Here is a 57671-nt window from a genome sequence, read left to right as displayed (position 1 = left end):
GCGGAGGTACCGGCAAGGTATGGTTTGATGATGTTGTGGTGCGCCCCGCCGATGCATCCGCAGTAAAGGAGGCTACCCAAGTGCAAGTGCTCATTGAAGAGGCACCCGTGCCAGTAGAAGTCCTTACCCCCGGTCCAAGGGACAATCACGTGTATTATACCCATCGGGCCTTTTCCCCTGATAGTAATTACCTCTGGTATCAAGGACAACGGGCAGGAGTAACCAGTATTTACGTATTGGATCTCACCACCGGCCAAGAACGGATGCTTGTGCCGGGGGTAGGTACCGGCAGCTGTTGTCTGAATCCTTCGGGTACCAAGCTATATTATGTTCGTGGAAGCTTCCTGTTTTCCGTAGATTTCCCCAGCGGGGAGAACATGACCCCTGTAACCAGGTTCGACGCCCAATGGACGAACCTCGGCCATCCCACCTTCACCAAAAGCGACAACGCCCTATATTTACCCGCGGTGGAAAGGCTGACAGGGAAGTACCACATTTTGAAGGTGGATCTAGTCTCTGGCACCGTGGAATCCCTAGGGGATCTTCCTTTCCAATGGATTACCCATCTGCAGGGGAATCCGGCGGAGGATGAAACCCTGATGTTCTGCGACCAGCGGGGTGACTGGATGATCCCCCAGCGAATGTGGCTAATCAATACCGACGGCAGTGGTCTACGTCCCTTATACGATCAGCGGCCCGAAGACTGGGTTACCCACGAGTGCTGGTCCTATGACGGCACCTTTGTCACCTTTGTGCTACATCCCATTGGACTTGGGATCATCGACAAGGATAATACGGGTTTTCGGTTGATCACCCCCGTATCCGGCGACTCGGATCAGATTCTCTCACCCGCGGCCAAGGAGCTGCGTGCTCGGGCGGTGGTGGAAGACTATCCCGATTGGTCCATCACCACCGACCGCCTGGGAGTAGGGCGGGCCTATAGCGATTCCGCCCAGGGACTACCCGTTATCTGGCACGCCTCCCCCAGTCCCGATGGCCAGTGGGCGGTGACCGACACCCACCAGGGAGATATTCTCCTGGTTCATCTGGAAACAGGTAAGATCTATCGCATTGCCAGAAACCAGTGGCAACGGGGTTCCTCGGACCATCCCCACCCGGCCTTTGCACCCAATGGAACCCATGTCTATTGGGCCCAATCCGATGCCGCAGGGACCCGATTGGTTTGGGCCGACGTATCATCTTTAATGGTGCAGAGGGAAGACAACGTCAATCTACGTGGTCAGGTACGCAGTTGGCGGACAGGAGAACCGGTACCGGAGGCCACCTTGTTGGTCGTAGATACCGAGGAAACCTATACAGTAAATAACGAAGGTTACTTCGATCTATCACTGCCCGCCGGTGCCACCTTAGAGGTGAGCGCCCCGGGTTATAGCCCCAGGACCATTGCCCTAACGGACGCGCTTGTGGGCAATGTGGTGATCGATATCGATCTTTTCCAAACCGGGGAAGAGCTGGTCTTTGCGGCCAACTTCGAAGGATATGCCACGGGTAAGTTACCGCCCTCTTTCGGCCTGGAAAACCCCAGCACCATGTCGGAAGCCGTCTGGCAGGTGGGCCGTGTGTACAGCCGACCGGTACTCTGGGGCGGACCAGGGGAACTGGCCTACATCCGAACCAACCCGATGACCATCACCGCGGATAAGGTGGCCATCGACTTCTACTACCTTGCCGGTCCGGCGGGAAACACCAGCACCAACACCCATGGTTACCTCCTGCGGGATTGGCCCCCGGCCTTCCACTTTACGATGCTGAAGGATACCATCTCCTTTTCCGACGGAACAAAGGTGAGCGTGCCCACGGGGGACTTCATTCGGGTACGGATGATCCTCCATGGAAGAACAAATACGGCAGATCTTTACGTAAACGACCTGTCCACCCCAGTAAAGGAGGGGATCCCCTTCCGGACTCCCATCGACAATCTGAACAATACCTATTTCCGCCTGGGGAAAGAGGAAGGTTATGGACAGGATTACTGGGCCAATTTGTACATTGTGGCCCTAGATGAGTAGGTGATGTCCTGCCACAGCTTTGGGCTTGCGGTAATACTCCTTTGCTAAGCAAGGGATGCAAATCCTGGGAAGAATCTTGTTCAGAAGGGAGAAGGGGAGATGAGAAAAAACAGGTGGTCTATCATCATGTTTGTTCTGTTGTGGAGTGTCGCAGTAGCCTCAGCCCAGTCGGCAGTTGTTTTTGAGGACGATCTCACCTCTGATTCCCTCACCCCCTGGGAGCTGTTCATTCCCGGCACCCAGGCGGAGTGGGAGTACCATGAAGAAGATAACGGTTTCTTGCGAGCACCAATGGGAGTGGAAAACGCCACCGCGCAAAGGGAAATTCCCACGGTTGTCTTAGGGCCCACCAGTAATGTGACAAAGATCATCGTAGAACTGGACTACCGCCTCCACCGGTATTCTCCCAACGGGTACTTCAAACTGTATCTGCTGAACAAGGACACCCGGGACGGCTATGGAATCCACGTCTATGCAGGCATCATGGATTGGAAGTACCAATTCATCAACATCTACCGTGATTCCTCCTCTACGCTGAAACTTACTCCCGGCTATCAGGAGGATCAGACAAGCGAGTGGATTACCATCAAGTTCGTCATTGAACGCAACGGAAGTCTTTGGCTGTACCGGGATGGTATGCAGGTGGCCAGTGGAAGGATCGCCAGTGGCGACCTTACCGGTGTACCCCTCGGTGAGTTTAACCAGCTGGTCATCGTAGACCGTCATAATTATGCAGGTTATGACTTTGGACGGATCAGGGTTTCGGTGGAAGAGGAGTGACCGGAGTAAATCCGGTCACTCACCAGACCTTAAGGGAAAGGAGGGGTACCAGCGTGCGCCACTGGTTCATCGCTTTGTTCACGGTGTTACTTTTCACCGGTACGGCCTTTGCCGATGTCTTCATCGGTCAACCCGCTTTGCTCACCAAAGAGGGATTGAAGGAGTATCTTGACGAGATCGAGGTTTCTTTGGAGATACCCTTCATGAATACGGAAGCTATCGACGCGGCCACCGTCCGGGTGAGGCTGAGCGAGACTGAGTATACATGGCATGGTACTTTGGAGTTTGGTCGGCCAAAGGTAAGCATAGACCTCGCCGGCGGTTTTGCCAGCTTTGCCCGGGGAGTAGATGTGGACATCGAAGTACTCCAGGCAGGACAGATCATCGCCCGTAAACAGGTACAGAATCTGAAACTCAATGCCATACCGGCCCTGGCACCCTTATCCTTTGGCGAGGGGATAACCCCCTTTGGACCGTTACCCATCATCGATGAGATCGATCTAGCAGAACCCACGGAAAAGTACTGTTACGAGGAAGGGGGCCAATTCATCTATGTGGGGCCTTGCCTTGGGGAACAGGTTCGGTTCGCCAAGGGAGCCAACGCCTGGTTTGGTTATCGGTTGGGCAGGGGATATCTCGAGGAAAAACCCTACCTGATTGAAGTGGTCTATCCCGAGGATGTACCCCGGGCTTACCTGATGGCCCTACTGGATGTGGGCGGCGCCCAAACCGGCGGACACCTGGCCTTCCACACGGGAGTCTACCAAACGGAGGACGAACGGACCTACACACCGGAAAACCGCCAGGAATTCCCCTTGAGCGGAGGCTTTTCCAGTTATTGGATCATAGCCTGGCCCCAGGTGGGCTTTCACCACAAGGGACCGCTCAGCAACGGGATTTGGCTCTACTTCCTTAACAAAGGAAATGATCCCACAAATAATGGGATTGCGGTCAAGACCTTGCGGTTGTACGACCTCCCTGACTATGACGTGCTCTTCGATCCGCTACTGGACGACCTGCGGACCAGTTCCGAGAGAATGCACATCTGGACCGTGGAGGGACCCCGTTACAGTTGGGAAACGGAGATCGTAAAAGCCAGGACCTACGGCGCCAACGCAATCTCACCTAACCTGATCCCATGGAACACCTACCCCAGCGCCAGTTTCCTCGGCCTGCGGGATCTACTAAGGATCGCGGCAGAGCATCAGATGGCGGTAATTCCCCGCATTGAGTACGGCGGAAGCACGAATATCCCGGCGGAGGCCCTGGCCATCACCCCCTTCGGGGTGAGTTATAAGGAGGTCTATCACCGGGTAGGGGGACACGGTAGTGGCTACTACCACGCGGTGAATATCCTGGAGCAGGCCGCGGTGGATGATCTCATCCACGTCATTGAGACTCTATTCAACGCGGCAGAGGAATACAAAGAACAGATCAAAGGAATCTATCTGCGGAACCGGCTCGGCTACCTCGCCCCTTCCTTTGGGGATCGGGATCTGTTGCGCTATGAACAGGAGACCGGCAACCAGATCCCGGGCGATACTTTCGATGAGAAGCGGGCCACTTTGGCTGCGGAGCTGTCCTTGCCCTTTGATCAGCCCGGCTTTTCCGTTGGCGCCGCTGCCCAGCACCCTTATATGCTCTGGTGGTATGAGAAGCTAGCTGAGTTTTTGCAGCAGATTGCGGATTATCTGCAGCAATACGACGCCAAGCTTTACTATAGCCCCTTTAGTAGTGAAGGGATGGCTACCAAAGGAGAGCGGTCGCCCCTTACCTGGCTTACAGAACGGGAGTGGGGGATGAACCCCGCCGCCTTCCGGGAGTTGGAGAACGTCTTTGTACTGGTTCCCATCGACCAGGCTTGGAATGCCGGTGAACCGGCATATGTATCGGCCTGTGCCACCAAGGATGGTGTGGCGGTGAGCGTAGGCCCGATGTATATAGAATACAACTGGGACGGATTCCCCTATGCCCGGATCGCCCCTAGCTTTGAGCACGGTGGCCCAGCCTACAGTCACCTCAGCGAAGTCCTGGCCTTGGCCGCCGGGGATCCGGTGGTGTTGTATAGGGAAGCATACACCTCCATCCACCGGGGTTTTCCCCAACAATGGAAAGAGTTTCTGTGTCAGTACTATCTTCTACCGGTGGGAGAGAGCACCGTGCTTACGACAGAGCCGGGCGTAACCTTACGACTTTATCCTTCGGGAAAACTAGCGGTGATCAATACAACCTTGTCCAGTGTCCAACTGGATTTGAGTGAAAAGTGGCCCCATTTACAGGATCGGATTACCGGTGAAAGGGTCGATCCGGAAAATATGTCTCTGGCGCCCCTTTCCCTCCAGGTTTATGTAGTTCCACAGGGGAGGTGAACAGGGAGTAGTAATTGGACGGTGGTGCCTAGAACCAAGGATTGTTGTGATCGCTAAACCATTGGCTCAAGAACCGCACTGAAGGTGTACAGTACAGGGAAAGGTCTGGACCATAGGGCTCTTGGAGCCGAAACACGGGAGGAGACAAGATGAAAGACAAAAAGTTGCTCATCAGCTTCATACTCTTGTTCTGCATTTGTCTACCGGTGTCGGCACAACGCACGGTCAATTTTTGGTTCTACGGCGCGGATAATCAGGTCAAGATCATGGAACAGTTCATTGCAGACTTTGAGGCGGAACATCCCGACATCAAAGTGCAGATGCGCGTGGTGGGGGCCCCGGGGATCGACCAATGGATCGTGGCTATCATCGGTGGGGTTGGGCCCGATGTGACCATGGGCAATCTCGGCTTCTTCAAAGCTTTGACCGATGCCATCCAACCCTTAGATGAATTCATCGCCAACAGTGACGTGATCGATCCTGCTGATTTCTGGCCGGCCCACTGGGACGCCCAGATCTACGGAGGCCAGATGATGGGGTTACCCTTTAGGGCCAACTCCCAGGTCATTATCTACAACAAAGACCTGTTTGAAGAGGCGGCCATCGCCGAAGTGCCCACCACCTGGGATGACTTTGCCTTTGCCACCAGTAAGCTGACGCAACGTTCCGCCGACGGACAGCTGGAACGGTGGGGCTATTCTTTCCGCACCCATGGCGGGCTGGGAGGAAGCTACGCACGAACGGTCAACCATTGGGCCGAGCGCAATGGTTGGATCTCCTTTAATGAGGATTATACCGAGGCGTACTACACCGATCCGGCCCTGATCGAGACTTTGGAATACCTGTATGATCTGACCCACAACTTCCGGGTGGCGGGATACTTGGGAGCACCGGAGGGAAAGCTTGGCACCGATGGTCTGGCCATGGGTACCGTAGCCATGTTGACCGAAGGTCCCTGGTCTTTCTCCTTCCTGTTGAGCAGTAATCCCAACCTGAACCTTGGTACCTTCCTTCCGCCCGTTGGCCCCAGCGGCCGTCAACCCTATGCCAACATGGGCGGAGAAAACCTGATCATGTTCAAGACTGCTTCCGACAAGGAGGCCGCCTTCGAGTTCATGGTCTACTTGGCCCGAGAGCGGAATCTGGATTACAACCGCATCGCCGCCGATTTCTTCCCCGTAGTCAATGAAGCAGTAACCGATCCCTACTTCCAGTCGGAGATGTGGCAGGCGGTGATGCAAAACTACATCGAGGGCATTGGCAAACCCAATCCCGCAGGAGCCCCCGGTGGGGTGGAGTTTCTGTCGAATACCCTCTATGAGCAGATGCTAGAGCAGATCTTTTATGCGAACGCGATCAGTCCGGCGGTGGCCATGACGCAGGTGCAAGAAATGGCCGAGAGGGATATCGCCCAAGAAGAACTCCGGGCCTACTTTGATCGATAGGAGCAATACGAGCACGGGCCCCCTTGGGCCCGTGCATAGAACCTAATAACGGAGGACGAAACCCGTGCCTAAAATGAACGAATGGGAAAGAGAGCTTTTCTTAAAACAACTAGATAAGCTACATGGCCGCTTTGATCAAAGGGAAAACATGTTGAAGCTACCCTTCTCCTCTCCGGGGTACCATACTACCCTCACCGGTGGTGAAGTGCACCCCACCCGACAATCCTTGGAGTATGCCGTAGCTTTGTATGATGCGGAAATACCGGAGCTGGAAAAGCGCGCTGCCGCGGTCTTGGACAAGATCCTGTCACTACAGGATACGGATCCTGAAAGCAAGACCTACGGCATTTGGTCTTGGTTCTTGGAAGAACCCTTGAGCATGATGTCACCCCCGGACTGGAACTGGGCCGATTTCTGCGGGGCAATGCTCCTTGAAATCCTTCTGGACCATGGACACAAACTCCCGCCGGAGCTATTGTCCCGGGTACGAACGGCCGTCGCCCACGCCTCCCGGTCAATTATCCGGCGGAACGTAGGGCCGGAATATACTAACATAGCGATCATGGGCACCTTTGTCACCTTGACCGCAGGTCAAGCGTTGGGAAATGCCGAGTTCACCAACTATGGCAAGGGGCGCCTGCGCCGGTTTTATGACCACACCATGCAACATGACGGCTTCACCGAGTACAACAGTCCCACCTATACCCTTGTGGCTATCCGGGAACTAGGGCGCATCCTGACCTATGTCCAGGACCCCGAAGACCTGCAGCTGGTTGAAGAGTTGTATTTCTACGCCTGGCGCCATCTGGCCCGGCATTTCCATGCGCCCACCTGGCAGTGGGCCGGCCCCCACAGCAGGGCCTACACCACCCTGACCGGCAAAGGTTTCATCTCCTTTCTACAGCGGGCCACGGGGATCGGCTTCCTAGACCCTAAGGAACTGGACCTTTCCGTAGCAGATCTGAGATTACAATTGCCCTGCCCCGAGGAACTGATCCCGTATTTCACTTCCCTCCAGGAGGAACTGGTGGTGGAACACTACGCCCACTCTCTGGTGGCCACCACCTATCATCGGGAGGAGTATAGCCTCGGGACCATCAACCATGGGGAAATGTGGAACCAACGACGAAACCTCTTAGTGTATTGGGGAGACAAAAACAACCCTCGGTACCTACACCTACGGTTTTTGCATGACGGTTACGACTATTCGTCGGCCCTTTTTTTCGGCCAACAGAACCGCAACAGGGTCCTGGGGGGGATCTGCTTTGCCACAGATCTGGGGGATACCCACATCGGACTGGACCGTTTAAAAGATGGCACCATTCGGGCACAGGATCTCCGTCTGCGCTTTGAGTTTGGAGGCGCGATCCAGAATCTACAGCTGCCCGAAAGGGTGGAAGTGCTAAAGACAGTCGCCATAGAAGATGGTCCCTTCAGGATTAGCCTCAAGATCCAAGAGGCCTGTTTTGGAGAAGAACTGGTCACCTGTGAAACAGGAACACAGGACCAGAAAAAATACCTGGATGTGGTGCTTTATCACGGAGAAGAAAAAAGCATCAATTTCAACGCCCTGTCCGCAGCTTACATTACCTTCGCCCTGGCCGTAGGGGAAGCTGAGCCGGAAATCTCCGGCGGAGAGGGCCAATGGGCTTGGCCCGGGGCAGGATTGACCCTGCGTCTCCGTACCAAACCAGCCACCGCCCGGGAAGTTAGGAGGTGGGTGTTGGAAGGGTAGGCAATTACAAAACCATCAAAGTCAGACAAACATATTAAGGAGGAATCATGATGCAGAGGCGCATCATAAAGCTATCTGTCCTAATAACTGCCTTCTTTGTCCTGTGGGGCAGCCTTTCGGTCCAGGCCGCCCAGAAGCTGGTCTTTGGATTTAAGGGTATATCTGGCGAGCTGACCATCGTGGAAGAGTTGGTGGCGGAATTCGAGGAACTGTACCCCGATGTGGACGTAGAGATCGTGTCTTTAGTGGCCACCGGCGATTGGTGGGAGAAACTGGCCCTCATGTTTGCCACCGGCACGGCACCGGACGTGACGGTGATGGAATACCAAAGGTCTATTCCCTTTGTGGCCCAGGGTGCGCTGTTGCCCTTAGACGATCTCATCGCCAATGATCCTTCCTTTAACCTGGAAGATTTCTTCCCCAGCGCCATCGAGGCCCACACCTACCAAGGGAAGATCTACGGCATTCCTAAGGAGATCCAGCCTTTTACGCTCTTTGTCAATACGGACATGTTAGACAACGCCGGCCTACCTTTCCCTGGGGAGGATTGGGATATCTACGAGTTGCGGAATACTGCCCGGCGACTTACGGATCCCGATAGAAACCAGTGGGGTTGGAGAATTGAGCCCACACCGACACGGCTAAGCCCCTTCCTTTTGTCCTTTGGTGGCCAGCTGTTCTCCGACGATCTTTCCACCTCCCTGGTGAACAGTCCCGAAATAGTCCAAGGGTTGGAGTTTATCATCGAATCTATGGACTATGGTGCCCTGCCTCCCTGGTCGACGATGTCCCAGGCCAACTTCACCCATGGTAACACAGCGTTCTATCTGGGCGGACCTTGGATGGTACCGGACTTTCGTAAACTAAGCTTCAATTGGGACATTGTCGCCGTACCCAAGGGACCGGGGGCCCACGTGACCACCCTTGGCTGTGATGCTTACCAGATTACAAGCCAGAGCAAGAATCCGGAACTGGCCTGGGAATTTGTCAAGTTCATGACCAGTGCCGAAGCCCAAGCAAGAATGGCCGCCCAGGGTAGCATCGTACCTGCCCGCAGGGAGCTGGTGTTTAGTCCCGAGTTCCAGAATCCCACCGACCGGCCTTTCAATATCGAAGGGTACAACATCGGACTGCAGATTGCCCGTCCTTCCCAGACATCGCCCATCTGGGAGGACTTCTCGGATCTGTTTATCCAGTATGTGCAAGTGGCCCTCTCCAGGGAGATTTCGGCCCAAGAAGCCATGGATCAATTGGCGGCCATCACCAATGAACTGTTAGCTTGGCAAGCAATGCTTTTCTAGAAAGGGGATTGACGAACAATGAGAGTACGGGATATTTTGATCTACCTCGGCCTGATCGCCATCCTGATTTTGGCAGGCTGTATTATGATTACCGAAGAACCCTCTGAACCCGATAATCTCCTGCCCAACAGCTCCTTTGAATGGTTGGAGTCCAATGGCAAACCCACCGGTTGGCCAGAGCTGCCTTCGTGGAACAGCAACGCCACGGTGGAAGTAGACACTACTGTGGCGCACACGGGTAATAACTCGATCAAGATCCATTGTCCCACAGACGATGATCGCGGGTCGGCATCGCTATTTCTCGAAGTTACTCCCGGTCAGACTTATAGATTCCGGGGTTGGGTCAAGACCGAAGGCCTTTCCGGATTCTATACAAACAAAGGACCCGTAGCCCGGTTCAGTCTCCTGGAGAACAAGGAGGATCCCTCGGCCAAGTACACCCTCTATGGGCAAGGTACAGGCTCTGCTGATTGGGAACTGGTGGAAACGGCCTTTGTAGTGCCCCCGGGCATCAATTGGATCCGCCTGGATCTGTTCCTGCTGTATCAACAGGGTACAGTGTGGTGGGACGATGTGGAGTTCTTTGAGATGAACCAGGCAAATCTACTTCCCAACGGCTCCTTTGAGATCCTTAGAGACGGAGTGCTTTTCCGTTGGGGCAAAGACAATTGGGGTACCGGTGCCCAGGTGTCCATTGACGAATCCACCGCCAAGGATGGTACGAATTCTGTCAAGATCTATGCTCCTACGGCCCAGGACCGGGGTGGCGTAAACCATCGGCTCATGGTAATCCCCGGTGCCACCTACCGCTTCTCCGCCTGGGCCAAGACCGAAGGTGTGGTAGGCGGAGACCTAGAGGACAAGGGGCCCCTGGCCCGGATCCTGTTTTACGAGAGTGACCAGGCCACTAGTGGACAACAGGGCATCCTGGTCCACGTACCCAAAGTCCAAGATTGGACCTACGTCAGCCACGAGTTCACCGTCCCCGCAGGGATGGTCTCCATGCGCATTGACCTGTTCATGTACTACCAACAGGGTACCGTTTGGTGGGATGACGTACAACTAGCTTTCGTTTCATTGCCTTAAGATAAGTGCGGCAGGCCCTTGGGGTCTGTCGCTCCTAAACACCTATTTAGAAAGGGTAGAAAGGGGCATAAACTGTGCTAAACGTAGTGCGAAACAAGACCTTTGGATTGGCTGTGCCACTTTTGATTTCCCTCCTGTGTCTAGGCATAGCCCAAGGAGAAACACTGGGTAACCTGTTACCTAACCCATCCTTTGAAGAAATCTCGGACTCGGGCCGGCCCGAAGGCTGGACCGAGTTTCATCCTTGGGGAACCGGCGCTACGGTCATCGTGGACGAAACTGTGGCCCACAGCGGCAGCCGTTCGGTCAAGATCCACTGTCCCAGCGATACAGATCGCGGCACCGTGGGACTATTCCTCCCGGTGGAGCCCGGTCAGACCTATCAATTCCAAGGCTGGCTCAAGACCGAAGGTCTGATTGGGTTATACACAAACAAAGGGCCCGTCGCCCGGTTCAGTCTTTTGGAGAACAAAGAGGATCCTTCGGCTAAGTACACCCTCTATGCCCACGGTACTGGTGCTACCGATTGGGAATTGGTGGAAACGGCCTTTGTGGTGCCCCCAGGCATCAACTGGATCCGACTGGATCTATTCATGCTGTTTCAACAGGGTACAGCCTGGTGGGATGATGTGGAGTTCTTCTTGAGGGACGAGGCAAATCTGCTTCCCAACAGTTCCTTTGAACTCATCCACGAGGGTGTACTTCTCCGGTGGGGCAGGGACAATTGGGGCACCAAGGGCCAGGTATCCATTGATGATTCCACCGCCAAGGAGGGCAAGGTCTCCGTTAAACTCCACGCACCTTCGGGGGACGACCGGGCAGCGGTCAACCATCGGATGTTTGTGATCCCTGGAGCCACCTATCGTTTCTCCGCCTGGGTCAAGACCGAAGGGGTAGTGGGTGGAGACTTACCGGACAAAGGACCCTTAGCCCGGATCCTCTTCTACGAAGATGACAAGGCCACCAGCGGCCAGCATACTATCCTTGTCCATGCTCCCAAGAACCAGGAGTGGACCTACGTCAGCCATGAATTCACCGTACCCGAAGGGATGTACTCTATGCGGATTGACCTGTTCATGTTCTTCCAACCGGGTACCGTCTGGTGGGATGACGTGGAGTTAGCTTTCATCTCACTACCGTAAGACAAGGTCGGTACACCCTGTGGTGGGGTCTACCGCACCAGTTATTCTCCTAGAAAGGGGCGGACACTGTGTTACGAACATGGAAAAAACGAAGATTCAGTTTGGGCATCGCACTGTTAGTTTCCCTTCTCTTGTTGGGGATAGCCCAGGGAGAAGAAGTGATTAACCTATTGCCCAATCCTTCCTTTGAGGAACTTACCGACGGAGGTCGCCCCCTAGGCTGGACCGAGTTTCACCCCTGGGGAACTGGCGCTAGTGTCTCCATCGATGAAACCATCGCCCATACCGGCAACCGTTCGGTGAAAATCCACTGTCCCAGTGATGGAGACCGGGGTACCGCCGGGTTGTTCATCCAAGTGGTCCCGGGGATGACCTACCAGTTCAGCGGTTGGTGCCGGACCGAAGGAATCACGGAACTACGAACCAATGTCGGTCCGGTGGCCCGCTTCAGTCTACTGCAGGAAAAGGATGACCCCAAAGCCCAGATCACCCTCTATGCCCAAGGAAAAGGGACAAGCGATTGGGAGCTAGTGGAAACCAGTTTCACCGTCCCCCAAGGCATCAATTGGATACGTTTGGATCTTTTCATGTTATTCCAACAGGGTACCGTCTGGTGGGATGATGTGGAGTTCTCCCTGGTCGCCGCCGAGGATTTGGACTCCATTCCCAACCTGTTCCCCAATCCCTCCTTTGAGGAAATCATAGATGGGCGCCCTGCCGGGTGGGGTTCCTACAACTGGGGCACCCAAGGCCAGGTAAGCATCGATCAGACCACTGCCCACAGCGGCAGTGCCTCGGTGAAGATTTCTTGTCCCAGCGACAGTGATCGGGGCGCAGTGGATTACCGGCTTCCGGTGACACCGGGTACCACCTACCGAATCCGGGCCTGGTACAAAACCGAAGGTGTTACCGAGAACCGCTCCGGCAGCGGTCCCTTGGCCCGGGTCACCTTCTACCCCGACGATAAAGCCACCAGTGGACCGAACATCATGATGGAAGTGGATGCTTCCAGCGACTGGCAGCTTTTTGAACGCATCTTCATGATCCCGGATGAGGTCTATTCCATGCGGGTGGACTTCTTCATGTTCTATCAGGAGGGTACCGTCTGGTGGGATGATGTTTCCCTCCAGGTGATGCCGACGGCAGAGGTCCCGAAGGATGAAGACAACCTCCTTACGGATCCCTCCTTTGAGAGTGTAGGTATCGTTTGGTGGGAGCTGGCCAGTTGGGGTACAGGTGCGCGAGTTTCCATCGATGATACCCACAGCCGCCAAGGCAATCAATCGGTAAAGATCGTCTGTGATTCGGATACCCAGCGGGGAAGCGCCTGCCTGTTCATTCCCGTCCAGCCCGGCAAAACATACGCGTTTTCCGGCTGGTATGACTTGGAGGCTGAAGGTGAAACTGTGGGTATCCAGGGACCTGTAGCCCGGTTTTCCCTGTTGGAAAACCGTTCGGACCCCAGTGCCAAAGAAACAATCTACGGATTTAGCCCCTATCTGGGTGATTGGACCCAGGTCACCCAAACGGTGTATATTCCCGAAGGGATCAACTGGATCCGACTGGACCTGTTTAACATGTATGCTGTGGGCACCGTCTGGTGGGACGACGTGTCATTGAGGGAACTGCCCGAATCGGACATCCCTCGGGGCGGAGCGGCAGCCGCCCGGGAACAGGCTTTGCAGATCAAAAAACAAGCCCTGGAAAACGCACTGCAGCTTCGAGCCGAAACCCTGGCCCTGTGGGAACAGTCGAAGGCGACAGATCCCGAAAGGTTTGAACTGCTAAAAAACATCCTGAGCGTCCAGGTACAAAACTCCCGGTCTCGGCAGCAAAGGGTGGGCAGCGCCAAGGGGAAGTTCGGCAACGATCTTGACGAATGGCAGTATCGGACCACCGCCACCTACGTCTTCGCCTTTGCGGTGGCCTATGCCATGCCGGGTACCCAGCAATACCAAAACCCCCTGATCCTCGGTCAGATTGTGGACGGCCTGGACTTCCTCGCTAACCAACTGACCCCCGAGGGTCGCTGGCACACCTACGATACAAACGTGGATCGTTTCACCCTGCTACCTTTGTTGGAAGCGGTGATCCTCATCGCGGACAAGGTGCCCGAAGAGAAGTTCGTAGACTGGCTGGCCATGATCCTCCAAGCCTGTGAATACCAACACAGAAACTTCTACTATCGACCAATGCCCTGGGGCGGGGGATATCCCAACATGGACGCGTACTATGCAGCCCTGATGGCCCTGGCCGGTCGTCTCACCGACAATGAGGTCTGGTCGGAAACCGCCAAGACCAAGGTGACCCAAATCGGCCGGCGGTTAGCGGAGGACGGGGGCTATGAGTACGTTTTGGGCTGGAACCCCGTACCCGTCTACCAAGAGATCGTAGTGGTCTGCCTTGGCAGGTACTACCAACTTACAGGGGATCCCCAAGTGGTGGAGCAGTTCCACAGGGCCAAGGATTACTACAAGTATTTCGTAGAATCCTCGGGGATCATGGATAACGGGATGAGCCCCCATATCAAGCATTACTGGAGCGATTCGGTGGATCTAGCCATGGCCGGGGCAGAGATCGTTGCCACCCTAACTAACGATCCCTATTCCAAGCTCATCAGCTCCCAGAAGCTTTCTGTGGATAACCTCGTCAGCATGAACAACCTCCAGTTCCTAGCCTACAGTCTCTATTGGCTAAACGATGTGGAGCCGGCGGAATCCCTACCTCGGGACTTTCTACGGGAAAGCCCCAGCATCGTCGGTTTCCAACAACGCAAGAACGGCAACTGGACCACCTATATCACCGGGCGCATCTCCGCCAACGACACCTTCGTCTCCGCCATCGCCAGTAGCGACGATGGGGCAAAGGTCGATGCCGCCCTGGAGGGCGTGGTCTTTGAGGTCCGTGACGAAAACGACTACGTCTACTACTTCGGGGACATGGAACCCCAAATCCAGCAGTTCTTCGATGGAAACATCGCGGTCCAAAGGGTGAACACCGCCCTGCATGCCATCGGGAAAAATATCGAGTATCCTACTACTGTGGTGGTAGTGAACAATGAGATCCAAGGGTTCGAATGGGGAGTATGGACCGGCGGCAGTCCCCATACTGCACCCTGGCAGGTAGAGCAATTGTGGGTCCTTTACGACGGGCTTTTGATAGGTTCCCACAATGTAACGGCCACCAGGAACGGCACCGGCAAATACATGCGGATGTATCTGCCCATCTACAAGGGTGGCACGCCACAGGTAACCGAGGACGGGAAGATCCTACAGCTGACCTATAACAGCATGCACCTTCTGTTTACTGACCTAGCTGGCGATTGGCGTCTTGAGCCCACCGGTGGAAAGAAGGGACCGGTCATCACCGACGCTTCCGGTAATCTGCGCCAGTGGCAAGCCGGGGACCAGTACCGGGTGAATATGGTAGTGGGGCGCCAGGGGGATCCGGCACAGTTCAAGGCAACCGTCAACCAGCAAGTACGGTTCCTGGAAAGCGCGGAAATTCAGGCAATCCTACTCACCGGTGGAAAAGAGGATTATTTGGTGGTAAGTAACCCCCAAAAAGAGGACACCGCCTTTTCCCTCCAGCTGCCTAACAGCATCCAGAAGCTGATCCAGCTGGATAACGGGGAGAAGAGTATCGTCCTCAGCCCCGGACAGCCCTTTACCCAGTCCATCGAAGCCGAGACCATCCAGGTCTACCGGGTTGAGTAAGAATACCAGAAAGGAGCACGACGGCAATGCAAAAGGGGAAGATTCATCGCGGTGTGTTACTGGTACTCTCCCTCATCCTCATGTCAGGTTGCTTACTTGGCATTCCGGAACCGGTACGTTACGAAGTCTCCGGACAGGTCCGGGCCTGGAGAACCGGGGAACCAGTCACCCAGGGTACCATAAAGGTGGTCGGCAGCAAGGAAACGGTTGCCATCGATGCCCAGGGCAACTACAAAGTCTCCGTTACCCCAGGCAGTACCATAGAGATCGAAAGCCCTGGATATAGCAAGCGGACCTACGCGGTACCAGAGTCATTGGCGGGGAATGTAGTGGTGGATATCGACCTGTTTACAGCAGGAGAAGAGCTGGTCTTCTATGAGGATTTCGTGGGGGACCAGATCGGACAACCACCGGAGTCCTTCATCCTGGAAATTCCCAGCACTATGGACGATACCGTCTGGCTAGTGAAGGAGATGGATGGCAGACGGGTCCTCCACGGCACCCATGGGGCCTTGGCTTATATCAAATCTAAGCAGCTACTGGAAACCGATGCCAAACTGCTCGTCGTTGACCTTTAGTATTGGCAGGTATCCCAGGAGCCACAACCAAACGGCTATACCCACTGCTATCTCCTTGAGCAGTGGCCGCCGGCCGTGTACTTCTCAATGTCTCCTAAGGCCGTCGGTTTTCAAGATGGCACGAAGACGACGCTACCCCCGGATCAATGGGTGCGGGTCCGGCTGGTCATAGACGTAGAGAGTCAGACCTCTAATCTCTACCTGGACGATCTTAGCACGCCCGTCGTTCAGGATATGCCTTTCCGGGAACCTTTAGACAGCTTCGAAAGGGCATACTTCCGAATCGGTAAGGAGTCTGACTACGGTGAAGACTATTTCCGTACCATTCAGATTGTAGCAGTGACCCAATACTGAGGGGACTATCCTGTTTGCCCGGTGGGGGATTTTCCCTTCACCGGGCACCTTCAAGTTAAAGATCGTGTTCTGCCCGTGTCCCGACCAAAGGGCGTGCATTTAGACCGAGCCGATATGTACTGGATATCCACATAGGGTACATTCTAGTATTCAGCCTTTGTTCGATCGTCAACCGTGATCTGAATTCCTCGACTTGCTTCACCTCCCGGGTGGGCTCTGGCACACACAGCCGGTACACAACACCACCGAAGGATGCCGCCGAAGGCACCCTCCGCAGGGTCATCATTAAAGGGAAGGAGTGTAATCCTTGAAAAGAATCATAGTGACCATGTTACTGCTATCGCTTTTGGGCCTGGTGGTACCCCTTTCTGCCAAGACAACGGTAACCAAAGAGGCCTGGGACCTAGCCCATACCTTAGCCAAGCAGTACTTGAGGACCGACTACACTTGGTTTTACTCCGATGCCATTGCTTTGATCGGGGGGCTTAAGGTCTATGAACTCACCGGCGAAGAAGAGTACCTAAGGATTGTGCAAGAGTGGGCGGCGGGTTTCCACTCCTCCCAGATCCCCACGGGCCATGTGGATAAGGACATGCCTGCCTTGGTTATGTTGGAGCTATACCGTTTAACCGGCGATACCCAGTACCTGCACCTGGCCTACCGTAGCGTCATCGACCTGGTGGGCGGAACTGACACCATCATGAAACACAGTCGGTTTTGGGCCGATGATCTTTATATGACCTGTCCACTGGTAGCCTTGGCGGGGGTGTTATTACAACGGGATTCCTATCTCACCCTGGTGGTGAATCAGTTTACCGCCTATAAAGAAGCTTTGCAGAAAGACAACGGCCTTTTTCAGCACACCCAGGACTCAGCCTTTAGTTGGGGTAGGGCCAATGGTTGGGTCGCGGTGGCCCTGGTGGAGGTACTAAAAACCATCCCCGAGGATTTCCCCGGTTATAGAACCCTGTTGGCAATGTACCAAGACTTCATGATGAGCATCCTGCCCTACCAAGATGAAGCGGGAATGTGGCACCAGTTGATCGATCATCCCGAATCCTACGCCGAAACATCATCAACGGCCATGTTTGTCTATGCCCTGGCCGCGGGCTACAATCACCGCTGGGCTCCAGAAGCCATGCTCGAAGCATTCAAAGAAGCAGCCTTGGCGGGCTTTGCCGGATTACAGGCCAAATTGGATGACCAAGGTCAACTCACCAATGTGTGTATCGGTACCAACGTGGGCTACACCTTAGAATATTACCTGACCAGGCCCACCAGGACTGGAGATCTCCACGGGGTGGCACCGTTAATGTGGGCCTGTACCGAAATCGCCCGCTTGGAAGGACAATAAGCAAGTCTTTTCCCAGGGGAAGTAAAACAGAACTAGTAATGAATCATCCTATGGTGAAGACCAGCGGCGGGGCCACCAGAAAACACAGGACCTACGGGTGGCGCACCTGGTATCCATTGTTTTTGTTGACACCCTTACCCAATCATGCTAGACTGATTACATGAAGTTGATATATTCGTTGCATTTAACGGAGTGTGAACGATGGCTGTATTGATGAAGGATATTGCCCAAAGAGCAAATGTATCGGTCAGTGCCGTCTCCCAAGCCCTGAGGAATACGGGAACCTTGTCTCCAAGGACCCGCCATCGGATCATCGCCATCGCCAAGGAAATGGGCTATGTCTTTCCAGATACCGAAAGACAAACCCGTTTAGCTGTGGTATGCCCCGATGGCAGTATTAGCGAGAGTGAGGTCTACAACGGCTTTTATGAAGGGATAAAGACCTCTTTGGGAGACGCCATTTGTCTGGTCGCCGCCGCCTCAAACCCGGAAGCATTTCCCATCAGCTCCATCACCAACGGCTCAGAGGAAATCGACGGTGTCATCTTTTTCGGCGGTGAAGCAGACCATCCGGTCTTGCAGGCCTTGGTAAACCACGGCATCAAGTGTGTCATCCTAAACCGGGAAAGTAACGACCGGCGGGTTTCCGCCGTATCCTTTGACAACCACGGGGCCTTTTACGAGGCCACCATGCACTTGCACGGCCATGGACACACCAGCTTCGCCTACATCTACGTACAGCCGATGAAAACTTGGTCCAAGATGCGTCTAGAAGGCTGCAAAGAAGCCGTAGAGGAAATTGGGGGACAACTGGAGATAGTCAGTGTTGAACGGAGCACAGACCTTACAGAGGTGGTGCGTACCGTCAGTAAGAAGGCCACCGCCATACTGGCCGAGAATGATGTGCTGGCCGCCAATGTGCTCCGGGTCGCCTCCGCATTGGGCCTCCGGGTCCCGCAGGACTTCGCCCTACTCGGCTGCGACAACCTCCAACGCAGCAAAAGGACTAATCCCACCATTAGCACCATCGATGTGCCTTTCCAGAAGATTGGAGAAAGCGCCGGCCAACTGCTGAAAGACTTGACCAACGGAAAGTATTCCTACGCGCAACTAGTGGTGCCCGGCGAGTTGATCTGCAGACAATCCTGCGGTTGTGAGAAATAAACAGATCCACACCGAACAACGGGGGGAAGATCATCATCAACGGCTATCCCCCTGCTAACCCCAAACCCTACAGAATAGACTAGACCTATCCAAAGCCCCCAGTCCCACTAAGCCCTAGGGGCTCCATACTTCCAACCAAAAGGGATTTAGTGTTCTAGCGCTTTCCCCTTATGCCTTCAGAGCGCGCCAAAACACAACAAAGCTCCGTCCCCGCAGTACTTTCAGGCTTCCCCTCTCTATTATTGACACAATTAATAAACCGTGATAAAGTGAATATATACAGTTGTATGTATCGATTGCATACAGTAGTATCAGGTCCGCCGGAGGTTTGGGAGGGCGAAAAGCACAGATATGACCAGCACCTAGAGGTGCCGAGGCCATACATATGTAGCACCATGGAACAGCAATCATTCATCCATTCCCACCGCAGCCAGGCTAGCCAGCAAAGATGGTGTGCGGAGTAGGCAGAAGGGAGGGGTTCCAGACAGCTTTCCACACGTTGCCTTTGTTTCGCTGCAATCAGATGTGAACCAATTAAGGAGGGGGACTATGAAACATTGGAACTGGATCGGGTTTAGTCTCGTCGTGGTGATCCTTTTGACGGCGTCGTTACAGGCCCAGGAAAAGCAGATCACTTTTGGGTTTAAGGGCATTAGTGGTGAACTTAAGATCTACGAAGAATTAATCGAAGAGTTCCAACGGGAACATCCCGACATCAAGATCGAGCTCATCGACCTTACCGCCGGGGGTGGCGATTGGATTGATCGCCTGTTGGTCATGGTGCTCGGTGGTACAACTCCCGATATTTGTGTGATGGAATATCAGCGGTCTTTGTCCTTGATCATGCAAGGTGTCTTCCGGCCCTTGGATAGTTTGATCCAGGTGGATCCTGAGTTTTCACTAGACGCCTATATCCCCGCAGCCGTAGGCGCCCACACCTATGAAAACAAGGTTTATGGCATCCCTCGGGATATTCAACCCTTCACTTTGTTTGTCAACAAAGCAGAACTGGACCGGGCTGGGCTTCCCTATCCTGATCCCCACTGGGATATTTTCGACATGCGGGATCAGGCCCGCAAGATGACCGTAGATCTCCACGGCGATGGCGTCATTGATATCTGGGGCTGGAGGATAGAAGCCACCTTGACCCGCATGGCTCCCTACTTCTATGCCTTCGGTGCAGAGTTCATCGACGAGACCGGTACCCAGTGTCTTTTGAGTGAACAGCCGGCCATGGAGGCGGTGGATTTTCTCTACGATGCCCTGCATAACCGTCAGGCCATCGCTCCTTTGAGCTCCGCCGCCCGTTTCCAAAATGGTGATGTGGGCTTTTACCTGGGAGGTCCCTGGATGGTACCGGACTTCAGGAGAATCGAATTTCCTTGGGATATCGCCCCGGTGCCGGGCGGTCCCGGCGGTCGGGCCACCACCCTCGGCTCCGACGCCTACTTGATCTCCCAGACATGTCCCTATGTAGATGCCGCGTGGGAATTCGTGAAGTTCTGTTCCGGTCCCTATGCCCAAGAGAAGATGGTGCAGCTTGGCCATGTGATTCCTTCCCTCCAAGAACTGGTGGCTAGCCCCGAATTTCAGTATCCCGTGGAACCACCCTACAACATAACCGCGTACAATATCGGTTTTGAGATCGCCAAGGCCTCACCGGTAAACCTCCACTGGGAAAACTTCCAGAAGATCTTCCAACAGCAGATGCTGGCGATCTTCAACGGTCAGGTGGAACCGGCCCAGGGATTACGCCAACTGACTTTCCAGGCCAACGTACTGTTCCAGCAATAGGAGGGGGGAACAGCCCATGCTAAGTTCAAAGACAGTGACAAGGTGGTATGGCGGGGTCTTAGTGAGTCTTTTCCTTGTGTTGTGTCTTACCGGCCAGACCAACGCCAGCGGAGTGGTCTCCATGGATGACTTTACCCCGGCACAACTGGCCTTACTGGGAATCAGGGAACCCTCTTTCAATGCGGTCATGATGGAATTACTGGTGGAAGTGGCCAAGGTGAAAAACGCGTCCAAGGTGGTGCTGCCACCTGGGGTACACCGGATAGATCAGCCCATCCACCTACGGAACGTGGAGAATCTGACCATCGACGGCCAAGGGGCCACCTTCATCTTCACCTCCCACGAGGCGGGTCTGCGGATCAGTAATGCCACTAACCTGACCTTACGAAATCTGGTCATCGACTACGATCCGCTGCCCTTCACCCAGGGGGTGATCATCGGCAGCGAACCCAGCGGCAAGTGGTATGATGTAAGAATCGATGCTGGTTATCCTAAGGATGACCAATTGCTCAGCCAATTTCGGCAATACGCCTTGGATATGATCGTCATGGATCCGCAAACCCGGGCCATTAAGAAGGGAACCCCTAACTTCAAGCGGACCTATCAAATCGAGCGGATTGCCGACGATGTGCTGCGCCTTTGGTTTCCCAACCAAGCTAAGAACACGTACATCGTGGAAGGGGACCGGGTTGTCCTGGAATACCGCAATGAAAACCCTGCCATCAACTTGAACGGGGTACAAGACTCCCTTTTCGAAAACATCACGATCCACAGTTCCCCCCATATGGGCATCTTGGAGCTAAGTGGTGGAGGGGGCAACACCTACCGAAACATTCAGATCACTCCCGGACCGATCCCTGCGGGTGCGGTGGCGGAAAGGCTCTTTTCGGTGAATGCCGATGCCTTTCACAGTGGCGCCATGGAACGGGGTCCGGTGTTGGAAGATTGCCTTTTCGAGATGATGGGCGACGATGCGATCAATATCAAGGGTAGCTTCGTTTACGTGGTGGGGGCCATAGATGATGAATTAATCCTGGCTTCCCGAAAATCCGGAAGCATCCCCGCCCAGGTGGGTGACACCCTACAGCTGGTCAACGCCAGCACATTGGAGATCCTGGGTCAGGTACAGCTTTTGGAGCTAACGCCAGTGGTTGATGCGGATCTATTGGCAAAGGCGCGCAGTCTATGGCAAAACATCAAAGGATCCCCACCTTCCCCGGGGGTATATCGGGCCAGGGTGGACACTCCCGTCGCCCTAAAACCCGGTGATCTGGCGGTGTCCCTGAGCCGATCCGGAGCAGGTGCCATTGTGCGCAACTGCACGATTCGCGGCAACAGGGCCCGGGGGATGCTCATCAAGTCACCGGGGGTCCTAATTGAAAACAACACCCTGGAGAGTATCAGCTTGGCGGGGATCACCATTATGCCCGAGACCGAATGGATGGAGGGACCCATCCCCTTCGATGTGGTCATCCGGGGGAATGTACTGAAAAACATGGGCGTCTCCGACCTGGGCCACTTGCTACAGATCCCCCACGGCGGCAGCGCGATCGCCGTGCTCATCAACGACCGGGGCCGGGCTCCCAAGGATAGTCAAGGGATCAGAAACGTCGTCATAGAAGACAACGTCATCGAAAACCCAACCTGTGCGGCCATCACACTGTACAACATCACAGAGGCAGTGGTCCGAAATAACCACATCACCCAGGGGTCCGGGGACAGCATCCGCATCTTCTATTCCGACCAAGTAGAACTGGAAAACAACACCGTCAACGGTGTCCCCTTTCAAATGCATTCTCCCCAAAAGGATGACAATCTGGTGGAAAGGGGAGACTTTGAGGCCTATGTCGCCGGCCGCGCCCCGGATAACTGGGAGCTTTGGGAAAGGGAACGGGGAATGGCCACAATGTGGATTGATGACAGCACTGCCCACAGTGGTGAAAAATCCCTCTTGGTGGTCAACACCGATACCCAGGATTGGTCGGTCCACTATCCAGGGATCCCGGATCGAAAAACCACTGAGCCCCTCTACATCGGTCCCAACCAAGCCCTGTATGTTTCCGTAGCGTTGAGAATAGAAGGGGAACCGGGGATCACGGGCGGACTGGACATCCAACTGCACAGTTCCCTGGACGAAGAACCCCAGACCAGAAGCTACCTGGTGCCCGCGGGTGTCAAGTTCCAGGGTAATACGGACTGGATCGTCCTGGAGGACGTGGTGTTCACCCGGCCCGACACCCTTTGCCTGCGCGTCCGACTCAGCGGCAAAGGGACCGGCAAAATCTGGTTCGATGACGTGGTTGTTCGACCCTTAGACCTGTAACCGGGAGGGGGTGCCTTGGGCATCCCACCGGGAACAGCAGATGCTACCCCCAGAAAGTGTTCCTGGGGATAGGGGAGTAATACAACAAATAAGAAGGGAGTATCCGTCCAATGGTCAAGAAACAGGTACTTTTTCTAGCAGTAACCCTAGTACTCTTGCTGTTACTGGGGCCTAGCTGTCTGTCCAGTGTCACGATACCGATCCAGTATGAGATCTCCGGCCAAGTACGGTGCTGGCGGACCGGTGAAGCGGTGACCCAAGGTACGGTAAGGGTACTCGGGACCAACGAAGTGGAGTCCATCGATCAACAAGGCAGGTACAAGATAACAGCCCTTCCCGGTAGCACCCTGGAATTTACAGCTGAGGGTTTTACCAAGCGAACCTATGTATTACCAGAATCCCTTTCGTCCGATACCCTGCTAGATATTGACCTGTACCAACCGGGGGAAGAACTTGTCTTCTATGTCGACTTCCTCGGCGACACTGTCGGCAAGCCGCCCGCGGCCTTTGTTTTGGAAGATCCCTCCAAGATGTCTGAGTCCGTGTGGCTTGTGGATGAGCTAGACGGCCGGCGGGTCCTTCACGGACACCGGGGAGCCATGGCCTATATCAAATCCAAGGAATTGCTGGGGACAGCTTCGCCCATCATCGTGTTGGACTTCCACTACTGGCAGGTATCGGTAACGGAGCAAGTCCAAGGTTACAGCCCCGGGTTTATCCTGGAGAAGTGGCCTCCCGCCTTTTTCTTCCATCTGGGCACCAAGGCTGTATCCTTCTACGACGGGACTCGGATCACCACCTTGCCCCAGGATCGTTGGGTACGGGTTCGGTTCGTCATCGATTGTTCTAGTCAAACCTGCGATCTCTACCTAGATGACCTAACTACCCCGGTGGTTACCAACGTTCCCTTCCGGGAACCCATCGAGAATTTCGAAAAGGCCTACCTCCGTATCGGCAAAGAGCAGACCTCTGGGGAAGACTATTGGCACACCCTGCAGATCGTAGCGGTAACTGATTACTAACGGGATGAACCCGGTGGGGTGACTAGCTTACCTCACCGGGGCTTTCCGCCCCTCCCTCAGCCTTACTTCCCCTTCACCATACCGCCAAACCCTTCTTCTTGCTCCCGTTGCCACCGGCAACCCCCACTGCATCCTTCCGCCCCAAGCCCTTTCCCTAGTGATATAATATCCCTAGGCAACAGCAGTACTGGAAAGGTTCTCCTCCCCGCTGCCCGTTGCTGGGAAAAGATAACTTGAGCCCCACTGGTCAAAGGACCAGGGGAAGAAAAAGGATGTCAGAAGGTGAATTCGGTGCTTAGCGATCTTGCTTGGCCCCGGGAGAAGGAAGCCCGGGAACTTCTAGCCCAGTTGGTGGCTATCCCTAGTGTCAATCCCCTGTATGATCCCGATTCTTCCGAAGAGCGGTTGGCCTCCTTCCTCGTAGACTACATGGCGCAACTGGACATCCCCGCAGAACTAGACTATTTCGCCCCTCACCGCCCCAATGCCCTCGGGAGCCTTGCGGGCAGTAGGGGAGAGAAGACCCTACTGTGGGATGCCCACACCGATACGGTCCAGGCCCAGGACATGGCCCAGGATCCCTTCGGTGGGCAGTACATCGACGGACGACTCTACGGACGCGGCGCCTGTGACAATAAAGCCTCCATCGCGGCCATCCTCTTAGCCCTGAAAACCCTGCGCGCCAATGGGTTAGTGCCGAAATCCAACCTCCAAATCTGCTTCAGCGGCGATGAGGAGGGCGGTTTCCGGGGAGTGAAACACCTGATGGCCCAGGGGTTCAAGGCCGATGGGGTCATCGTGGGGGAACCCACGGAACTGGCGGTGGTAATTGCGCACAAGGGCTCCCTCCGCTGGCGCGTAACCGTAAAGGGCAAGGCCGCCCATAGCTCCCAGCCATCCTTAGGGGTAAACGCCATCTTCCACATGGGTCGGGTCTTGCGGCATATTGAAGAAGAGCTGATCCCCCGCTGCAGTGAAAAAACACATCCCCTGGTGGGCAGTCCCACCCTCTGTGTGACCATGATCGACGGTGGAGAGGGGAGGAACACCGTACCAGCCCAATGTGTGATTAACCTCGATCGCCGCCTGATCCCCGGGGAAACTCCCCAGGAAGTTTTGGCCGACTTTGCCCAAGCTCTCGCCACCGTGGAGGGGGTCTGTTTCACCATGGAAAAACCCTATCATGTGGATGCTCCCCTGGCCACCTCTGCGGACACACCCATAGTGCGGTGTCTCGAAAATAGCCTACGGGCCTGTGGCCTGCGTCCCAGGGTGACCGGAGCCCCCTTTGGCACCAATGCCAGCAAATTCACGGGGATACCCGCGGTGGTCTTTGGTCCTGGTTCCATTGCCCAGGCCCATGCCGCAGATGAGTATGTGCAGGTAGAGGAAGTCCTCAAGGCCGCGCAGGTGCTGACCCTAGTAGCCCTAAACTTCCAGTAGTTCCGGCAATTTGCGGAAAAGAACATCCCGGGCCCAGGGCTGCGCCTCAGGCAAACCCCTTAATTCCCCGGCTTAGCCGGCGAAACTCCGTCGGGGTCATTTTCTCGTACCGCCGAAAGACGGTACTGAAGTAGCTGAGACTGGCAAAACCCACCGCTTCTGCCACCTCCGCCACCGTCAGGTGCGGATCCTCTAGCAAGAATTCCTTGGCCTTGCTGATCCGGTAGGTGGTAAGATAACCCATGGGAGTCACCCCGAAGACCGAGCGGAACATCCGGGACAGATGCTGGGGCGTGACACCACACTGACGAGCCAGGTCCTCTACACTAAGGGGATCCCGGTAGTTGGTCTCGATGAAGCGAAGCACTGGTTTCAGCTTTTTTCGCTGGTGGGTAATGTGTTTATCCTTGGAGGCCTGCCAACCCAAATCAACAAGAAAGGCATAAAGGAGGCTGGATTGGATGGCGCTGGCAAATTCCCGATGACCCGGAGCAAGGGTAAGCAGGTCACTGAGCTTGGTATTAATATAGGGCAGATCCACCAGGTCAATAAACCCCGGGGACAATCCCCACGCCCGGAGGAAATCCCCAACGGTTTTCCCGTTGAAGGTCAGCCACATCACTTCCCACGGTTCAGTGATGGGCCAATACCGGCAGGGCATCTGGGGATACATCAAGAAACCCTGCCCCGGGTTCAAGGTCCGTTCTTCTCCCTGGAACTGGACCATCCCTGCACCCGTCACGGTGTGCAACCAATGATAGTGGGGTGAACCGTTGGGATACTCCATAGGTTTTTGGTGGGTGTGTCCAACGGTACACAGGTAGACGGGCAGGTGCTGATCCCGGGGCGTGACGGTCAGTACGCGGGTGCGCATCTGCGGGACCCCCTTTGTTCAGAAAACTAAAACGTGTTCAATTCTTGTTCTTGAGCATAGTTCTTACATCCAGTATACTAAATGTAACCAATGCGAGCAAAACGAAAATGAGGGGAGGTGAGAAAGATGGTAAAGTTGTCGGTGTGCGTGGAGATGCTCTTTCATGAACAACCGTTTCTAGACAGGATCCGCAGTGTAGCCGATTTGAACCTTCCGGGCTTCGAGTTTTGGGGGATCGCCAACAAGGACCTAGGTGCCATAGTGAAACTACGGGATGAGCTGGGACTAACCCTGGTGGGCATGGTGGGGACCTCCCAACCGCTGACAGATCCGGAAAAGAGGGAGGCCGCGGTAAGGGAGCTTAAGAAAAACATCCAGCTAGCCAAGGACATCCAGTGTCGCAGTCTCATCGTCACCTCGGGTCCTGAACAGGCAAATCTTACCCCGGAGGAGCAGCTAGGCAACATCACAGCGGTACTGAAGGAGGTCGCCTCCACCGCAGAAGAAGCGGGGGTGCTCATTGTCCTGGAACCCTTGAACACCGTGGTAAACCATCCAGGCATTTTCCTCAACTCTTCCTACACGGGATACGAGATCCTGCGGAACGTAGGCAGTCCAAACGTAAAGCTTCTCTTTGATATCTACCACCAACAGATCACCGAAGGAAACATCATCGCCAACATCAGGGAACACATGGAATACATCGGACATTTCCATTTAGCCGATGTCCCGGGACGGCAGGAACCGGGCACAGGGGAACTGAATTACGCCAACATTTTCAAGGCCATCGCCAACAGCAACTATGATGGTTTTGTAGGCTGCGAGTTCAGACCCTCCACCAACTCAAAGCAAGCCCTGGAATACGTCAAAACACTTCTTTAGTACCAAGGAGGAGAACAAATGAGTACTTACAAGCTCCGTGCCGCTGTGGTTGGGGTAGGTAACATTGGACAGTCCGCCCACATTCCCGCCTACCTCAACAGCACCGAGGCCGAACTGGTGGCCCTTTGCGACATCGACGAGCAAAGACTGGCCCAGGTGGGGGAGCGGTTTGGTATCGCCCCCGAGCATCGCTACACCGACTACCGGGAGATGTATGCCAACGAGAACCTTGATGTGGTAAGCATCTGCACACCCACCTATCTCCACTACGAGCAGACCATCGCCGCCTTGGAAAACAAGATCCATGTCTGTTGTGAAAAACCCATGGCCATGAACACCCAACAGACGGTGGAAATGGTGAAAAAGGCCAAAGAGGCAGGCCTGGTATTGAGTGTAGCCTTCAACAACCGGTATCGTCTGGATTCATCCACGATCAAAGGCTACATCGAAGACGGTCTTTTCGGGGAGATCTACTATGCCAAAGCCGGCTGGCTCCGCCGCCGGGGTAACCCCCACGGCTGGTTCACGGTGAAGGACATGGCCGGGGGCGGACCCTTGATCGACTGTGGCGTCCACTCCCTGGATCTAGCCCATTGGCTCATGGGGCAGCCCCAGCCGGTTTCCGTTTTGGCCTCCACCTACTGCAAATTCGGTAATTATCACGTGGAGGGCATCCGCCAATACTGGGCCATGTATGGCAATAAGGAGGGCGTCTTCGACACCGAAGATCTAGCCGCGGCCCTCATCAAGTTCGACAACGGCGCCACCATGATGTTTGACGTCAGCTGGGCCATCAACGGAAAAGACACGGGCATCTACGTCCAGGTCTACGGTGACAAGGCCGGTGCCAACCTGAATCCCTTGGAGATCTACGGACAAATCGGCAACAACATCGCGGATATCCAACCCATGTTGAACCTGCCGGAAAAACCCCAGGAGCAAAAGGTCTTCAACTTCCTGGAAGCAGTGAAGGGCGAAGGGAAACTACTTACCCCGGGCAGTGACGCCATTGCCATCGCCCAGATCATGGACGCCATCTATGAATCCGGGAAGACCGGCAAAGCAGTGGCGATTGAAAAGATCGAGATATAACCCCGTAAGCGCAGCCCCCAGGCTGCGCTTACTTTCCCACCAAGCGCAAACCGATGCGCTTCCGTTCCGGTTGCACCTCCAAGACCTCCACTTCCACCCGCTGACCCACGGTCACCACCTCCGCCGGATCCCGGACAAAGCGGTCGGACATGTTGGAAATATGGATCAAGCCGTCCGTTTCCACTCCAATGTCAACAAAGGCGCCAAAGTCCACCACGTTGGTGACGGTACCCCCAAGCCTGAGGCCCGGCTGCAAGTCCGCCAGCGTCAGAATGTCCTGGCGGAATACGGGACCGGGAATGTCACTGCGGGGATCCCGGCCGGGGGCACACAGGGCCGCAATGATATCTTCCACCGTCGGCTCCCCGGCATTGGTTTCGATACTGACCTGGGTCGGGTTCAACCGGGTAAGCCTTTCCACTACCTGGGGCCGGGTTTTGGGATCCGCCAGTTCCTCCTCTGAACTGCCCGCAAGGGACAGGATCTTCCGGGCCAAGGCATAGGACTCCGGATGCACCGGAGTGTTATCCAATAACGTCTTACCCTGACTGATGCGTAGGAAACCCGCACACTGTTCAAAGGTCTTGGGACCCAGGCGCGGCACATTTAGCAGTTCCTCCCGAAAGGTGAAGGGGCCGTGTTGATCCCGGTATTCCACGATCCCCACCGCCAAACCCGGCCCAATCCCCGCCACGTACTGCAGCAACTGGGGACTGGCGGTATTCAGGTTCACACCCACCCGGTTGACGCAGGATTCCACCGTGCGCTGCAGAGCCTCGGAAAGCTTCTTCTGGTTCACATCATGCTGGTACATCCCCACCCCCAGGGACTTCGGATCAATCTTCACCAGTTCCGCCAAGGGATCTTGGAGGCGCCTACCAATGGAAACGGCCCCCCGTAAAGAGACATCCAGACCCGGTAGTTCCTGGCGGGCCACTTCCGATGCGGAATAGACCGAGGCCCCAGCTTCACTGACGATGGTAAAGGGGAGGGAAAGACCATAGGTCCGGTTAAACTGGGCGATGAAGCTTTCCGTCTCCCGGGAGGCGGTACCGTTACCGATGGCGATCACATCGACGGTAAACCTCTTTACCAGTTCCAAGAGTTTTTCCATACTCTCTTCCACCGCCGCCTGGGGAGGGTGGGGGTAGATGCTAGCCGTGGCCAGCACCATCCCAGTGGGATCCACCACCGCCACCTTACACCCCGTGCGAAAACCGGGATCGATGGCGAGCACCGTCTTGCCCTGGACCGGAGCTTGCATCAATAATGCTTCGAGGTTTTGGCGAAACACTCCAATGGCCTGCTCCTCAGCCTTTTCCGTGAGCATCCCCCGGATCTCACGGTATACCGCAGGCAAGAGCAAGTTCTTCAGGCTATAGTCGATTGTCTCCAACAACCAACCGCTGGCCGGAGCGCCTTTCCGAATCAACCGACCGGCCAAGTACTGGGTGATGGCCTCCAAAGGCGGTTCGATGCGCACCGTCAGCTTGCCCTGCCTTTCTCCCCGATCCAAGGCCAAAACCCGGTGGGGAGGGATCTGCCGTACCGGCTGCCGAAAATCATGATATGTACTATACACCAAATCCTCCTTGGGATCCTCTAAGGCTGAGCTTGCGGAAATGACCCCCCGTTCAAAGACTAACTGCCGTACCCGGGGCCGGAACTGGGGATCATGGCTGATTTCATCGGCCAGAATGTAACGTGCTTGTTCTAGGGCCTCCTCCACGGAGCACTGGACCCTTTTGGCGAAGGGCTCCGCGATGATGTTGGGATCATCCTGCCTGGTCAACAACTGTTCCGCGAGGGGCGCAAACCCTAGCTTTCGGGCCTTTTCCGCCTTTGTGCTCCGCTGCTTGCGGAAGGGCCGGTAAAGATCCTCCAGTTCCCTTTGGGTCCGGGCTGCCTCAATCTGGGCCGCCAGCTGTTCCGTAAGCTTTTCCTGTTCCGCCAGGCTTGCGAGGATCTGTTCCTTTCGTTTGGCCAAATTGGTGAAATACCCATAGGCATCCGCAATGGTATGAATCTGTAAATCATCCAACCCTCCGGTCAGTTCCTTCCGGTACCGCGCGATAAAGGGCACCGTGTTCCCATCCTGGAGCAGCTGAATAGTGGCGGCCACCGCCTGGGGGGCAATACCAGTGTCTTTTGCGATCTCCGCGGCTAAATCATGCACAGCCATCCCTCCCTACGTTAAATGTCATTATACCACATCTTGAACCCCGTCCCTTCATTGGAAAAGTCGGCGTGCCATGGGGGGAAGTGTTCGTCTGTGGGCTGCATTATGGGTTTTTCCGCGGGCAAGGATAACGAATGGACAGCTAGAAAGGGGGGAAGAAATTTTGACGAAGATCAATGAGCTGGAACTGCAAAACATTCGGCACTTGGCCAACGATGCTCTGGCCACGTCCCGGAAATTGTCCTTCTTTGCCCAGCAATGTCAGGATCCAACGCTGAAGAACATGTTGCAGACCGGTGCCCGCGAGTCCCAACAGACCGCAGATAAACTCATGAAATTCTTAAGTTGAAAGGAGTGAACCCGATGCTAACGGACCGGGAAATCGCCCTGGATTACCTGCATACCTGCAAAACCTCCACCACCGAGGCCCTGAAAGTGGCCCTGGAATGCTCCAACCAGGAACTACGGGGACTGTTGATGAGCAACGTAACCAAAGGTGAGAAGGACTCCTACGAACTGGCAAAGCTAGCCTCCAAGAACAACTGGTATCTGGAGGCAGGCCCGGCGGATTACCAGGAGATCCAACGGATTAATGGCTTTCTCACTTCTTCGGCGCTGTCATCGGGCGGGGTTACTGTACGGTAGGGGGCAGGCTTCTGCCCCCATACCCCAATTTGCTGCCCGGGAATCCTCTAAACTGCCACCCAGCGGCCTTGGGTTTCCCAATAACAGCACGAAAACCCGTTGGCAATGTACACCTGCCCTCCATATTGTTAACTAAGCCCAAAGATAAAATCCCTCCAAGTTTCGCCGGGGATATGTCTCGTGCAAAGTTCCTTTGTCTTTTCTTGGGCAATTGCCCCTTTCTCACGGCAATCAGATGAAAGAAATCCCTTGGATACAAGTTTCCTGCCGCAGGAAAATAAAGGGGTAGTGAAGAACCATTAGGGGTAATGTGAGGAGGGAGCAAGCGATGAGAGTTGCCGTTATTGGATTGGGAAATGTGGGCAGGTTTGCGGTGGAAGCTGTGCAGGCCGCAGAAGACATGGAACTGGCCGGGATCGTCCGTCGCCAAAGCTCTGCCCCCAAGCAGAACATAGATACTTTGGTAGTCACCGATATCCGGGATCTGGGACCGGTGGATGTCGCCCTATTGTGCACACCGTCCCGCACCGTGCCCCCGCTGACTAAGGAGATCCTCGGGTTGGGGATCAACACCGTAGACTGCTATGACATCCACGGGGAACTGGTGAACTTGCGCAGGGAACTGGCTACGGTGGCCAAGGAGAATAACGCCGTCGCAGTCCTTGCGGCCGGTTGGGATCCGGGCACCGATTCGGTGATCCGGGCTCTGCTAGAAGCCATGGCCCCCAAGGGGATTACCTATACCAACTTTGGCCCCGGGATGAGTATGGGCCACACCACCGCGGTGAAGGCCTTGCCCGGTGTGAAGGATGCCCTGTCCATGACCATCCCCATCGGTACGGGGCTGCACCGCCGGATCGTCTACGTGGTCCTAGAAGAGGGAGCCCAGTTCTCCGCGGTGGAACGGACCATCAAAGAAGACCCTTACTTCGTCCATGACGAAACCCATGTAAGACAGGTTCCCGATGTACAACAGCTTATGGATGTCGGGCACGGAGTGACCATCGAACGGAAAGGGGTGTCCGGAGCCACCCACAACCAGCTTTTCCAGTGGGATATGCGGATTAACAACCCGGCCCTCACGGCCCAAATCATGGTCGCGGCCGCCAGGGCCGCCGTGCGACAACAACCCGGAGCCTACACCCTCATTGAGATCCCCTTGGTGGATCTGTTGCCCGGAGACCGGGAAACCTGGGTCAAACGACTGGTCTAGCCCCAGCGGCCCCGCAGATCGATTCCCCTGCGGGGCCTATAGTCTTTCCCACTTCTGTCTGGAGAAAAAACCTCCTTATTCTAAACCACCACCCCAACTCAAAACTTGACGTTCCCTTTCCCTGAAGGATATACTTTTCCCCGGATAGGGGATGAAGAATAACGATGGAGATTAGAAATGTCGCAATCATTGCCCATGTGGATCATGGAAAGACAACCTTAGTGGACGCCTTTTTGAAGCAAACCGGTGTTTTCCGGGAAAACCAACGGACAGAATCCCAGATCTTAGATTCCAACGCCCTGGAAAGGGAGCGGGGGATCACCATTTTGGCTAAGAATACGGGGATCTTCCACCAAGGGATCAAGATCAACATCGTCGACACCCCGGGCCATGTAGACTTCGGCGGTGAAGTAGAGCGGGTCATCGGGATGGTGGACGGGGCTTTGTTGGTGGTGGATAGTGCCGAAGGACCCTTGCCCCAAACCCGCTATGTGCTCCAGAAGGCCTTCGCACACAACCTGAAGCCCATCGTGGTGATTAACAAAATCGATCGGAAGGATGCCCGGCCCTACGAAGTGGTGGAAGAGGTCTTGGAGCTTTTCCTGGAACTGGATGCCACCGATGAACAGGCGGACTTTCCCGTGGTTTGGGCCGTGGCCCGGGAGGGTATTGCCTCCCTAGATCTGGCCGACGCCCAGGCCCAACTGGCCCAGGCCAAGCCCAGAAGCATCCTACCGCTGTTGGACTTGATTATCACCCACGTGCCACCGCCCCGGGTGGAACAGGCAGGTCCACTGCAACTTTTGGTCACCAATCTGGAATACGATGAATATGTAGGGCGCCTGGCCTTGGGACGCATTCAACGGGGGAGCATCACCAAAGGCATGCCCGTTGCCGTATGCCGCAGCGACGCCCCCACGACCAAGACAGGCCGTGTCGAGTACCTGTACACCTTCGCCCGGCTAGAACGCATCCCGGTGGAGGAGGCGCAGGCGGGGGAGATCGTAGCGGTGGCGGGACTGGACGATGTGGCCATTGGGGACACCATCGTGGATCCCCAGAGGGTGGAGTCCTTACCCGCCTTGCAAGTGGACGAACCCACCCTGACGGTCATCTTCCGCATCAATGACGGACCCTTAGCAGGACGAGAGGGGAAATACGTTACCTCTCGCCACCTGCGGGACCGCCTTTTCCGGGAACTGCAAACCAACGTGGCTTTGCAGGTCAACCCCACCGATAGCCCCGATGCCTTCGAGGTGCGGGGCAGGGGTGAGCTACACCTGAGCATCCTGATGGAAACCATGCGGCGGGAAGGCTATGAGTTTACCGTCTCCAAACCGGAGCCGGTTCTAAAGGAAATCGACGGACAACTGCACGAACCCCTAGAGCGGGTCTTCGTGGAGGTCCCCAACGAGTATTCGGGGAACGTAATTCTCTTTTTCGGCCAACGGAAGGGTGAACTGCTGAGCATGGTCTCCACCAGCGACAACATGGTGAAGCTGGAATTCCTGGTGCCGGCCCGGGGGCTTATCGGGTTTCACTCCCAATTGCTCACCGAGACCAAGGGACACAGCGTGGCCTATCATACCTTTGCCGGGTACGGACCCCACCGGGGCCCCATCGTCCACCGCACCACCGGAAGCCTGGTGGCCTGTGAACCGGGAATCGCCACCGCCTACGCCATCCTAAACATCCAGGAGAGGGGTACGCTGTTCATCGAACCGGGCACTGAAGTATACGAAGGGATGATCGTCGGTGAGAACTCCCGAGGAGAAGACCTCGACGTCAACGTTGCGAAGAAGAGGCACGTGACCAATATGCGCTCCGCCACTGCGGAAATCACCGAGAAGCTTGACGTCCCCCGCCGGCTGAGTCTAGAGGAGGCCTTGGCCTTCATCGCCGCCGATGAACTGGTGGAGATCACCCCCCAGGCTATCCGCCTACGCAAGAAGGTCCTCCGTCAAACGGAAAGGCACGCCCAGAAAGTCTAAAATGGTTGTAGCCTTAGGCTACAACCACTTACGCCTTTGCGATCTCCGCCACAAGCCAAGCCTGCACGTCACCGAGTTCGGCGGAAAGCTCTTCCGCCTCAAGAGCGGCAAAGGCTGCTTCCACCGCGGCAGGGCTAAAGGTACTGCCTAAGAGGGCACTGCGGACATAATCGGTCAGGGTGTAGACCAGGGCATCGGAGTAGACCGCCACATCCACAATCCGGCCCTGCTGCACTGCACATTCCACCGTAACCTCCCCCCAGGGAAAGCGGGTGGTAAAACTCAAATCAAAGGCGGGCGTCTGCCCGTAGCGCCACTGCCAGGAGGCATAGCGGGCATAGAGCTCCTGGGCCTTTCCATGGTAGACGCCAAGGTCCAATTCGGTCCCCTCCCCGCCATACAGCTTCACAAAGGAAGTCCGCAAGCCCTCGATCACCTTATGAATGGTAAGATCTGGGACCAGTTCAGTGAGATTAATGATCCGGGAACTTACGGACCGAACCCCCTTGGCCTCCATCTTCTGTTGGGAGGGCTGTAGATAACGGGCGGCCTTGGCGAAGTCCGTATGGACCAGGATGGTTCCGTGGTGCATGGCCGCATCTTTGTAGTAGTAATAGGCGTTTCCGGAAAACTTCCTGCCGGCCGCGGTTAAGTCGTTGCGACCCGAAAACTCGGCCTGGACCCCTAGGGCCACCAAGGCATCCAGGATCACCCCCAGCTGTTTAGACAGATCGTAGTGGCTGCGAGTAGTGAGAAAGGTAAAGTTCAAGTTCCCCAGATCATGGTAGACGGCACCACCGCCCGAAAGCCTTCGGGCTAGCTTCCCGCCTTCAGACTCCAACAGCTGACACCGACATTCCCGCCAGGCATTCTGGTTTCTCCCAATGACCACCGTCTGCTCATTTTGCCAAAGATACAGGATCACTTCTCCCGGCTGCACCCGTTGCAACAACAACTCCTCTAGGGCCAGGTTGTACCAGGGATCATGGGAAGCCGATTGGGCAATAAAAGTCCTTTCCACCATGGTGTTTCCTCCAACAGCAAATTCAGTTTTCCTAATTCTAGCATAGGGGAGTTAAGAAAGACAAACAGATTCCCACGAAGGGAGAATACAGGACATAAGAAAAAGGGGAGGAACCCCCTTTTGGCAGGTTCCTTCCCCCATTGCCCTTTACCTATTTCCACTGGGCTACACGATTCAGCACCGTCTCTAGGGTCTGGGGATCCGTGATGCCTCGGATGGGGTGGAACCAGACACCTTCCGGACGCAGGGTCTCAAAGACCAGGGGCAGCTCACTGACATGGACGTCCAACTGCATCCCTTTGCCAGCCCGCTGGATCCGCTGGTAGACCTCCACCCACCGGGCATAGCCTTCGTTTCCGGCGCCTGGTACCCACTGGACCGCATCCAACTCAGGAATACTGAGGATCATATCCAGATGTTTCAAAGCCCCGGGTCCGTCCAGATGGTAGATGGAACGCTCCAGAAAGCGGCACTCTTCCACCAAAACCGGCATGATAAACTCCTCAAACATTTGGGGACTGATCATACAGGAAAAGTCGCAGGAGACAATGTAGTACTTGCCCGTATGAATCAACGGCAACCAGGAGGTGATGGGCATCTTGGCCCCCCGCAACATGTTGTAGAAGATGTCGTAGACCTGGAAATACTCCTGGGTCGCGGTCAACAGCTTCTCCTTTACCGCTGTGGGATGGTCGATCAGGTCCATCGCCAGCCTTTGGGGATCCCGCAGGGCTGCCAGATGATCCGCCCCCGGGTGAAAATCCGTGAGACCCACAATAAAATGCCCCTGGCCCCGGGCCAATAGCTCCTCGGTAAATTCTACCATGGCCTTGAACAGGGGATTTTCCGGATCGAAGACCGCTTCGGCAGCATCGGTTTCCCAATTCTCGATGCAAGGCCGGGTCCAGGCGGTAGAAGCGGAAAACTCATAGGCACAGCCACACCAGGCACTGAAGATCTCCGGTCCTAAGTTAGGCCAAACCACCGGCAGGGTGTCAGCGGGGTAAACATAGTTAAAGGCATCGATGGCTAGTTGCTCCGCCCGAAAGGCCACATCCAACCACCGTTCCCTTTGGGAAGCATACTCCTTCTGGGGAAGAGGCTTTCTATCCGGGGCCAGAAAGCGCACACCACTAACCGGTGGCCGATCCACAATGGCCCGCTCCCAGAAGGCGTCGTAGCGCTTCTTGACTTCGGCAAAATCTGGTTTCAAACTGAATTCCATGGACAGACATCCTTTCCCAAGCCTAGCCGTTTGCGAATAATCCGTGCCGTTTTCCACCGAGCATAAAACCCGTGGACTTTCCACCATCTTAGCATGTTTCTTCCCTGGTAACTAGTACTGCATCCAAAAAAGAGTGTGCCGCACCAACGGGGGGTGATTGTCTGAGAAGAACATCCTGAAAAGCCCTCTCCAAGGCAAGATGAAGGTCGCGGCAAAGGGAACTCATCTGTTACTGGTCAATCTTCCTGATTAAGTCCAAGCTTAGGTTAAGATTGTACATGTCCGCGGGCGCCTGTCTCCGGTAGAATAATAGTAGATTCCATGGGAACCTAGAAAAACCTTTGGAGGAAGCACCATGACCAGCAGAGAACTCATCAGGCGAGTAGTGGAGTTTGATCACCCAGAACGCATCGGCTGGGATTTTATCGGTGGTCCTTCGGATCTGCGCACCGCCGGCATCCGCTGGGAGCGGGAAGGTCGGCCCGAGGAACACCGGCAGTGGGGATATCATCCCAAGCTGTTGGCCCAGGTCCCCCATTTCCGGGGTATGGTATATGAAGATGAATGGGGGAACATCTGGGGCCGTTTGGATGGAGCGAGTAAAGGGGAAGTGATCCGGGGAGTATTGGAAGAGGGTTACCACAAGGTAGACCAACTCACCCTTCCGCGCCCGGCGAAAATCGACGTGGAACGACTGCCCGAGATCAGAGAACGCTTCCGGGACATCTACCTGTTGGGGGGTCTGCCCGGGTTCACCTTCAACATCCTGCGGAAGATGCGGCGGATGGAGAACTTCCTGGCCGATACCCTCCTGGCTAGGGACGAGGTGTTAAAACTAAGTAGTCGGGTGGAAGCCTTGCTTGGGGAATGCATCATCTACTATGGCGAAGCGGGCTTCGATGGAATCATGTTTGCCGAGGATTGGGGAACCCAGGAGGCGTTGCTGATCAGCCCAGCCAGCTGGAGGGAACTTTTTGGACCCACTTTCCGTCGACTGTGCAAACTGGCCCATGATCACGGCATGAAGGTCTTCATGCATTCCTGTGGCTATATTGCGGAGATCATCCCTGATCTCATCGAGGTGGGAGTCAACGTCCTCCAACTGGACCAGCCCAACCTCTTTGGTTTGGAATACCTGTCCCAATACTCGGGCCAGCTGACCTTCTGGTCGCCTGTGGACATCCAGAAGGTGATGCCCACAGGCAACAGGGAGCTAATCGAAAAAACCGCAGACGACATGATCCGTTACCTCGGCCAGGGTGGCGGTTTCATCGCTAAAGACTATCCCCAGTGGGATGTCCTCGGCGTCAAACCCGAATGGGTGCAGTGGGCCAAGGACCGCTTCCTGCGCCACCATTACTAAGCCTACCGTGCCGGAGGTGGGAGAGATCCCCCTCCGGCTTTTGTTTCATCCGTTTCAAGACAACCAGGTCCACACACCTCTTGTTTCACGATATCCCACCTTATGCAACAACAAGCACATACTCCCAACGGCAATTCTAAGGCCTCTAATCTTTTTCTACATTATGTCTTGTTTATCGTTTCCGAAAAAGGAAATCTCCTGTATGGCGTCGAAGTATTACATCGCAAGAGAAACAAGAGGCACATATTGCAACAGGAGAAACAAGTCTAAGCATGGCAACAGCAGGAGCCAACCCAATATGTAAGGAGGAATCTTTGTGAAACGAATCAGTGTGTTGGTGTTGCTAGGCCTCATCGTCCTGTGCAGCTATGGTATGGTCTGGGCCGAGGTCATCGAGATTGACTTCTGGCACATCTGGACCGGCGACCGGCTGTACTTGGTGGATGAGGTGATCAGTCGCTTCGAAGCTCTTTATCCAGGGATTAAGGTCAACGCGCAACTCATTGGTAATAGTGACTTGATCCTGCGGGACAAATTGGTCACCGCGGTAGCCGCTGGCTCTCCCCCCGATGTGGCGATGATCGGCCGGGATCTCAGTGTGGAGTTGGGCATGTACAATGGTATGTTGGATCTGCGTCCTTTCCTAGAGAAGGACGGAATCTACCTGGAGGACATCTTCTATCCCACAGTTATCGAGTCCTTGGAAGATCCCTACGGCCGGATCGAGGGCATCTACTTCCTGCCCCAGTTGATCAATGCCGGTAACTACCTTTATTACAACAAGGATATCTTCGATGCTGCGGGCATCAGTGAACAACTGGTTCCCAGGACCTTCGACGAACTGGCGGAAATCGGCCGGAAACTCACCGAGACCGACGCGGATGGGAACCTCACTCGGATTGGGATCGACGTCTTTGAGCACAAGATGCCCAGTCAGTATCAGGCCTGGGTGAACGCGGCCGGAGGCAGCCTCTTCAGTGAGGATCGGCGGACCGTACTGATGGGCCCTAACTCCGTGGCCTTGGAAACCCTAGACTGGATGGCGGACTTCACCAACCAGATCAACCGGGGACGGGTGGCCATCGAACGCCTGCACACCTGGGATATTACCCGGTACATCCAGGGCAAAGCCGCGATGGCCCTGGGAGAAGATTACCACTACTTCATGATCCAGGCCCAGGCTCCGGAAATGGAGTTCGGCGTGGCCTCGGTACCCACCAAGACCGGCGAACCCTATCAGCCTGAGCTGCGGCTCACCTGGGGTTATGGTATCCCCGCCCGGGCCAAACATCCCGAAGCGGCCTGGCTTTTCGTCAAGTTCCTCACCATGGAACTGGAGGGTGGCGGCTGGTTCGTAGTACAGCAGGGTAGACCCGGCGCGGCCATCGAATTCAACATCCAAGATGACTTCTTCCAGATTAACCCCTACGTGGGAGTGATCGGTAACAACATCATGAACGCCATCCCCAGTCGGGAGCCGGCCATCAGCGGTTGGACCACCATCGTCTCCGACATGCTGCGTAAAGTGGCCTTCGGGGAAACCAGTTCCCTCAATGCCATGGAGACCGCCCGAACCCAATTGCAGCTGAGGCTGGATGAATTCTGGCAGGGACTGGGGTTATAGGAAAGGTGGATGCACAATGAGAAAGCTGGTTCTTTTCCTTGCCACCCTCTGTCTATTGATTTCGGTAAGCGGTTGTCTGCTCTTTGCGGCAGAGGAAAGCGACAAACCATACTTTGAATTGGACTTTGACGACGAACCCCTGGGTCCCTTGACCCCCATCGAGAACGTGCGTCTGATCCGGGCCGATACCCAGCCCCAAGTGGTGGAATCCCCCGATCGGCCGGGCAAGAGTATCATGATCACCGCCCCGGCCAGCCAAAACTGGGGCGACGCCTTCTACTACAAGCTTCCGACACCGGTGAAGGATAAACTCACCATAGAGGCTTGGGTCTACGCGGAGACAGACGTCCATCGCAGTGCGATTTTGTTCGCCTCCAGTCCCTTGGGACCGGTCTACGGCGATGGGGTAAGCCTTTACCTGTACAACAACGGTGAGATCCGCTACTTCGACACCGCGTTCCGGGAAACCACCGCCACCTACAAAGCAGGACAGTGGATACATCTTTTGGTCGAAGTGAATGTAGCGGAACAATACTACGACATTTACGTCGATGATCTCACCACACCGGTGGCTCGGGCGCCCTTCCGGGAGTCCGCCTGTGAGGAGATCCAGTCGGTGGGTTTTGCCATGTACACCCACACCCACCAGCCCGGACCCGTCTATATCGATTCCTTGATTATCCGCTAAGGGCCCACCGCTGCCGGGGAACTTCCCCGGCAGCGATCCTGAAAGGAGAGCACCGAACATGCTGAGGTCTGCCAGCCTACTCCTAGGGCTGTTCCTTCTTGCTTGTAGCTTTTGGGGGAATGTAACCCATGCCCACATCCTCTGGTTTGAGGCGGAGGACTTTGAAATCACAGGGACCTGGGTGGTGGCAACCCAAAGGGATACCTTCGGCGGCCGGATCCTGCAGGGGCTCACGGCACCAGGATCTAAGGTCCAAGACGCCTTCACCTACGTAGAGATTCCGGAAGCAGGGGAGTGGCACCTGTGGGTACGCAGCCGGGATTTTGCCACCAACCAGGGAACCCGCTTCTTCTCCCTGGTGGTCGATGGTGTACCTGTGGAGAAACTTTTCGGCCGCCATGGTAAGGATAGTTGGGCTTGGGAATACGGCGGCAGTTTCTTCCTAGCACCGGGGAATACCCTGGTCCGGCTCCAGGATACCTCGGCCTATTATGCCCGCATCGATAGTTTGATCCTGACCACCGATCCCCATTTCGTTCCGCCTAACGATCCCAATTCTCCCTTGGCCAAAACCTACAAGCAGGAACCGGTGCCTGCTTTCCTGGCGGAAGAGGCCTCCTCGCCGGCGGCTTTGATCACAGGGCCAGTGCAGTCAGAAGAGCTTTATACCCTGGCGAATCCCTATGTAAGACTAGAGTTTAAGAGATTTTCCGATACCACCCGACAGTGGATCCATCCGGAGCTTTGGATCAATTCGTCAGGTGTTTGGCTCAATGCAAACCTCGATCCCTTACAACAAGCCTACCTGGTCCTTTACTCCGCCCAAGGCAACCTCAGCCGAGCCTCGGACTATTTCCCCGGCTGGAACGTGGTCAGTGAGATAAACCTGGGAGACACAGCCACCCAAACCCAGACCTGGACCCAGGATCCCTTTGCCGCGGGTATTCGCCACTGGGTCTTTTGTGATGAACTGGAAGTATTGGATGCCCAGACCGTGAGGCTCCGGGGCCGGGGGACAGATTTTGTCTTCGAAGCCGATTGGCAATTGGAAGAAAACAACCGGTATCCAACAGTGACCCTGCGCCTTTACCCCGAAAAGGCAGGCTATTACAGCATGGCCTTCGTGGGCTTTTTCCAATCTGCCTTAGAAGACATCGATTTCCTCCTTTTGCCCTATCTGTGGCACAGCAAGCGCCTGCCCCAAGGGCCACGGCTGAATATCGAGGCTTACGCGCCCACACCCGTGGCCTTGGTACAGCGGACCCAAGAAGACCACACCCTGACCTATGGTCTAGCTCCCGCAAGGCAAGAACTTTATTTTCGCTGGCCCCGCTTTGAGAATTCCCGTTTTGGCCTCACCATCCAGGGACCCGAAGGAGGTGTGCAGCCGGGCCTATTTGCACCCATCCTAGGCTCCGAGGCCTCCTGGATGGAAGCGGGGGAAAGCTTCCAGTTTTCCCTGCGGGTTCTGGTGGAGGAGGAAACCTGGTTTGCCACCTTCCGCACTTTAGTAACAGAAGAGTACGGGGTGGAGGATTACCGCACTAACTGGCGGTATAGCCTCAACGATGCGGTGTTCAACATGATCGAGCTGTTGATGGATGATTGCTTCGGCGGCTGGAACACCCAAGGGAAGGGGCCGCTAAACATTGAGATCAAAAGTACCGTGACCCATGCCTCCCCGGCCACACTGGTATCTTTGTACCGGTTGACCGGCAGCGAGGAACTGTTTGAAAGAAGGGCCCTGCCCACCATTGAGTTTATGCTTTCCCGGAAGATCCCCCACTTCACCTACCAGCTGGAGGATGCTGATTCGGACCTTTACACCACCCTGGGCGGACCTAACACCTGGTATGGAGCCTCCACCTACTATGCCCTGTGGGAGCTGACCGACCGCCTGACACCAGCCCTCTACAAGTACATGTGGATCCGGGACGGACTGGTCCGCACCTACAGTAGCGAGTATGCGGTACCCCACTTCGGCGAAGAGTTGGCCGGGTACCTGGCCACCGGGGATCCGACCTTGCTGGAGACCACCCTTAATTCCGCCAGGACCTATTTCCAACGGCGCATGCTAGCTCCCCAAAGGGAGGATCTGGGACTAGAACCCTTCTTCAACCACATGTTCATCCCCAATTGGGCCAACTTCATTGACCTGTACAGCCTGCATCCTGAAGACTTTATCCTGGAGGGGGCCAAGGAGGGAGCCCACTGGCAACTGACGGGCATTTGGACCCAACCGCCGGTGATCGATGGCTCGGTGCAGATCTCCCTGGAAGAGGTGTTGAAATACGGGGTGCGGACCACCTGGTGGTATGGCGATGAACGGTTCCGCCTGGGATTCCCCCTGGAGGCGGACAAGATCCTCATCGAAGAAGTGCCCGCGTGGGTAGTCTCGCCGGTGGGCCTGGGCTTTGAACAACCCATCACCCATATGTCCTCGGGCGGCAGTCTAGTCCTGATGTCCAACTGGGCCGCGGATCTGGTGCGGCTGACGGAGCTGACCGGTGATGAGATCTACCGGACCTTCGCCCGCAATGCGGTCCTTGGCCGCTTTGCCAATTACCCCGGCTACTATGTAAATCACTTTTCGACCATCTATATGCAGCCGGACTTCCCCTATGTGGGACCGGATACCACGTCGATCTACTATCACCACATCATCCCCCAGTTGGCCTACACCATCGATTTTCTCCTGGCCGAGGCCCAGTATCGCAGTCAAGGGGAAATCCGTTTTCCCTGGGTGCGGCAACAGGGATACGTCTGGTTCAGTGATCGTCTCTATGGCCATGCGCCGGGGCAATTCTTCCACTATGACCGGGTGTGGCCCTGGATCAACCGGGAGGTGTTGCACCTGGACAACCCGGCCATCAATTACATCACCGGGCATAACGAAGAGGCCTTCTTCGTCTACCTGATGAACGAGTCCCCCGGGGACGAAAGGGTCACGGTCCGGTGGAATGAAAACCTCCTCGGTCTGGACACCGCTGAGGTGGAGGTTAGTGTCTATCGACAGGGGGAGTGGGAGCGTAGGACAGTGTCTGGTCACAGTATGGACCTTGTCGTCCCCGGGAAGGGGGAAGTGGCCCTGGTGGTCCATGGCACCCAGATCCAAGTGGCCACCCACCACATCAATGACATCCCGGTGAAAGGCGAGGACGCCTACCTGATGTACCCCACCTATGACTTCGTGTCCAAGGACATTTACGGGGCGGTGATCCAAACCGACACCACCCATTACTACGCGTACATCTACACCAACTCCCTGGCGGGGATGGTGGAGACAATACGACTACACTACTATACCCTAAACGAAGACCACAAACAGGTGATCGAGAAGAAGGAGTTTCCCTTTGAGTTTACCGTGAAGGTCACCGACAGTGAAGATTTCTGGTTCCAATTGGAGTTTGTGGACAAATTCGGGCGCACTAGGACCAGTCCCTGGCTCCATCTCAAGGGGACATTACAGCCGCAATGAAACAGGATGGTCTGCTATGAAACAAGCAGCGTTCCCTTGGGGGAGGGAATGCCGAGAGCATATATCCCTCCCTTAGGAGGGCAAAGACAAACCGAAAGCCCCTTTAACAGGAATTGGCGGTTCAACCACGAATAAGAGATTAGCAGGCGATATATGGAACATATGGAACGGATGTGATGGAAAAGATGGTTACAGTACGGGACATAGCAAGGGTAAGTGGAGTCTCTCCGGCCACCGTATCCCGAACCCTCAGTGGCAAGGGCAATGTCAACGCGGAAACCAGGCGCAAAGTGATCTTCGCCGCCAGGCAACTGGGTTACTCTAAGCCCATTCCGGAATTGCCCGGTGACGGGGACACCTGGCAGAGGCATGTGGCGGTAGTCTTCCCCCGGGATCGTTCGTTTTACCAGAACAAAAGCTCGGGGCTAGAGGTGGGCTGGTGCTTCGATGAGGACGTCTTCGATGGCATCGAGCAGATCGCCCGCCAGACCGACTATGAGCTGCAGTTAATCATCTGCACCTATGATGATGAGAGCAGTCAGCTGCCCAGTAGCCTCTACACCGACAACCTCTGCGGGTACATCGTGGTGGGGGGAGTCATGCCCGACCACGTGATGAAGGTGCTTATGGCCCGCAATTTGCCCATCGTCACCGTGGGCATTGCCTATTCCCCGGATATCGATGCGGTGGTGGCCGACAATCTCCGGGGGATGAAGGAGGTCATTGGGCACATGTTCGAGGCGGGCGCAAGGCGCATCGGCCTTTTGAACGGCCCCAAAAACTCTGAGACCAGCAAGGATAAGCTCGCAGGATACTACCTGGCCCACGGGGAGCAGGAAGTAGGCATCGCGGAGGAACTGGTGAAGCACGGCGATTTCTCCTTCCAGAGTGGCTATACCCTCGCCCTGGAATTGCTGGAAGAGGGGGTAGACGGCATCGCCTGTGCCTACGATGCCATGGCCCTGGGGGCCTTACAGGCCATCATGGAAAAGGGTTTACAAGTACCCAGGGACATCCTCCTGGCCGGCTATGGCAATGAGATTAGCAACATATCCCTAAGTCCCACCATTACCACGGTGGCAGTACCCAAGCAGGTCATGGGCAAGGTGGCCTTTGAACGCTTGATCCAACAGGTGACCCAGGGGCCCTGCACCCCGGTGCGGATCACCCTGCCCACGGAAATGGTGCCAAGACAATCCACCGAGCGGGCCCAGGCCAGAAAGTGCGGGTGAGGGAAGGACCCGGGTCTTCTTTATCTGGAAATAGAAGGCCTCCCGCCGGTACCTAAACAACGGGGTCCCATGGAGCAAGGGACCCACAGGTACAAAGCACACTGATTTACCGAGTTTGAAGGAGGACTAACCCATGAATAGAATCATCAAACTGTGGCTACCAATCCTAATGCTTTTACTCATCACCACCGTCTCTGCACAAGAACCCTATTATGTTCTCGACTTTGCCGAAGAACCCCTGGGTCCTTGGACAGAACTGGACGGGGTTAGGGGCTTCCAACATGAAGGCTCCCAACCGGTGGTGGTGGAGGCTCCTAGCCGGAGCGGACGCAGCATCAAGCTGATGGGGCCCAACGAATTGAGTATGATCGGCGATTGCTTCTACTACATCCTACCGGAACCGGTAACCGACAAGCTCACCATCGAGGCTTCCGTTTACTTGGAGTCCAACGTAGATCGGAGCCTGATCATTTTTGCCTCACCCCTGGAAGGTTCCCCCTACGGTGACGGCCCTAGCCTTTACTTCCACAACGAAGGCAGCCTGCGCTACTATGACACGGCCTTTCGGATCCTAGATGTTAAGTATCCCGCCCGGCAGTGGATCGATGTAAAACTGGAGCTAAACATCCCGGAGCAGTACTACGACATCTACATTGACAACTTCGACTTCCCCGTGGCCCGGGCTCCCTTCCGAAATCCCGCCTGTACGGAGATTCAGATCGTGGGGTTCACCGTCTACACCCACATGGTCCAACCGAAACCGGTCTACGTGGACACCTTAATCGTCTACTAGAGCAGCTTTTCCGAAGTGCGCAGGAAAGTAGCGTTCCTTGGGGAAAAGGGAGGCCTAAGGTTTAATGCAGAACATGAAGATCCTTTTGCTCGGCCTGCTTGTGGTTTTGTTAGTAGTTTCCGTTAGCCCAGGAATAGGGGCCACCGTGCAGGACGAGTTGACGATTACATCCGTCATCTATCTAAAAAGTGAACAGCTGAAGGCCAACACCGCCATCTTGCTGGGCGGTGTAGCAGCTGACAACCAGCAACGCTTGACCTTCACCGCCACCGCGGTGCAATCCACCTGGTTTGGCACCGCTTGGCGGCTTAGCCTAGATTACCACTCCCCGGAGGAAGACCTCTCCTTAACCCTTTTGGAAAGGACCCGGCTCCTCCGGCAGGGAAGGGAATACGAAGCGGTACTGTCCTTTGATCAGAACACCGGGGAATGTGCGGTACGCTTAGTGGACCTCACCGCAGGGGAGGAGATCTTTCAAGGCTTTGCCTTCGTGCCTTGGGTAGGGAAGGCCTTTCTGCCCTTGGCCGCTGCCGAAGACGATCTACCAATCGAGGTCCGACAATGGGAAGTCTTTGCAGGCTACAAACGGTTAGGAAAACCTGTTTTACTTGAGAACGTGTACTTCCAGATCCACGGCACCGATGCCACCAGTTTCCGGCTCTACAGCACCGAAGAAGCCTGGGCCGAGGTCATCAGGACCAGTGGCCCGTTGCCTGGGGTTCTGCGGGGAGTGGTACGGACACCGGGGCCCTGGGAGGGAAGGGAGCTGTTTTCCCATGCCGCGGCTGAGGCGGAGTTTTCCACCCAGTTGACCACCTCGTTGGTCCCCGGCAGATATGAAGTAGCCCTGGAGTATTGTCTGGAGGATTACGTCCAAGAGGTGGCCCGGACCACCGTAGATGTGATTCCACCTCACGTCGAACCTAGGATCTTCATCCCTCTAATCCTAGGCGAACAAAGGAAGCCCGTCCCGGGCGAGGTGGCCATCACCTCCGATGTGGATCTACAGGATCTTCGCCTCAGACTGACCGGCATCCAGGACCAAAGGACAATCACTTTACTCGATGAAAGGATCGCGTTAACAGCCAATATGGAAACGCGCCTGTCCTTCACCTGTGAACCGCTGGTGCGCAGTCTGGAATTGAGCATCTGGAGTGAGAAAGAACAAATGGAACCTATCAACACTTCCATCGATTGGCCCTTTTTGGCCCCTAATGTTGAACCAACACAACAAAAACTCACAGACTTTGGGTTAAAGGCCCTTGGACCCTGGCAGGAACTCATCGGTTCCCTCTTCGTCCCGGAGTTTACGGTCCTTTATCGGAGCAGTAATCCGGGGTTGCGGTTCCGAGCCTTAGACCACCTCAGCTACAGCGTTCCCACCTGGGTGGCCCCCGGCGGGACCGTGGGAGATGTGGCCGGATTCTTGCCCCATGAATTCGAACAGGAAAAAGTGGATATGAGCGGTCAGACCCGCAACCTCTTCGTAGCTGCGGAAAGCTCCGCCAAAATCCTAGCCAGCAAGGCCCACTGGAAGGACGGGGTACTAGCTTTGGAATTTGCCCCTAACCCCGCCTTCGACTTTTCCGCGGAAGTAATCCCTCTGGATGGGCCCTACGAAGTGGCCCTGGTTTTCCAGTTTACTCCGAAACAGTCCGGCTGGTACTCCATCGGGTATACCGGAGCTCCGAAAGCCCGGCTTGCCGATGTGGACAGCCTATGGCAACCTTTGGTGTGGCAGGAACTACGGTTCCCCGATGATTCCTATCTGACCACGGAGTTCAACTGTCCACTGCCCACCACCTTCGTGACCATCAAGGACGTAACCATCGGGGTGATGGCTGATCCAGAGGAGATGCCTTTCCGGCTGCCCACCGCCACCAATTCCCGGTTTGGCGTAGCCCTGCGTAATCCCGAAGGACTCGTGCAATCCATGCTCTTTGCCCCGGTACTGGGGGGACCCGAATCCTACATGCAAGCCGGACAGACCTACACCTTCCGGCTAAGGCTGTTTGCCTATCCGGGGGATTGGCTTGCGGCCTACGAATACGTAGCCCGCAATGCCTTTGCCTTCGCGGATTACCGGATCAATGTGGGCGGTTCCCTCAACGATACCCTGGAAAACATGATTACCTACGCCCTCGATGATCATTACAGCGGCTGGGATGCAGAACACCGGGGTAGTTCCTACAAAACCGACGTCCCCGGTTCGGTGAAAAACATCTCCGCCTTGCATCCCTTAAGCATGGCCTTCGTTACCGACCGGGAGGAGATCTACCACCGCCGGGCCCTGCCCATCATGGAGTTTTTCTTTTCCCGACAGAAGTCGCTGTTCGCGCTAGAGGAGGGAGTCACCGGCCAAGGGGCTACCCATGTGCTGGCTGGACCGGCCTACGCCCTTTCGGAGCTGGTCGCCCTGTACCACTTCTCCCAAGGCCGAAGTCCCATCTTCAGCCATTTCGCCGAGGAAATGTACAACGCTCCTTATGGCAAGAACGCCAACGGTATGCAGCTGGGCAAGTCCTGGGAAAATTCCCTGGCCATGTACCGGCTCACCGGGGACCCGGCCTACCTGGAAGCAGCCATCGAGGGTGCCAACCGGTACATTGCCGACCGCATCGATCGGCCCCAGCGCACCTTCGGCGGCAGCCCCTTCTTCTGGAATAGCTATTCGCCGGAGTTCTTCTTCCTACTAGAGCTTTACGAAGAAACCAAGGACCCCAAGCATCTGGAAGCGGCAGTACGGGCAGCACGACTGTTTAGCACCTTCATCTGGATGGCCCCCCGGATCCCTGATACTGAGATCCTAGTCAATCCCGGCGGGAAAGCATCCAAGTACTGGTATGCCCGGGGACCGGAACCCATGGACGCTCCGGAAGAAATGGTCCCCGCCTGGCGTCTATCGGAGATCGGCCTTACCGCCGAATCCTCCGGCACCGCCCATGGTCATCGGGCCATCTTCATGGCCAACCACGCCGCCTATTTCCTCCGCCTGGCCCACTACGGTGACGATCCCTTCTTAAGGGACATTGGCCGGGCAGCCATTGTGGGCCGGTACCTAAACTTCCCGGGGTATCACATGAATACCGAGCGGACCACGGTCTATGAGAAGGTGGACTATCCCTATCATGAGCATGAAGAACTGACCTACAACACCTTCCACTACAACCATATCTGGCCGCACATCAGCTTGCTGTTCGACTTCATGGTGAGCGACGTTTTTGACCGTAGCCGCGGACAGATCAGCTTCCCCTCGGAATTTGCCGAAGGGTACGGCTATGTCCGCAGCAAAGTCTATGGTAGCAAACCCGGCAGCTTCTATGGCCATGAAAACGTCTGGTTGTATATGCCCTTGGGGCTTTTGCACGTCGATCATATCCAAGTGAACTACATTGCCGCCCGGGATGAGGATACGTTGTATGTGGCCCTCACCAACAGCAGCAACGAGCCGGTTACCACCACGGTAACCGTCAACCAAGAGGTGCTGCCCCTTCAGGCCGGAACTGCGTATCCCGTGGACCTGTGGGTGGACAACCAACGACAACCTTCCCTGACGATGGAAGAGGGCAGAGTCACCGTCACCCTCAGTCCCAAGGGGATTACCGCCTTGGCCATTCGGGGAGTAAAGATCGAGACCCAGTTCCAAAGCAAGCTACTAGATTCGGCTACCCCCAGTCTTTCGGAGGAGAGCTTCACGGAAACAAAGACCCCCTATGGGCTCATCCGGGGCATGCTACTCCGCTTCGGCCGCGACCTTACCACCGCGTACATCTACACCGAAGCCCAGCAGACGGCCCTGAAAGAGGTCACCTTGGAATACCGGATAGGAGAAGAGCCGGGGGAAATCGAAGATTTCAGCTTCCCCTTTGAATTCACCGTACCCGTACCCGAGGACACACCCTTCCAGTTCCGGCTAAAGGGAATACGGCCCAACGGTGAACTGGTGGAATTCCCCTGGATGACCTTAGTACCGTAAGCAAAAGGGTCAGCCCCAAAGGCTGGCCCTTCACTTTTCCCTCCCTGGTCTGATCATCGACCCTGGGCAGATCCCAAGGGAAGAGGCTGCCTCCGCTTCCGCCAAGCCTTCACCCCTTGAAAACCACCGCTTGTTCTAATTTCCCTGGTCTGATCATATACTCCAATAGCATGGTCAGAAATGGGGAATTCTCTATGGGCAATCCACACACTCTCCGGGGCATAATCGTCCCCATGGTCACCCCCTTAACCCCCAGCTACCAGGTGGATATCGAGTCCACCCAAAGGCTAGTGGAGTATCTGCTGGGGCAAGGTGCGCATGGACTTTTTGTGGGCGGAACCATGGGGGAGGGGCCCGCCTTGCGCTTAGAGCAAAAAGAAGTCCTCGTCCATACAGTGGTGACACAGGTAAGGAATCGGTGCCCGGTGATCCCAGTGATTGCCGGACACAGTAACCAGGAGATCATCAAAGGGGCAATCAGATTGGCCCAAACCGGTGCCGGTCTTTTGGGGATCATGCAACCCTATTTCTTTCCCCGCCGGGATCCGGACTACCTTCTTAACCTGATGGGAGAACTATCTACCACCCTATCCATGGATCTGTTGTTTTATCACAATCCCGTCCTCACCAATTACCCCCTGGAAGGGGACACCATGCGAAGGATCCTGGAGCAAGACCAGGTACACGCCCTAAAGGATAGCTCCGGCAGGGCAAGCCTATTTCACCACCTAGTGGAGCTAGGCAAAACCTACGGAGTAGAAGTCTTCCAGGGAGATGAGTCCCAGATTGCCGGGGGACTTTTCTACGGGGCAGCCGGTGCCATCGCCGGCATCTCCACCGTCTTTCCAAAGATACCGCTTAAGATCTATCAGGCTTCCCTCAAAGAAGACTACATCGCGGCCCTAAGGCTACAGGAACGGTTGAATCGGCTTCTTCGCCAGCTTTACGGAGAAAAGAACAAGCACTGGTTAACGGCCACCAAATACGCCCTGCAACGCCTTGGTGTCATTTCCTCGGACATCAGCTTGACCTACCCACAACTGGGTCCTAGGGGAAAATACGCGGTGGATCGGCTGCTAGCCGAAGGGATCCCCGCTGAATATCTTCCGGGAGGTGACCGACCATGATGGGCTGTTTTCCAGCCAATGTTGTGGGTTTGGTAGCAGGTTTCATCCTTCTGCTGTTCTTAGGGCAGATTTGCAAAAGAGGTGCCGAGGCGAAGGTTGCGCCTAAAAGAGACTTCCTCACCCTGTACAACGTGGACTTCTTCGATTATGTCTACGAAACAGCACCCCGGATGTACACTGCCGAGGACATCTATGCCAATCTCGAAAGGGCTAGGAAAGAGGGAGTGGATGTGGTGCTTTGGCGCCTGTCCGCGGTGGGCAAGGAAACCTATCCCAGCAAGGTCCGCACCCCCCTGTATGAAGTAGACGAAGGGGAGTTTGTGGGTACCGGCTACAGGACCCGGGCCAACCTCATGGGAGCGGTGCTCCGCTCCTACGATCCCTTGGCAGTGGCCACCCAGTGTGCAAGGGAGCTGGGCCTAGGGATCTATGCCTGGATCACCATCTGGGACGACTACTTCCCTGGCCTGCAAAGTGACTTTAGCCGACGATACCCCCACTTTCAGTGGAAAGACCCCACTGGAACAAAGTATTGGTGGGGGTCCTCTCCTACAGCCATCGGGAGGTGAGAGAACATCGCCTGGCCCAGATCAGGGAGGTGGCGGAGTACGACCTCGATGGCATCCTCCTTTGCCCCCGGACCCACTCCCACCAAGGGATGCACAAGGCACAGATTCCCCACCTCGATCAGGGACCCTTTGGTGCTGCCCCCTACGGTTTCAACGAGCCCATCGTCGCTCGCTACCAAAGGCTTTACGGAATAGACATCAGACGGGAACCCTTTGCGGTGGAACGGTGGGATCGGGTCAAGGGAGAATTCCTCACCTTGTTTTTCAAGGAAGCGAAGGCCATCCTGCAAAGGAAGGGACAACAGTTAATTATCGGGGTACCCTTTGGAAACCGCATTCCCACCACGCCTCTTACCATCCATTTGGACCTGGAAAGCTGGGCCAGGAAAGGCATCGCAGACGGCCTTATCCTCGGATCCGGTTACGATCTTTATGACCTGGGCTGGGAACCAGTGGCCCAGCACCTGAACCAGGTCAGGGCTGCAACGGCCCAAGGCATACCGGTATACGCCTGGGTGCGGCTGTGGGACTGGAGTAATCGGTTTCCTGGGGATACAAAGCCACCCGCAGCGGTGGCAAGGATCGCCCGCAAAGTCCAGGAACTGGGTTTTGACGGCGCCGCCTGGCACGAGGCCTGGAATATCTCCACCCATGGGCTGTGGCAGGCCATCCAGGGGTTCGATCAAAACAAGTAACTAAACAGGGACCTACCTCCCAAGACAGGAGGTGAACAACTCCCCCGGAAGTCTGGAAAGTAGATGCGCACAAGTTAGATTTGTTGTAGCAAGGAAGTGGAGAAAGGGAAATACTCGCTTGTTTGTGGAAAGGGACAGGGAAATGACAAAGGGATGGTTTCGCTGTATTGGTGTTGTCATCCTTTTCATTGTGCTGCTATCCGGTGCAGCGTCAGCCGCGGATTTAGTGGTCCTCTTTCAGGGTCAAGCGAAGGACCAGTTTGTCATGGAGGAAATCCTCGCCCAATATGAGGCGGAGTATGGGGCTGAGGTGGACCTCATCTTTACAGGCACATCTTGGAATGCGCTTTATGAACGTTTCCTGATCCTCAGTCTTTCAGGAGTACCCATCGATGTGGTGAAGCTAGATAAGGATTGGAAAGTCAATGGCGACGAGGAACTGCTCCTAGATTTGCGCAAGTTGGCGGCAGAATACGAGGTGGAGTTAGACTTCAACGCCTATTACCCCCAGACCCTGGAGTTTTTCAGCCTCGGGGATGCCGTCTATGGTCTGCCCATCGGTGTCTTCCCGGTGGTCCTGTACTACAACGAGCAGCTTTTCGCCTACAATGCCGTCGTCCCCCCGGCCACCGACTGGGAATCGGAACGTTGGGATTGGGATGAATTTGTGGCAGCCGCCGTCAAGCTTACCGCGGACCTAAACGGCGATGGCCGCACGGATCAATGGGGCTTGGGCTACTGGGCCTGGCAATCGGGTGCTAGCATGTGGGGCAAGGGCTGGTTAGGACCCAATCTAGAGCTGAATTTCCTGGAACCGGAATCCATCGCGGGTATGAAACGGGCTTTAGAGTTGATGCTAGACTACGGTGCCCAGGCCAACCAGGCTATCATCCACGGCTTGGGTGCCGGCTGGGATGGGTTTGGCTCCGATCGACTGGGCATGAATAGCGTCGGTGCTTACCTCATTCCACAGTACGCCGCCAATGTGATCTTCGATTGGAATATTGGGGTACATCCCAAAGGTACCAATCCCCGGACCACCAGTATGTCGGTGGACGCGGTGGGAATTGGTGCCACCACCCAAAACCCCGCCCAAGCCTTGCATCTGCTGCAGTACCTGGCCTACAACACCGATTCGGCCACCGCGGTCTTTGCCGGTCTGGAGTTTGTGCCACCCCTCAAGGAGTTAGGGCCCGTCTGGAGCAACCACCAGTCTTTCGTGTATCCTTCCCTGCACGTGTCCACCATCCTGCAGGCGGTGAACTACGTAGAACTAGACCACCGGTACCTCCATCCCAAAGCCGCAGAATTGGTGGCGGTGGAGTTCCCCCGGGAGTTGATCGAAGCGGGGCGTCTGCCCCTGGAACTGGCTCTGGAGGAATACGCCCGTCAATTGCGCCGGGTACTGGATAGGGAGTGATGAATATGACAAATCTTAAAGTGCTTGCCTTCTTCTTATTGTTCCCGTTGTTCACCCAACTGGCCTTCGCCGCGGAGAACAGGGAATTCTTCGGAGTCTGCGACGGTTCCTTCAACAAGTGGGTAGGAGGTGGCTACTACGAACTGGGCTGGCAGCTTTATACCGCCGATGTAAAGGAGATGGCCCGCGCCGGAGTCCAATGGCTGCGCCTCGGGTTTTCACCCCAATCCAATCTGGCGGATCTGGACCGCCAGTTGGACATCCTAGAAGCCTGGGGCATCAAAGCCCTTGGTGTCCTCAATGTGGGAAACAGCTTGCCCGAAGATCTTGACGCCTACCAGGATTGGGTCCGGGAAATCGTCCTCAAATACCCCCAAATCGCCGTTTGGGAGATCCAAAACGAACCTAATCTGGGCAAGTTCTGGGGTGGCACCGTAGCAGATTATGTCACCCTCCTAAAGGCAGCTTACACTGCCATCAAGGCGGTGGACCCGGAGGATCTGGTCATGCTGGGGGGCGTGTCGGAATCCAACGCGGAACCCTATGTGGTCCAGTTGATGGAGCTGGAAGCCTGGCGGTGGTGCGACCTTTTCGGATACCATCCTTACGGAGCGGATCCCGCCCGGGCCGAAGCAAGGCTGCGTAGCGTTCAGCGGCTCATGGCTCCCACCCCCTTCGCAGACAAACCCATCTGGATCACCGAGATCGGTTTCCATACAGCCCAGCACTGGCAAGGATTGCCGGGAAAGGTGCCCGACGAAGAGACAAAGGCTCGCTATCTTGTGGACATCTACCAAAGGCTCGCCAATAACCCCGGGGTAGAGGGTCCCGTCTTCTGGTACTGCTTCCAAGAACCGGGTAACACCATGGGATTTGGCCTTTTAAACCGCGAACTGGAGGTGGTGGAGGGTAAGGTGGAACAACGGGTAGTCTACTCCGCAGCCTATGAAGCGTATAAGGCCCTTGCGGAAGAGTGGTCGGGAAAGTAACTGGCCTAAACCAATTCGGAAAGGAGAAAGGGAACCATGACCAAGAAGCTGTTTTATCCTTTGGCGTGTCTTTTCCTCTTAGGCGTCTTGTCCAGCATAGTTGTCGCCTCCGACCAGCCCCACATTGTGGCCTGGGATTTCAACGACGGTGTCCAGCGGTGGTGGGGCAGGGGCAGCACCGCAGTAAGTCACAACACCTTCAGCATCTTCGCCTCCGAAGGGGAAGGATCCTTAAGGATCTCCCTCTTTGATTTCCACGCCCCCTCCGGTTGGAGTCACCCGGTCAACCTCACCATCGGTGAAGCAGATCGGGAACGGCTGTCAGGGTACGACTGGATCTCCTTCGATCTTTATATCCCCGCAGGGGCAGCCCTGAAGGGAGTCCGTTTCCGGTATTGGTCCTTCAAACTGGGCACCGCGGTCGACATTACAGAGATCTGGTCAGTCTGGCCGGAACACTCCGGATGGGTGAACCTGTCAGGCCCCTTTAACGTGGAGGACTGGGCTGATGTGCAAACCCTGATCTTCGACCTCCTTACCCCCGAGGGAATCAGTATCGATGACGACATCTACCTAGATAACGTCTGTCTTTACCGTAACAAGTAACCAGACACTTTAGTTCCAATCTGGTCCCAGGTGGACACAGACCACCTGGGACCGGTAAAACTGTGGGTTCACGCGTTCCGAACACAAAAAACACCGCTTTTCTTCGAAACACCACAGAATAGAGCTTTGGGATGGTGCAAACATGCTAAAAAGACAAGCAAAGCAAAGCCTGTACCAAGCAGTGGCCGACGAGATTAAAAGACACATCATCACCCAGGGATTAGGGCCCGGGGATCCTTTGCCCACTGAGCGGGAACTGTGCGAACAGATGGGGGTAAGCCGCTCCTCGGTCCGGGAAGCCATCCGAATCCTGGAATACCTAGGAGTGGTAACGGTAAAACCCAAGGAGGGTATCACCGTCAGTACACCAAGACTAAAACCCTTCTTAGATCATCTCCAGTACATGTCAGAGATCGGGGAGTACAGCTTTCAGGACCTGTGGGAACTGCGCCGGTACTACGAACAAATCTGTCTGGAGCTAGCCTGTCGACGGGCCACGGAACAGGACTTTGGAGCTATGGAAGAAGCCATCGCGACCATGGAAAAAGCCATCACCGAGGGCAAGTCACCCGCGGAGTCCGACTTCCGGTTTCACAAGGTGTTGGCCCGATCCACCGGCAACCCCCTGCTCGCCAGCCTCTTAGAGCTTTTTAGCAGGTTCTTCATGGAAGAATTTCTCATGTCCAGTTTTCTCCACCTAGACAACACCACCGCCTTCGACACGGTAAACGAATACAGAAAAATCCTGGAAGCCCTGCGTCGAAAGGATCTACAAAGGGCCAACGGGGTTTTGGAAGAACACCTCAGCCGGATCAAGCATAAATACCTGGCGTGGACCACCCTGCAACAGGTGGGTCTCCAGTACGTGAAACAGGAGGGAGGCTAGGGCCGCAGCTTGGCCCCACACCGTCGGTGTACAGGATTCCCCACCCGCGTGCAAAACCACTTTTTATCCGCGGGTCAGTTGTGTTACCATAGGCCTTAGGAAAGGGGAATCGACCATGGACCTGACAAGCCAAGTGAAAGCGGAACTAGCAAAGTACACCAACCCTGAAAGAGCCAAGCATTCCATACGCTATTTCCAAGCCCAGCCCGGCGGTTACGGGGAAGGGGACCAGTTCCTCGGGATCTCGGTTCCAGACCAACAGAAAGTGGCTCGGAAATACTATCGGAAAATCTCCCTGGCCGAGGCGGAAGAGCTTCTACAAAGCCCCATCCACGAACATCGCCTTACCGCCCTCACCATATTGAACTACAAGTTCGAAAAGGCAACTCCCGTGGAACAGGAAGAAATCGTTCAGCTTTACCTGCGGAACATTCCCTATGTCAACAACTGGGACTTGGTGGACACCTCTGCATACAAAATCCTAGGGGCGTACCTTTATCCCCGCCAGGACCGAAGCCTTCTGTACGAGCTGGCCCGGTCCGAAAACATGTGGGCCCAACGGATCGCCATAATCGCCACTTTCTATTTCATTAGGCAAAACCACTTCCACGACGCCTTACAGATCTCCACTATGCTACTAGACCATCCCCATGATCTCATCCACAAGGCGGTGGGGTGGATGCTAAGGGAAATAGGCAAACGGGATTTCCAGACCGAATTTGATTTCCTCAAAACCCACTACAAAAGAATGCCCCGGGTAATGCTAAACTACGCCATCGAACGATTCGACCCAGAACTCAAAGGACAGTTTCGAAAACAACTGATTTAGTCCGCTGCGGTTTTGACACCGGGCATTTGGAATTCAACCCTTTTTCGTTGGTACTAAAGAAGCCTTCTCGGGCAACAGGAGAACTAGTACATGCAGCGATGGTATATCAGACAATTGCAATCTCACCCGGGGTTTTGTTAATTGCTCACTCGACAGGACACGATTGCAACCTGTGGCCAAAGAAGCTGGAGGCACGAAAGGCCTTGCTTGAAAGGCTTGCGGGAGACAGGAAGCGGAACTAAGAGACACCCCAATTTTAGGTGTCAATCCCTTATACCCAGGGCTTTTCGTTGCAACTGTACCACTCTGAAACCACGTTTGAATGCCCCAAAATGCGAACCTCCGAGGATCCGTTTCTCTCAAGAAACTAAAGGCAAAACAACGCCTCCAAGCTAGAAATCCCAACGGCTGCAAACCTCTCAAGAATTTCATGGGAGCTTCAGGTCCGGACCGTTTCTATCCGGTATTTCGCACCCTCTTAGCAACCAGCCGAGCAGTTTCTGATTAGGGAACAGATCAGCTAACCCAGTCGATCTGAATTAAGGGAATAGTGCTAAGAATTATGTAAATAAGTTGTGAAGAAGGTGATGTATTCGGGTATGTCGAACCAGTTGTTAGGTTAACCCAGCGTTGGT

Annotated in this window: 42 protein-coding genes (1 of these 42 running past the window's edge); 38 read left to right on the top strand and 4 right to left on the bottom strand. The window is 55.4% G+C overall.

Annotation, left to right across the window (positions count from 1 at the left end):
* From GXX57_06740 to GXX57_06660, 17 genes are all read left to right on the top strand, one after another.
* On the top strand, positions 1-2030 hold the 3' portion of the coding sequence (locus GXX57_06740; protein HHV44346.1) for a hypothetical protein. 532 nt of this gene lie to the left of the window's left edge; only the last 2030 of its 2562 coding nucleotides appear in the window; its start codon lies off the left edge, out of view; its stop codon occupies positions 2028-2030.
* A gap of 99 nt (positions 2031-2129) precedes the next feature.
* A complete protein-coding gene (locus GXX57_06735; protein HHV44345.1) occupies positions 2130-2810 on the top strand; it encodes a hypothetical protein in 681 nt (226 codons plus the stop codon).
* Positions 2811-2863: 53 nt separating this feature from the next.
* Positions 2864-5179, top strand: a complete 2316-nt coding sequence (locus GXX57_06730) for a hypothetical protein (protein ID HHV44344.1) — start codon at positions 2864-2866, stop codon at positions 5177-5179.
* 149 nt (positions 5180-5328) lie between these two features.
* Positions 5329-6624: an extracellular solute-binding protein gene (locus GXX57_06725; GenBank protein ID HHV44343.1), complete on the top strand. Its 1296-nt coding sequence runs from the start codon at positions 5329-5331 to the stop codon at positions 6622-6624.
* A 64-nt stretch (positions 6625-6688) separates the two neighbouring features.
* Positions 6689-8359, top strand: coding sequence for a hypothetical protein (locus tag GXX57_06720; protein HHV44342.1), 1671 nt, complete (start codon positions 6689-6691; stop codon positions 8357-8359).
* 50 nt (positions 8360-8409) lie between these two features.
* The gene (locus GXX57_06715; GenBank protein ID HHV44341.1) at positions 8410-9660 is read left to right on the top strand and encodes a sugar ABC transporter substrate-binding protein; all 1251 of its coding nucleotides are present in this window, start codon (positions 8410-8412) and stop codon (positions 9658-9660) included.
* Between the two features lie 18 nt (positions 9661-9678).
* Positions 9679-10746 (top strand): hypothetical protein, encoded by a 1068-nt coding sequence (locus tag GXX57_06710; protein HHV44340.1) that lies wholly within the window; start codon positions 9679-9681, stop codon positions 10744-10746.
* Positions 10747-10820: 74 nt separating this feature from the next.
* The gene (locus tag GXX57_06705; protein ID HHV44339.1) at positions 10821-11888 is read left to right on the top strand and encodes a hypothetical protein; all 1068 of its coding nucleotides are present in this window, start codon (positions 10821-10823) and stop codon (positions 11886-11888) included.
* A 101-nt stretch (positions 11889-11989) separates the two neighbouring features.
* Positions 11990-15604, top strand: a complete 3615-nt coding sequence (locus GXX57_06700; GenBank protein HHV44338.1) for a hypothetical protein — start codon at positions 11990-11992, stop codon at positions 15602-15604.
* 26 nt (positions 15605-15630) lie between these two features.
* Complete coding sequence (locus GXX57_06695; protein ID HHV44337.1) at positions 15631-16182, top strand: hypothetical protein; 552 nt, start codon at positions 15631-15633, stop codon at positions 16180-16182.
* Between the two features lie 87 nt (positions 16183-16269).
* Positions 16270-16536 carry a hypothetical protein gene (locus GXX57_06690; GenBank protein ID HHV44336.1) on the top strand — a complete coding sequence of 89 codons (267 nt, stop codon included), beginning with the start codon at positions 16270-16272 and terminating at the stop codon, positions 16534-16536.
* Between the two features lie 307 nt (positions 16537-16843).
* Entirely contained in the window at positions 16844-17890 is a 1047-nt protein-coding gene (locus tag GXX57_06685) for a hypothetical protein (protein ID HHV44335.1), read from the top strand.
* Between the two features lie 201 nt (positions 17891-18091).
* Positions 18092-19054: a LacI family transcriptional regulator gene (locus GXX57_06680; GenBank protein HHV44334.1), complete on the top strand. Its 963-nt coding sequence runs from the start codon at positions 18092-18094 to the stop codon at positions 19052-19054.
* Positions 19055-19603: 549 nt separating this feature from the next.
* The gene (locus tag GXX57_06675; protein ID HHV44333.1) at positions 19604-20848 is read left to right on the top strand and encodes a sugar ABC transporter substrate-binding protein; all 1245 of its coding nucleotides are present in this window, start codon (positions 19604-19606) and stop codon (positions 20846-20848) included.
* A 16-nt stretch (positions 20849-20864) separates the two neighbouring features.
* On the top strand, positions 20865-23171 hold the full coding sequence (locus GXX57_06670) for a right-handed parallel beta-helix repeat-containing protein (GenBank protein ID HHV44332.1): 2307 nt from the start codon (positions 20865-20867) through the stop codon (positions 23169-23171).
* A 110-nt stretch (positions 23172-23281) separates the two neighbouring features.
* Positions 23282-24193 carry a carboxypeptidase-like regulatory domain-containing protein gene (locus GXX57_06665; GenBank protein ID HHV44331.1) on the top strand — a complete coding sequence of 304 codons (912 nt, stop codon included), beginning with the start codon at positions 23282-23284 and terminating at the stop codon, positions 24191-24193.
* Positions 24194-24475: 282 nt separating this feature from the next.
* Positions 24476-25636: a M20 family metallopeptidase gene (locus tag GXX57_06660; GenBank protein HHV44330.1), complete on the top strand. Its 1161-nt coding sequence runs from the start codon at positions 24476-24478 to the stop codon at positions 25634-25636.
* 46 nt (positions 25637-25682) lie between these two features.
* Here GXX57_06660 and GXX57_06655 read toward each other — a convergent pair whose 3' ends face one another.
* Complete coding sequence (locus GXX57_06655) at positions 25683-26510, bottom strand: AraC family transcriptional regulator (protein HHV44329.1); 828 nt, start codon at positions 26508-26510, stop codon at positions 25683-25685.
* Between the two features lie 153 nt (positions 26511-26663).
* Between GXX57_06655 and GXX57_06650 the strand changes: the two genes are divergently transcribed.
* Both GXX57_06650 and GXX57_06645 read left to right on the top strand, forming a co-directional pair.
* Positions 26664-27392 (top strand): TIM barrel protein, encoded by a 729-nt coding sequence (locus GXX57_06650; protein HHV44328.1) that lies wholly within the window; start codon positions 26664-26666, stop codon positions 27390-27392.
* 18 nt (positions 27393-27410) lie between these two features.
* A complete protein-coding gene (locus GXX57_06645; GenBank protein HHV44327.1) occupies positions 27411-28484 on the top strand; it encodes a Gfo/Idh/MocA family oxidoreductase in 1074 nt (357 codons plus the stop codon).
* A gap of 28 nt (positions 28485-28512) precedes the next feature.
* Here GXX57_06645 and GXX57_06640 read toward each other — a convergent pair whose 3' ends face one another.
* On the bottom strand, positions 28513-30666 hold the full coding sequence (locus GXX57_06640; protein ID HHV44326.1) for an RNA-binding transcriptional accessory protein: 2154 nt from the start codon (positions 30664-30666) through the stop codon (positions 28513-28515).
* Between the two features lie 160 nt (positions 30667-30826).
* On the opposite strand from GXX57_06640, the gene GXX57_06635 reads away from it, so the two are divergent.
* The 4 genes from GXX57_06635 (at position 30827) to typA (ending at position 34512) form a co-directional block, all read left to right on the top strand.
* Complete coding sequence (locus GXX57_06635) at positions 30827-31012, top strand: hypothetical protein (protein HHV44325.1); 186 nt, start codon at positions 30827-30829, stop codon at positions 31010-31012.
* A 14-nt stretch (positions 31013-31026) separates the two neighbouring features.
* Positions 31027-31308, top strand: a complete 282-nt coding sequence (locus GXX57_06630; GenBank protein ID HHV44324.1) for a spore coat protein — start codon at positions 31027-31029, stop codon at positions 31306-31308.
* Between the two features lie 328 nt (positions 31309-31636).
* On the top strand, positions 31637-32521 hold the full coding sequence (locus GXX57_06625) for a diaminopimelate dehydrogenase (protein HHV44323.1): 885 nt from the start codon (positions 31637-31639) through the stop codon (positions 32519-32521).
* Between the two features lie 164 nt (positions 32522-32685).
* A complete protein-coding gene (gene typA, locus GXX57_06620; protein ID HHV44322.1) occupies positions 32686-34512 on the top strand; it encodes a translational GTPase TypA in 1827 nt (608 codons plus the stop codon).
* A gap of 28 nt (positions 34513-34540) precedes the next feature.
* Here the strand turns inward: typA and GXX57_06615 are convergent, their stop codons facing one another.
* Both GXX57_06615 and GXX57_06610 read right to left on the bottom strand, forming a co-directional pair.
* Positions 34541-35536, bottom strand: coding sequence for a lipoate--protein ligase (locus tag GXX57_06615; GenBank protein HHV44321.1), 996 nt, complete (start codon positions 35534-35536; stop codon positions 34541-34543).
* Between the two features lie 151 nt (positions 35537-35687).
* Complete coding sequence (locus tag GXX57_06610; GenBank protein HHV44320.1) at positions 35688-36761, bottom strand: hypothetical protein; 1074 nt, start codon at positions 36759-36761, stop codon at positions 35688-35690.
* A gap of 355 nt (positions 36762-37116) precedes the next feature.
* On the opposite strand from GXX57_06610, the gene GXX57_06605 reads away from it, so the two are divergent.
* From GXX57_06605 to GXX57_06535, 15 genes are all read left to right on the top strand, one after another.
* Positions 37117-38124, top strand: a complete 1008-nt coding sequence (locus tag GXX57_06605; GenBank protein HHV44319.1) for a hypothetical protein — start codon at positions 37117-37119, stop codon at positions 38122-38124.
* 316 nt (positions 38125-38440) lie between these two features.
* Positions 38441-39748 carry an extracellular solute-binding protein gene (locus tag GXX57_06600; protein HHV44318.1) on the top strand — a complete coding sequence of 436 codons (1308 nt, stop codon included), beginning with the start codon at positions 38441-38443 and terminating at the stop codon, positions 39746-39748.
* Between the two features lie 16 nt (positions 39749-39764).
* Entirely contained in the window at positions 39765-40436 is a 672-nt protein-coding gene (locus GXX57_06595) for a LamG domain-containing protein (protein ID HHV44317.1), read from the top strand.
* Positions 40437-40494: 58 nt separating this feature from the next.
* Entirely contained in the window at positions 40495-43914 is a 3420-nt protein-coding gene (locus tag GXX57_06590) for a hypothetical protein (GenBank protein ID HHV44316.1), read from the top strand.
* Positions 43915-44090: 176 nt separating this feature from the next.
* Positions 44091-45146, top strand: a complete 1056-nt coding sequence (locus GXX57_06585; GenBank protein HHV44315.1) for a LacI family transcriptional regulator — start codon at positions 44091-44093, stop codon at positions 45144-45146.
* 133 nt (positions 45147-45279) lie between these two features.
* Positions 45280-45939 carry a hypothetical protein gene (locus tag GXX57_06580; GenBank protein ID HHV44314.1) on the top strand — a complete coding sequence of 220 codons (660 nt, stop codon included), beginning with the start codon at positions 45280-45282 and terminating at the stop codon, positions 45937-45939.
* Between the two features lie 73 nt (positions 45940-46012).
* On the top strand, positions 46013-49915 hold the full coding sequence (locus tag GXX57_06575; protein HHV44313.1) for a hypothetical protein: 3903 nt from the start codon (positions 46013-46015) through the stop codon (positions 49913-49915).
* Positions 49916-50109: 194 nt separating this feature from the next.
* A complete protein-coding gene (locus tag GXX57_06570) occupies positions 50110-51042 on the top strand; it encodes a dihydrodipicolinate synthase family protein (protein ID HHV44312.1) in 933 nt (310 codons plus the stop codon).
* The gene (locus GXX57_06565) at positions 51039-51611 is read left to right on the top strand and encodes a hypothetical protein (GenBank protein ID HHV44311.1); all 573 of its coding nucleotides are present in this window, start codon (positions 51039-51041) and stop codon (positions 51609-51611) included. Before GXX57_06570 ends, GXX57_06565 begins: the two co-directional genes overlap by 4 nt.
* Complete coding sequence (locus tag GXX57_06560; GenBank protein HHV44310.1) at positions 51548-52306, top strand: hypothetical protein; 759 nt, start codon at positions 51548-51550, stop codon at positions 52304-52306. Before GXX57_06565 ends, GXX57_06560 begins: the two co-directional genes overlap by 64 nt.
* Before the next feature lie 142 nt (positions 52307-52448).
* Positions 52449-53726 (top strand): extracellular solute-binding protein, encoded by a 1278-nt coding sequence (locus GXX57_06555; protein ID HHV44309.1) that lies wholly within the window; start codon positions 52449-52451, stop codon positions 53724-53726.
* Between the two features lie 5 nt (positions 53727-53731).
* On the top strand, positions 53732-54715 hold the full coding sequence (locus GXX57_06550) for a hypothetical protein (protein ID HHV44308.1): 984 nt from the start codon (positions 53732-53734) through the stop codon (positions 54713-54715).
* A 36-nt stretch (positions 54716-54751) separates the two neighbouring features.
* Positions 54752-55321, top strand: a complete 570-nt coding sequence (locus tag GXX57_06545) for a hypothetical protein (protein HHV44307.1) — start codon at positions 54752-54754, stop codon at positions 55319-55321.
* Between the two features lie 142 nt (positions 55322-55463).
* Positions 55464-56207: a FadR family transcriptional regulator gene (locus GXX57_06540; protein HHV44306.1), complete on the top strand. Its 744-nt coding sequence runs from the start codon at positions 55464-55466 to the stop codon at positions 56205-56207.
* Between the two features lie 115 nt (positions 56208-56322).
* A complete protein-coding gene (locus tag GXX57_06535; protein HHV44305.1) occupies positions 56323-57036 on the top strand; it encodes a DNA alkylation repair protein in 714 nt (237 codons plus the stop codon).
* The last annotated feature ends 635 nt before the right edge of the window (positions 57037-57671 follow it).

The sequence above is a fragment of the Bacillota bacterium genome (assembly GCA_012839765.1).
Lineage (GTDB): Bacteria > Bacillota > Limnochordia > DUMW01 > DUMW01 > DUMW01.
The sequence above is the reverse complement of the archived record's forward strand: the minus strand, read 5'-3'. Positions and strand labels throughout refer to the sequence as shown.

Excerpts from the sequence above, each read along its gene's own strand:
- GXX57_06735 (HHV44345.1), top strand. The coding sequence starts at position 2,130 with ATGAGAAAAAACAGGTGGTCTATCATCATGTTTGTTCTGTTGTGGAGT.
- GXX57_06725 (HHV44343.1), top strand. The coding sequence starts at position 5,329 with ATGAAAGACAAAAAGTTGCTCATCAGCTTCATACTCTTGTTCTGCATT.
- GXX57_06715 (HHV44341.1), top strand. The coding sequence starts at position 8,410 with ATGCAGAGGCGCATCATAAAGCTATCTGTCCTAATAACTGCCTTCTTT.
- GXX57_06710 (HHV44340.1), top strand. The coding sequence starts at position 9,679 with ATGAGAGTACGGGATATTTTGATCTACCTCGGCCTGATCGCCATCCTG.
- GXX57_06695 (HHV44337.1), top strand. The coding sequence starts at position 15,631 with ATGCAAAAGGGGAAGATTCATCGCGGTGTGTTACTGGTACTCTCCCTC.
- GXX57_06690 (HHV44336.1), top strand. The coding sequence starts at position 16,270 with ATGTCTCCTAAGGCCGTCGGTTTTCAAGATGGCACGAAGACGACGCTA.
- GXX57_06680 (HHV44334.1), top strand. The coding sequence starts at position 18,092 with ATGGCTGTATTGATGAAGGATATTGCCCAAAGAGCAAATGTATCGGTC.
- GXX57_06675 (HHV44333.1), top strand. The coding sequence starts at position 19,604 with ATGAAACATTGGAACTGGATCGGGTTTAGTCTCGTCGTGGTGATCCTT.
- GXX57_06670 (HHV44332.1), top strand. The coding sequence starts at position 20,865 with ATGCTAAGTTCAAAGACAGTGACAAGGTGGTATGGCGGGGTCTTAGTG.
- GXX57_06665 (HHV44331.1), top strand. The coding sequence starts at position 23,282 with ATGGTCAAGAAACAGGTACTTTTTCTAGCAGTAACCCTAGTACTCTTG.
- GXX57_06655 (HHV44329.1), bottom strand. The coding sequence starts at position 26,510 with ATGCGCACCCGCGTACTGACCGTCACGCCCCGGGATCAGCACCTGCCC.
- GXX57_06650 (HHV44328.1), top strand. The coding sequence starts at position 26,664 with ATGCTCTTTCATGAACAACCGTTTCTAGACAGGATCCGCAGTGTAGCC.
- GXX57_06645 (HHV44327.1), top strand. The coding sequence starts at position 27,411 with ATGAGTACTTACAAGCTCCGTGCCGCTGTGGTTGGGGTAGGTAACATT.
- GXX57_06640 (HHV44326.1), bottom strand. The coding sequence starts at position 30,666 with ATGGCTGTGCATGATTTAGCCGCGGAGATCGCAAAAGACACTGGTATT.
- GXX57_06630 (HHV44324.1), top strand. The coding sequence starts at position 31,027 with ATGCTAACGGACCGGGAAATCGCCCTGGATTACCTGCATACCTGCAAA.
- GXX57_06625 (HHV44323.1), top strand. The coding sequence starts at position 31,637 with ATGAGAGTTGCCGTTATTGGATTGGGAAATGTGGGCAGGTTTGCGGTG.
- typA (HHV44322.1), top strand. The coding sequence starts at position 32,686 with ATGGAGATTAGAAATGTCGCAATCATTGCCCATGTGGATCATGGAAAG.
- GXX57_06615 (HHV44321.1), bottom strand. The coding sequence starts at position 35,536 with ATGGTGGAAAGGACTTTTATTGCCCAATCGGCTTCCCATGATCCCTGG.
- GXX57_06610 (HHV44320.1), bottom strand. The coding sequence starts at position 36,761 with ATGGAATTCAGTTTGAAACCAGATTTTGCCGAAGTCAAGAAGCGCTAC.
- GXX57_06605 (HHV44319.1), top strand. The coding sequence starts at position 37,117 with ATGACCAGCAGAGAACTCATCAGGCGAGTAGTGGAGTTTGATCACCCA.
- GXX57_06595 (HHV44317.1), top strand. The coding sequence starts at position 39,765 with ATGAGAAAGCTGGTTCTTTTCCTTGCCACCCTCTGTCTATTGATTTCG.
- GXX57_06590 (HHV44316.1), top strand. The coding sequence starts at position 40,495 with ATGCTGAGGTCTGCCAGCCTACTCCTAGGGCTGTTCCTTCTTGCTTGT.
- GXX57_06585 (HHV44315.1), top strand. The coding sequence starts at position 44,091 with ATGGAAAAGATGGTTACAGTACGGGACATAGCAAGGGTAAGTGGAGTC.
- GXX57_06580 (HHV44314.1), top strand. The coding sequence starts at position 45,280 with ATGAATAGAATCATCAAACTGTGGCTACCAATCCTAATGCTTTTACTC.
- GXX57_06575 (HHV44313.1), top strand. The coding sequence starts at position 46,013 with ATGAAGATCCTTTTGCTCGGCCTGCTTGTGGTTTTGTTAGTAGTTTCC.
- GXX57_06570 (HHV44312.1), top strand. The coding sequence starts at position 50,110 with ATGGGCAATCCACACACTCTCCGGGGCATAATCGTCCCCATGGTCACC.
- GXX57_06565 (HHV44311.1), top strand. The coding sequence starts at position 51,039 with ATGATGGGCTGTTTTCCAGCCAATGTTGTGGGTTTGGTAGCAGGTTTC.
- GXX57_06555 (HHV44309.1), top strand. The coding sequence starts at position 52,449 with ATGACAAAGGGATGGTTTCGCTGTATTGGTGTTGTCATCCTTTTCATT.
- GXX57_06550 (HHV44308.1), top strand. The coding sequence starts at position 53,732 with ATGACAAATCTTAAAGTGCTTGCCTTCTTCTTATTGTTCCCGTTGTTC.
- GXX57_06545 (HHV44307.1), top strand. The coding sequence starts at position 54,752 with ATGACCAAGAAGCTGTTTTATCCTTTGGCGTGTCTTTTCCTCTTAGGC.
- GXX57_06540 (HHV44306.1), top strand. The coding sequence starts at position 55,464 with ATGCTAAAAAGACAAGCAAAGCAAAGCCTGTACCAAGCAGTGGCCGAC.
- GXX57_06535 (HHV44305.1), top strand. The coding sequence starts at position 56,323 with ATGGACCTGACAAGCCAAGTGAAAGCGGAACTAGCAAAGTACACCAAC.